Annotated in this window: 42 protein-coding genes (1 of these 42 only partly in view); 16 read left to right on the forward strand and 26 right to left on the reverse strand. The window is 63.4% G+C overall.

Annotation, left to right across the window (positions count from 1 at the left end; genetic code table 11):
* Together AB5Y72_RS12360 and AB5Y72_RS12365 are read left to right on the forward strand one after the other, a co-directional pair.
* Nucleotides 1-334, forward strand: the 3' portion of a protein-coding gene (locus AB5Y72_RS12360) for an EAL domain-containing protein (RefSeq protein ID WP_254203739.1). The gene continues 1,196 nt to the left of window position 1, outside the view; only the last 334 of its 1,530 coding nucleotides appear in the window; its start codon lies beyond the left edge, outside the window; the stop codon is at nucleotides 332-334.
* 172 nt (nucleotides 335-506) lie between these two features.
* Nucleotides 507-1,604 carry a calcium:proton antiporter gene (locus AB5Y72_RS12365; protein ID WP_209793790.1) on the forward strand — a complete coding sequence of 366 codons (1,098 nt, stop codon included), beginning with the start codon at nucleotides 507-509 and terminating at the stop codon, nucleotides 1,602-1,604.
* Nucleotides 1,605-1,666: 62 nt separating this feature from the next.
* On the opposite strand, the gene hutH is transcribed toward AB5Y72_RS12365, so the two are convergent.
* The 10 genes from hutH to ftsY form a co-directional block, all read right to left on the reverse strand.
* Nucleotides 1,667-3,199, reverse strand: coding sequence for a histidine ammonia-lyase (hutH, locus tag AB5Y72_RS12370; protein ID WP_325783442.1), 1,533 nt, complete (start codon nucleotides 3,197-3,199; stop codon nucleotides 1,667-1,669).
* A gap of 1 nt (nucleotide 3,200) precedes the next feature.
* Complete coding sequence (hutU, locus tag AB5Y72_RS12375) at nucleotides 3,201-4,904, reverse strand: urocanate hydratase (protein WP_325783441.1); 1,704 nt, start codon at nucleotides 4,902-4,904, stop codon at nucleotides 3,201-3,203.
* Between the two features lie 45 nt (nucleotides 4,905-4,949).
* Nucleotides 4,950-5,906, reverse strand: a complete 957-nt coding sequence (hutG, locus tag AB5Y72_RS12380; protein ID WP_325783440.1) for a formimidoylglutamase — start codon at nucleotides 5,904-5,906, stop codon at nucleotides 4,950-4,952.
* The gene (gene hutI, locus AB5Y72_RS12385) at nucleotides 5,899-7,134 is read right to left on the reverse strand and encodes an imidazolonepropionase (protein WP_325783439.1); all 1,236 of its coding nucleotides are present in this window, start codon (nucleotides 7,132-7,134) and stop codon (nucleotides 5,899-5,901) included. The genes hutG and hutI overlap by 8 nt, the downstream gene beginning before the upstream one ends.
* Before the next feature lie 156 nt (nucleotides 7,135-7,290).
* On the reverse strand, nucleotides 7,291-7,995 hold the full coding sequence (gene hutC, locus AB5Y72_RS12390; protein ID WP_042076163.1) for a histidine utilization repressor: 705 nt from the start codon (nucleotides 7,993-7,995) through the stop codon (nucleotides 7,291-7,293).
* A gap of 11 nt (nucleotides 7,996-8,006) precedes the next feature.
* The gene (gene can / locus AB5Y72_RS12395) at nucleotides 8,007-8,666 is read right to left on the reverse strand and encodes a carbonate dehydratase (protein WP_042076162.1); all 660 of its coding nucleotides are present in this window, start codon (nucleotides 8,664-8,666) and stop codon (nucleotides 8,007-8,009) included.
* 125 nt (nucleotides 8,667-8,791) lie between these two features.
* On the reverse strand, nucleotides 8,792-9,646 hold the full coding sequence (rpoH, locus tag AB5Y72_RS12400; RefSeq protein WP_209793795.1) for an RNA polymerase sigma factor RpoH: 855 nt from the start codon (nucleotides 9,644-9,646) through the stop codon (nucleotides 8,792-8,794).
* A 453-nt stretch (nucleotides 9,647-10,099) separates the two neighbouring features.
* A complete protein-coding gene (gene ftsX, locus AB5Y72_RS12405; protein ID WP_209793796.1) occupies nucleotides 10,100-11,053 on the reverse strand; it encodes a permease-like cell division protein FtsX in 954 nt (317 codons plus the stop codon).
* 195 nt (nucleotides 11,054-11,248) lie between these two features.
* A complete protein-coding gene (gene ftsE, locus AB5Y72_RS12410) occupies nucleotides 11,249-11,917 on the reverse strand; it encodes a cell division ATP-binding protein FtsE (RefSeq protein WP_042076158.1) in 669 nt (222 codons plus the stop codon).
* Between the two features lie 130 nt (nucleotides 11,918-12,047).
* Nucleotides 12,048-13,682 carry a signal recognition particle-docking protein FtsY gene (gene ftsY, locus AB5Y72_RS12415; RefSeq protein ID WP_216991220.1) on the reverse strand — a complete coding sequence of 545 codons (1,635 nt, stop codon included), beginning with the start codon at nucleotides 13,680-13,682 and terminating at the stop codon, nucleotides 12,048-12,050.
* 110 nt (nucleotides 13,683-13,792) lie between these two features.
* On the opposite strand from ftsY, the gene rsmD reads away from it, so the two are divergent.
* Both rsmD and AB5Y72_RS12425 read left to right on the forward strand, forming a co-directional pair.
* Entirely contained in the window at nucleotides 13,793-14,422 is a 630-nt protein-coding gene (gene rsmD / locus AB5Y72_RS12420) for a 16S rRNA (guanine(966)-N(2))-methyltransferase RsmD (RefSeq protein ID WP_216991221.1), read from the forward strand.
* A 230-nt stretch (nucleotides 14,423-14,652) separates the two neighbouring features.
* Nucleotides 14,653-14,967 (forward strand): DUF1145 domain-containing protein, encoded by a 315-nt coding sequence (locus AB5Y72_RS12425; RefSeq protein WP_042076154.1) that lies wholly within the window; start codon nucleotides 14,653-14,655, stop codon nucleotides 14,965-14,967.
* Nucleotides 14,968-15,004: 37 nt separating this feature from the next.
* On the opposite strand, the gene AB5Y72_RS12430 is transcribed toward AB5Y72_RS12425, so the two are convergent.
* Entirely contained in the window at nucleotides 15,005-15,370 is a 366-nt protein-coding gene (locus AB5Y72_RS12430; RefSeq protein ID WP_042076152.1) for a YijD family membrane protein, read from the reverse strand.
* Nucleotides 15,371-15,389: 19 nt separating this feature from the next.
* On the reverse strand, nucleotides 15,390-16,010 hold the full coding sequence (gene fabR / locus AB5Y72_RS12435; protein WP_042076151.1) for an HTH-type transcriptional repressor FabR: 621 nt from the start codon (nucleotides 16,008-16,010) through the stop codon (nucleotides 15,390-15,392).
* A 149-nt stretch (nucleotides 16,011-16,159) separates the two neighbouring features.
* On the opposite strand from fabR, the gene AB5Y72_RS12440 reads away from it, so the two are divergent.
* Nucleotides 16,160-17,278, forward strand: a complete 1,119-nt coding sequence (locus AB5Y72_RS12440) for a fatty acid desaturase (protein WP_216991223.1) — start codon at nucleotides 16,160-16,162, stop codon at nucleotides 17,276-17,278.
* 473 nt (nucleotides 17,279-17,751) lie between these two features.
* Here the strand turns inward: AB5Y72_RS12440 and AB5Y72_RS12445 are convergent, their stop codons facing one another.
* Complete coding sequence (locus AB5Y72_RS12445; RefSeq protein WP_042076147.1) at nucleotides 17,752-19,005, reverse strand: phospholipase D family protein; 1,254 nt, start codon at nucleotides 19,003-19,005, stop codon at nucleotides 17,752-17,754.
* A 72-nt stretch (nucleotides 19,006-19,077) separates the two neighbouring features.
* Here AB5Y72_RS12445 and AB5Y72_RS12450 point away from each other — a divergent pair, with 72 nt between their 5' ends.
* Entirely contained in the window at nucleotides 19,078-19,242 is a 165-nt protein-coding gene (locus AB5Y72_RS12450; RefSeq protein WP_162231307.1) for a hypothetical protein, read from the forward strand.
* A 4-nt stretch (nucleotides 19,243-19,246) separates the two neighbouring features.
* Here AB5Y72_RS12450 and AB5Y72_RS12455 read toward each other — a convergent pair whose 3' ends face one another.
* The 3 genes from AB5Y72_RS12455 to tatA all read right to left on the reverse strand — a co-directional run bounded on the left by AB5Y72_RS12455 (nucleotide 19,247) and on the right by tatA (nucleotide 21,420).
* Complete coding sequence (locus tag AB5Y72_RS12455; RefSeq protein ID WP_042076146.1) at nucleotides 19,247-20,710, reverse strand: lytic transglycosylase F; 1,464 nt, start codon at nucleotides 20,708-20,710, stop codon at nucleotides 19,247-19,249.
* A gap of 236 nt (nucleotides 20,711-20,946) precedes the next feature.
* Nucleotides 20,947-21,249 (reverse strand): YfcZ/YiiS family protein, encoded by a 303-nt coding sequence (locus tag AB5Y72_RS12460; RefSeq protein ID WP_042076144.1) that lies wholly within the window; start codon nucleotides 21,247-21,249, stop codon nucleotides 20,947-20,949.
* Nucleotides 21,250-21,258: 9 nt separating this feature from the next.
* Nucleotides 21,259-21,420, reverse strand: coding sequence for a twin-arginine translocase TatA/TatE family subunit (gene tatA, locus AB5Y72_RS12465; protein ID WP_042076141.1), 162 nt, complete (start codon nucleotides 21,418-21,420; stop codon nucleotides 21,259-21,261).
* Between the two features lie 271 nt (nucleotides 21,421-21,691).
* Between tatA and AB5Y72_RS12470 the strand changes: the two genes are divergently transcribed.
* Entirely contained in the window at nucleotides 21,692-22,669 is a 978-nt protein-coding gene (locus tag AB5Y72_RS12470; protein ID WP_042076139.1) for a LysR substrate-binding domain-containing protein, read from the forward strand.
* A 60-nt stretch (nucleotides 22,670-22,729) separates the two neighbouring features.
* On the opposite strand, the gene AB5Y72_RS12475 is transcribed toward AB5Y72_RS12470, so the two are convergent.
* Both AB5Y72_RS12475 and AB5Y72_RS12480 read right to left on the reverse strand, forming a co-directional pair.
* Nucleotides 22,730-23,329 carry a YhgN family NAAT transporter gene (locus AB5Y72_RS12475; protein ID WP_042076137.1) on the reverse strand — a complete coding sequence of 200 codons (600 nt, stop codon included), beginning with the start codon at nucleotides 23,327-23,329 and terminating at the stop codon, nucleotides 22,730-22,732.
* Between the two features lie 101 nt (nucleotides 23,330-23,430).
* Nucleotides 23,431-23,676 carry a YecH family metal-binding protein gene (locus tag AB5Y72_RS12480; protein WP_042076135.1) on the reverse strand — a complete coding sequence of 82 codons (246 nt, stop codon included), beginning with the start codon at nucleotides 23,674-23,676 and terminating at the stop codon, nucleotides 23,431-23,433.
* A gap of 207 nt (nucleotides 23,677-23,883) precedes the next feature.
* Between AB5Y72_RS12480 and AB5Y72_RS12485 the strand changes: the two genes are divergently transcribed.
* Nucleotides 23,884-25,167, forward strand: a complete 1,284-nt coding sequence (locus tag AB5Y72_RS12485; RefSeq protein WP_042076134.1) for a dicarboxylate/amino acid:cation symporter — start codon at nucleotides 23,884-23,886, stop codon at nucleotides 25,165-25,167.
* A gap of 13 nt (nucleotides 25,168-25,180) precedes the next feature.
* On the opposite strand, the gene AB5Y72_RS12490 is transcribed toward AB5Y72_RS12485, so the two are convergent.
* A complete protein-coding gene (locus AB5Y72_RS12490; protein WP_042076131.1) occupies nucleotides 25,181-25,495 on the reverse strand; it encodes a DUF2007 domain-containing protein in 315 nt (104 codons plus the stop codon).
* Nucleotides 25,496-25,705: 210 nt separating this feature from the next.
* A complete protein-coding gene (locus AB5Y72_RS12495; protein WP_042076128.1) occupies nucleotides 25,706-26,608 on the reverse strand; it encodes a LysR family transcriptional regulator in 903 nt (300 codons plus the stop codon).
* Nucleotides 26,609-26,705: 97 nt separating this feature from the next.
* Between AB5Y72_RS12495 and AB5Y72_RS12500 the strand changes: the two genes are divergently transcribed.
* Both AB5Y72_RS12500 and AB5Y72_RS12505 read left to right on the forward strand, forming a co-directional pair.
* Nucleotides 26,706-27,758, forward strand: coding sequence for an HlyD family secretion protein (locus AB5Y72_RS12500; protein WP_042076125.1), 1,053 nt, complete (start codon nucleotides 26,706-26,708; stop codon nucleotides 27,756-27,758).
* On the forward strand, nucleotides 27,758-29,311 hold the full coding sequence (locus tag AB5Y72_RS12505) for a DHA2 family efflux MFS transporter permease subunit (protein WP_325783438.1): 1,554 nt from the start codon (nucleotides 27,758-27,760) through the stop codon (nucleotides 29,309-29,311). Before AB5Y72_RS12500 ends, AB5Y72_RS12505 begins: the two co-directional genes overlap by 1 nt.
* An 87-nt stretch (nucleotides 29,312-29,398) precedes the next feature.
* On the opposite strand, the gene AB5Y72_RS12510 is transcribed toward AB5Y72_RS12505, so the two are convergent.
* Nucleotides 29,399-30,025 (reverse strand): lysoplasmalogenase, encoded by a 627-nt coding sequence (locus AB5Y72_RS12510; protein ID WP_042076122.1) that lies wholly within the window; start codon nucleotides 30,023-30,025, stop codon nucleotides 29,399-29,401.
* Between the two features lie 172 nt (nucleotides 30,026-30,197).
* Here AB5Y72_RS12510 and AB5Y72_RS12515 point away from each other — a divergent pair, with 172 nt between their 5' ends.
* On the forward strand, nucleotides 30,198-30,356 hold the full coding sequence (locus AB5Y72_RS12515; protein WP_084202639.1) for a hypothetical protein: 159 nt from the start codon (nucleotides 30,198-30,200) through the stop codon (nucleotides 30,354-30,356).
* 104 nt (nucleotides 30,357-30,460) lie between these two features.
* Here the strand turns inward: AB5Y72_RS12515 and AB5Y72_RS12520 are convergent, their stop codons facing one another.
* From AB5Y72_RS12520 to AB5Y72_RS12540, 5 genes are all read right to left on the reverse strand, one after another.
* A complete protein-coding gene (locus AB5Y72_RS12520; protein WP_368199049.1) occupies nucleotides 30,461-33,025 on the reverse strand; it encodes a TRAP transporter permease in 2,565 nt (854 codons plus the stop codon).
* An 87-nt stretch (nucleotides 33,026-33,112) separates the two neighbouring features.
* The gene (locus AB5Y72_RS12525) at nucleotides 33,113-34,084 is read right to left on the reverse strand and encodes a TAXI family TRAP transporter solute-binding subunit (protein WP_042076184.1); all 972 of its coding nucleotides are present in this window, start codon (nucleotides 34,082-34,084) and stop codon (nucleotides 33,113-33,115) included.
* Nucleotides 34,085-34,640: 556 nt separating this feature from the next.
* Nucleotides 34,641-36,794: an oligopeptidase B gene (locus AB5Y72_RS12530; RefSeq protein WP_042076119.1), complete on the reverse strand. Its 2,154-nt coding sequence runs from the start codon at nucleotides 36,792-36,794 to the stop codon at nucleotides 34,641-34,643.
* Nucleotides 36,795-37,105: 311 nt separating this feature from the next.
* Complete coding sequence (locus tag AB5Y72_RS12535; protein WP_219143339.1) at nucleotides 37,106-37,537, reverse strand: DUF411 domain-containing protein; 432 nt, start codon at nucleotides 37,535-37,537, stop codon at nucleotides 37,106-37,108.
* Between the two features lie 48 nt (nucleotides 37,538-37,585).
* A complete protein-coding gene (locus AB5Y72_RS12540; RefSeq protein ID WP_042076116.1) occupies nucleotides 37,586-37,909 on the reverse strand; it encodes a hypothetical protein in 324 nt (107 codons plus the stop codon).
* A gap of 252 nt (nucleotides 37,910-38,161) precedes the next feature.
* Here AB5Y72_RS12540 and AB5Y72_RS12545 point away from each other — a divergent pair, with 252 nt between their 5' ends.
* The 5 genes from AB5Y72_RS12545 (at nucleotide 38,162) to AB5Y72_RS12565 (ending at nucleotide 44,686) form a co-directional block, all read left to right on the forward strand.
* On the forward strand, nucleotides 38,162-38,761 hold the full coding sequence (locus AB5Y72_RS12545) for an NAD(P)H-dependent oxidoreductase (protein WP_042076115.1): 600 nt from the start codon (nucleotides 38,162-38,164) through the stop codon (nucleotides 38,759-38,761).
* Nucleotides 38,762-38,801: 40 nt separating this feature from the next.
* Nucleotides 38,802-40,658 carry a monovalent cation:proton antiporter-2 (CPA2) family protein gene (locus AB5Y72_RS12550; protein WP_216991234.1) on the forward strand — a complete coding sequence of 619 codons (1,857 nt, stop codon included), beginning with the start codon at nucleotides 38,802-38,804 and terminating at the stop codon, nucleotides 40,656-40,658.
* Nucleotides 40,655-41,041 carry a SirB2 family protein gene (locus tag AB5Y72_RS12555; protein WP_325783436.1) on the forward strand — a complete coding sequence of 129 codons (387 nt, stop codon included), beginning with the start codon at nucleotides 40,655-40,657 and terminating at the stop codon, nucleotides 41,039-41,041. Before AB5Y72_RS12550 ends, AB5Y72_RS12555 begins: the two co-directional genes overlap by 4 nt.
* Before the next feature lie 288 nt (nucleotides 41,042-41,329).
* Complete coding sequence (locus tag AB5Y72_RS12560) at nucleotides 41,330-42,316, forward strand: YafY family protein (protein WP_042076108.1); 987 nt, start codon at nucleotides 41,330-41,332, stop codon at nucleotides 42,314-42,316.
* 1,216 nt (nucleotides 42,317-43,532) lie between these two features.
* A protein-coding gene (locus AB5Y72_RS12565) for an IS3 family transposase (protein ID WP_368198602.1) occupies nucleotides 43,533-44,686 on the forward strand; the annotation gives its coding sequence in 2 pieces (ribosomal slippage) (nucleotides 43,533-43,770 and nucleotides 43,770-44,686; 1,155 coding nt in all).

The following is a 44,686-nucleotide window of genomic DNA, read 5'->3' on the forward strand; positions in this document are numbered from 1 at the left end:
TCACTTCAAGCTGGACGATTTCGGCACCGGCTACGGCGGCTTCGCCTACCTGCAGCGCCTCGGCATCCGCCAGATCAAGATCGACAAGATGTTCGTCGACACCATAGGCACGGACGATCCCAAGCGCAACCTGCTGGAAGCCATCATAGCCTTCGGCCTCAAGTCGGACATGGAGATGATCGCCGAAGGGGTCGAGACCCAGGCCCAGGTCGACTATCTGATCCAGCATGGCGTCCATCTGATCCAGGGCTATGTCTACGCCAGGCCCATGCCCCTCGGCAAGCTGAAGATCTGGCTGCTGGACTGGCGGCAGCACAACCCGGGCGCAGCCTAACCGGTATAGGATCCGGTCTGACTGGCCGGATCCTATACCTCTTGCCACAAAAATGATTTTCCCTCGAGTGGACAACACCCTATATCATCAACGGGTTCGTCACCCCGGTGACGCCATCAAGTTGCTCCATACCCCGTCGGCCACCGCCGCCCCGAGATGAGAACCACTGCCTATGAAGTCCTTTATCCGCCAAGAGATTGCCCTGCCCGCCGGCCTGCTGACCCTGATCTTCTTCAAGACCCTCGGCAGCGACCTGTTGACGGAGGCAACCCCCCTTGCGGTCTACCTGCCGGTGTCGCTGGCCCTGCTCGCCGTCGTCACCTGGGCCATCTTCTCCGTGGTGCGTCATTCCGATGCCCTGGCCATCAAGCTGGGCGAACCCTTTGGCACCCTGATCCTGACCCTGTCGGTCATCTCCCTGGAAGTGGTGATGATCTCCTCCGTCATGCTGACCGGCGAGCCCAACCCCACCATGGCCCGCGACACCATGTTCGCCGTGGTGATGCTGGTCACCAACGGCCTGGTGGGCTTCACCCTGCTGTTCGGCGGCTGGCGCTATCACACCCAGAACTTCAACCTGGACGGGGTGAAATCCTATCTGGTGGCCATCATTCCCCTGGCCCTGCTCTGCCTGGTGCTGCCGAACTTCACCCAGGGCGGCTCCCTGGGGGGGCTGTCCAAGGCCATGTCCTGGATGCTGATCATCGTCTCGATCCTGCTCTACGGCGTCTTCCTGCTGATCCAGACCCGCAGCCACAGCCACTTCTTCGTCGACGGCGATCACGAGGATCACGAGGATCATCACGGCCCGCTGCAGAGCAACGTCTACCACACCCTGCTGCTGATCGCCTACCTGGTGGTGGTGATCCTGCTGGCCAAGACGCTCGCCATCCCCATCAACCACGGGGTGCACGTCATGGAGGCCCCGGCGGCCCTAGGGGGCTTTATCGTCGCCTGTATAGTGCTCGCACCTGAGGCGGTCGGCGCCATCAAGGCGGCCTTCAACAACCAGCTGCAGCGGGCCATGAACCTCTACTTCGGCTCCGTGCTGGCGACCATCGCCCTCACCGTCCCCTCCGTGCTCTTCATCGGCGCCCTGGTGGGACAGGAGGTGCGCCTGGGCCTCTCTGCCGCCGACATGGTGCTGCTCATCACCACGCTCATGGTCTGTAAAGTGACCTTCAGCAGCGGCCGCACTCACGCCCTGCACGGCGCCACCCATCTTGTGCTGTTTGTCGTCTATCTGTTCCTGATGTTTGAACACGGATAAAGCCCAGAAATGAAAAGACCGCCCCATGGGCGGTCTTTTTTATGGTCTGCTCAGACTCGGGTTCAGAGGCTGGGCAAGGTCCCGGCCGGGATCAGGTCGTTGTAGCTGGCACGGCCCAGCAGGGCGGCGGCCGCCTCGATGTCCGGCGCGAAGTACCTGTCCTTGTCGTAGAAGCTGACCTCTTCCCGCAGCCGGCCCTTGGCCAGCTCGATAAGCTCGGTGCTGCGCAGGGGAGCTCGGAAGTCGAGCCCCTGGGCCGCCGCCAGCAGCTCCACCGCCAGGATGCCGCGGGTGTTCTCGGCCATGTCTGCCAGACGACGACCGGCGAAGGTGGCCATGGAGACGTGATCCTCCTGGTTCGCGGAGGTGGGCAGGCTGTCCACCGAGGCCGGATGGGCGAGCGTCTTGTTCTCGGAGGCGAGCGCCGCCGAGGTGACCTGGGCGATCATGAAGCCGGAGTTGACGCCGCCGTTATTGACCAGGAAGGCCGGCAGACCGGACATGCGCGAGTCGATCAGCAGCGCCATGCGCCGCTCGGAGAGCGAGCCTATTTCGGCGATGGCCAGCGCCAGGTTGTCGGCGGCGAAGGCCACGGGTTCGGCGTGGAAGTTGCCGCCGGAGAGGATGTCTTCATCCTCGGCAAACACCAGGGGGTTGTCGGAGACCGCATTGGCCTCGCACACCAGCACCTCGGCCGCCTGGCGGATCTGGGTCAGACAGGCGCCCATCACCTGCGGCTGGCAGCGCAGGGAGTAGGGATCCTGCACCTTCTCGCAGTTGTGGTGGGACATGCCGATCTCGCTGCCATCCACCAGCAGGTGGCGGTAGCAGGCGGCCGCATCGATCTGGCCACGCTGACCACGCACCGCGTGGATGCGGGCGTCGAAGGGTCGGCGGCTGCCAAGCGCCGCCTCCACGCTCATGGCACCTATGGTGATGGCGCCGGCGTAGAGATCCTCGGCGTGGAACAGCCCTTCCAGCGCAAACGCCGTGCTCGCCTGGGTGCCGTTGAGCAGGGCCAGCCCCTCTTTCGGCGCCAGGGCGATGGGCGCCAGGCCTGCAATCTTGAGGGCAGTGGCGGCGTCGATCAGCTCGCCCTTGTGACGGGCCTTGCCTTCACCTATCAGCAGGCAGCTCATATGGGCCAGGGGCGCCAGATCGCCGGAGGCACCGACGGACCCCTTCTTCGGCACCACAGGATAGACTTCGGCATTGATGAGCCGCATCAGGGCCTCCAGCACTGTCAGCCGTATGCCTGAAAATCCCCGGGCCAGCGAGTTGAGCTTGAGCACCATCATCAGCCGTACGGTGGCGTCATCCATGTACTCGCCAATCCCTGCCGCGTGGGAGAGCACGATGGAACGCTGCAGCTCGTCCAGTTGCTCCACCGGGATCCGGGTGTTGGCCAGCAGGCCAAAGCCGGTGTTGATGCCGTACACCACGCGGTTCTGTTCGATCACCTTGGAGACCACGGCGGCGGAGGCGTGGATCCCCGGCAGGGCGGACGAGTCCAGGCTGACATGCACCGGCTCGCGGCTGACGCGGCGCAGGGTGGCGAGGGTCAGCTCGCCCGGCAACAGATTGAGTTCAAACATCTTATTTCGCTCCCTTGCCAGCTGTGTCCAGCATCGGCAGATCCAGTTTCGCATCAACGGCACAGTTGATGGCAATTTCATAACCGGCATCGGCGTGACGCATCACCCCGGTACCCGGATCGTTGCGCAGCACGCGACCGACCCGCTTGGCGGCGTCGTCGGTGCCGTCACAGACGATCACCACGCCGGAGTGCTGGGAGAAGCCCATGCCGACCCCGCCGCCGTGGTGCAGGGAGACCCAGGTCGCGCCGCCGGCGGTGTTGAGCAGGGCGTTGAGCAGCGGCCAGTCGGAAACGGCGTCGGAGCCATCCATCATGGATTCGGTCTCGCGGTTCGGGCTCGCCACCGAGCCGGAGTCAAGGTGGTCGCGGCCGATGACGACCGGTGCCTTCAGCTCGCCATTCTTCACCATCTCGTTGAAGGCCAGGCCCAGGCGTACCCGATCCTTGACACCGACCCAACAGATCCGCGCCGGCAGGCCTTGGAAGGCGATGCGCTCGCGGGCCATGTCGAGCCAGTTGTGCAGGTGGGGATCGTCCGGGATCAGCTCTTTCACCTTCTGGTCGGTCTTGTAGATGTCTTCCGGATCGCCGGAGAGCGCCACCCAGCGGAACGGGCCGATCCCCTCGCAGAACAGCGGGCGGATGTAGGCCGGCACGAAGCCGGGGAAGTCGAAGGCATTCTTGACCCCCTCTTCCAGCGCCATCTGGCGGATGTTGTTGCCGTAGTCCAGGGTGGCGGCGCCGCGGGCCTGCAGGGTCAGCATGGCCTCCACCTGGCGGGCCATGGAGCGGCGAGCCGCCACGTTGACCTCTTGCGGCGCGCTCTTTTGCAGCTCGCGCCACTGGGCCAGGCTCCAGCCCTGGGGCAGGTAGCCGTGCACCGGGTCATGGGCGGAAGTCTGGTCGGTCACCACGTCCGGCGTGATGCCGCGGGCCACCAGCTCGGCGAAGACGTCGGCGGCGTTGCCGAGCAGGCCGACGGAGACGGCGGTGCCGCTCTGCCTGGCCTCTTCGACCATGGCCAGCGCCTCATCCAGGCTGTAGGCCTTCTTGTCGACGTAGCGGGTCTTGAGACGGAAGTCGATGCGGGTCTCGTCGCACTCCACCGCGATCATCGAGAAGCCGGCCATGGTGGCGGCCAGCGGCTGGGCACCGCCCATGCCACCCAGGCCCCCGGTCAGGATCCAGCGGCCCGCAGGCTTGCCGTCGAAATGCTGGTTCGCCACCGCGAAGAAGGTCTCGTAGGTGCCCTGGACGATGCCCTGAGTGCCGATGTAGATCCAGGAGCCGGCGGTCATCTGGCCGTACATCATCAATCCCTTCTTGTCGAGCTCGTTGAAGTGCTCCCAGTTGGCCCAGTGCGGCACCAGGTTGGAGTTGGCGATCAGCACCCGCGGCGCATCCTTGTGGGTCTGGAACACGCCGACCGGCTTGCCGGATTGAACCAGCAGGGTCTGGTCGTCCTCGAGCCGGGTCAGCACCTCGACGATCTTGTCGTAGCAGGCCCAGTTGCGGGCGGCGCGGCCGATGCCGCCATAGACCACCAGGGACTGGGGATGCTCGGCCACTTCCGGATCCAGGTTGTTCATCAGCATCCGCAGGGGCGCCTCGGTGAGCCAGCTCTTGGCGGTCAGCTCGGTGCCGCGGGAGGCGCGGATAACGCGGCTCGGATCGTGGCGGGGATCCTGGTGTTGTACAGACATAGACACTCCTTGTTTAGCGATACGGTCAGGCGGCGCGGTGCGCCACTACTTGGTTAGTTGATGGACCAGCCGGGCGGCCACGCGGGCGCTGCGGTTGTCCTGATCCAGGTTCGGGTTGTACTCGGCCAGATCGGCGAGCCTGAGCTTGCCGCTGGCCCGGATATGGGCGATAAGCGGTTCGATGACCGCCAGCTCCACGCCGCGGGCGGCGGGGGCGCTCACCCCCGGCATCACGGCGGCGGGCAACACGTCCAGATCGATGGTGAGATAGAGGTGGTCACAGCGGGCGATAAAGGCATCCAGTCCCGCCAGCAGCACCGGCAGCTCGGCCGGCGTCATCGCCTCGTCCAGCACGTGCCAGACCCCCAGCGCCTCGGCGCGGGCAAAGAGCGCCGCGGTATTGGCGGTCTCGGCCACTCCGAGGCAGGCATAGTTAAAAGGGGTGCCCTGGGCGGCGCACTGCTCGGCAATCTGGAAGAAGGGGGTGCCCGAGCTCGCCAGCTCCTGCTTCATGCGCAGGTCGAAGTGGGCGTCGAAGTTGATGATGCCCACCTTGCCCTTGCCAGCCAGATGACGGTTGAGGCCGCTCCAGCTGCCGAAGGCCACCTCGTGACCGCCCCCCAGCACCAGGGGGAAGTGCCCCTGGTCCAGCGCACGGGCGACCCGCTCGGCCAGCCGGCCGTGGGCGGCATCGAGATCCCCGTCGTCGCAGTGCACGTCGCCGCCGTCATGAACGGGTCGGCCCAGGTGCCAGGCGGTGTTGGCCAGCAGCTTGCGGATGGCCTGGGGCGCACCGGCGGCGCCCACCCGGCCCTTGTTGCGGCGAACCCCCTCGTCACAGGCGAAGCCGAGCAGCACCACGCCAGGCTCGCTGCCGGCTTGCCAGGACTGCGCCTCTTGCCAAGGCAGAACCTTGTCGTGCCAGCGCAGGGCCAGTTCACCATCTTCCGGATCCTGGCGCCCCTGCCAGACCGACATGTCGACCTGGTTGAACTTATCCATGGTGCGTCTCCTCGCCGTTGAATACCCGGCTGACCAGCTGATCGACGCCGACCAGGTAGCTGATTTCGGAGGGGTGCACGCAGCTCCAGATAAGGAAATCCGCCTGCATGCCCACTCTCAACTGCCCCAGATGTTCCTGCTCGCCGAGCGCTTTGGCGGCATGGCGGGTCACCCCGGTCATGGCCTCCACCGGGGTCAGGCCGAACAGGGTGCAGGCCATGTTCATGGCCATGCGCAGGGAGACGATGGGGGCCGTGCCCGGGTTGATGTCGGAGGAGACCGCCATGGGCACCCCGGCGCGGCGCAGGGCCTCGACAGGTGGCAACTTGGTCTCCTTCAGGAAATAGAAGGCGGTGGGCAGCAGGGTGGCGACCACGCCGCGGTGGGCCAGCGCCTGTATTCCCTCCTGATCCAGATACTCCAGGTGATCCACCGAGAGGGCGCCGAAATTGGCGGCCAGCGTGCTGCCCCCCAGATTGGAGAGCTGATCCATGTGCCCCTTCACCGCGAGGTTGTACTGATCCGCCGCCAGATAGACCTGCTCGGTCTGGGCGAGGGAAAAGCCGATGTGTTCGCAGAAGACGTCCACCGCATCCGCCAGACCCGCCTCGGCGGCCGCCGGGATGATCTCCTGGCAGATGGTCTCGACCCAGGAATCGGGATCGTCCCGGTACTCCGGCGGCACCGCATGGGCCGCCAGCAAGGTGGTCTTGACCCGGATCGGCAGCACCTCCCCCAGCCGGCGGGCGACTCGCAGCATCTTGAGCTCGTCCGCCAGGGTGAGGCCATAGCCGGACTTGATCTCCACCGTGGTGACCCCTTCCCGGATCAGGGACCTGATCCTCGGCAGCGCCAGCTCATAGAGCTGATCCTCGCTGGCCGCGCGGGTGGCGCGCACGGTGGAGAGGATGCCGCCCCCCCTGCGGGCGATCTCCGCATAGGGCACCCCTTTCTGGCGCAGCTCGAACTCCTCGGCCCGGCTGCCGGCGAAGACGAGGTGGGTGTGGCAATCGATGAGGCCTGGGGTCACCAGCCTGCCCTTCATGTCGCGCCAGTGGGCGGGATGGGGCCCCTTGAGATCCTGCATGGGGACCAGGGCGTGGATCCTGCCGTCGTGAACGCCGAGGGCGTGAGGCTCCAGCAGGCCGTAGTCCGCCAGATCGGGGCGCAGGGTGGCGGGCGTCACGTTGAGCCAGACCCGCTCGCAGTTCAACAGTTCCTTGTTCATACCGACCTCTAAATGTATATACAATATTTTATAGCCGATCTCTGGAGAGAAAGAAAGGATCCAGTTCACATCTTGATAACAGCGGCTTTATTAGAGTTTAGGCACAAAAAAGCCCACCAGAAGGTGGGCTTTCAAATACCTAGTATGTATATACAATCAGGCCAATCGGGTCTTGGAGCTCAACTTGTAGCGGGAGCCCGGCGAGAGCAGGCGGGCATAGGAGACCAGGTAGCCGTCCGACCAGGTGCGCCGGTGCAGCAGCAGGCAGGGGGTATCGACCCGCACCTGCAGCAACCCGGCCTCGCCGGCACTCGGCAGCACCGCCTCCACCACGTGCTCCATCTCGGAGAGGGGGCAGACCTCCATCAGATAGCTGTTTGGCGTCTGCCTCGTGAAATCCTGCTCGCCGTATTCCGGCAGGCGCTCGGCATCGACGAAGCGCTCCTCCAGCTGCAGCGGCTCCCCGTCGGCCTGGTGGACGATGAGGCTGTGAAAGGTGGGTGCCCCCACCCGCAAGCCGAGGCGCACCGCCACCTTCTCGTCGGCGGCCTGGCGTTGCAGGCGGATCACCCGGGCACTGTACTGGCTGCCCCGCTCGGCGATCTCGTCGGCTATGTTGCGAATCGCCAGGAGCGGCGACTCGGTACGCCTGTCCGCAACGAAGCTGCCGGCGCCGGCGCTGCGCACCAGCCAGCCCTCGGCCACCAGCTCACGCAGCGCCTTGTTCACCGTCATCCGGCTCACGGCGAACTGCGCGCACAGGGCGGCCTCGGTCGGGATCCTGTCCCCCGCCTGGTAGTGGCGTTCGCGGATCCCGTCCAGGATGTGCTGCTTGATCTGAAGGTAGAGGGCGGGGGCCACCAGGCGGCGCCTCAGCGACGGCGGTGGGGCGGACGCATGTCCGGCCAGGCGCGATAGACGTCCGGGATCTGGTCCGGGCCGCTGATGCAGAGATCGAGATCGTGCAGCAGACCGTCCTTGATGCCGTAGATCCAGCCGTGCACCGCCAGCTCCTGACCCTTGCGCCAGGCATTCTGGATGATGGTGGTGTGGCAGACGTTCGCCACCTGCTCGGCCACGTTCAGCTCGCACAGGTAATCGAAGCGCTCGTGCTCATCCTCGATGGCCTCGAGCTCTTCGCCGTACTTGAAGTAGACGTCCTTGATGTTGCGCAGCCAGTTGTCGATGAGGCCCAGCTCCTGGTTCTGCATCGCCGCCTTGACGCCGCCGCAGCCATAGTGGCCGCAGACGATGATGTGTTTCACCTTGAGCACCTCCACCGCATATTGCAGCACGGAGAGGCAGTTGAAATCGGTGTGTACCACCAGGTTGGCGACGTTGCGGTGGACGAAGACATCCCCCGGCAGCAGTCCCATCAGCTGGTTGGCGGGTACCCGGCTGTCGGAGCAGCCGATCCAGAGGTACTCCGGGGCCTGCTGGGCGGACAGGGTAGCGAAGAAATTGGGATCCTCGGCCTTGATCCGCTCCGCCCACTCGCGGTTATTGGTAAACAGGTCGTTCAACAGTTTCACTTCTGCTCTCCCTAACTGTGGCAGTGGCGGCAACATAACATACACAAGGGTAACCAAGGCAAGGCCGACCAGATCCCCGTGAAACAAAAACAGGGCCATCAGGCCCTGTCTCGTGTTGGAGGCCCTCAGGCATCCATGGCGTCTTTCAGCTTCTTGAGGGCGTTTTTCTCAAGCTGACGCACGCGCTCGGCGGAAACGCCATAGTTGTCGGCCAGCTCCTGCAAGGTGGTCTTGCTCTCCTCATCCAGCCAGCGGGCACGGATGATGTGCTGGCTGCGCTCATCCAGGGTGGCGAGCGCCGCGCTCAGACGACGGGTGGCGTGGTTGTCCCAGTTGTCGTTCTCTATGGTGGCGGCCAGATCGGAAGACTTGTCTTCCAGGTAGTGCACCGGGGCGAAGCCGCCCTCGTCCTCGTCGTCACCCACCAGATCGAAGGCCTGGTCGTAGTTGCTCATGCGCGCTTCCATCTCGGTGACGTCGGCGGCGGAGACCCCGAGGTCGGCGGCCACGGCCTGTACCTCTTCGTGGTTCAGCCAGCCCAGGCGCTTCTTGGACTTGCGCAGGTTGAAGAACAGCTTGCGCTGGGCCTTGGTGGTCGCCACCTTGACCATGCGCCAGTTGCGCAACACATATTCATGGATCTCGGCCTTGATCCAGTGCACGGCGAAGGAGACCAGACGCACGCCCACGCTGGGGTCGAAGCGCTTGACGGCTTTCATCAGGCCGATGTTGCCTTCCTGCACCAGATCGGCCTGAGGCAGGCCATAGCCGGAGTAGCTCTTGGCCACGTGAACGACAAAGCGCAGGTGCGACATGACCAGCTGACGGGCAGCCTCGAGATCGCCATCCTGCTGCAAACGCATCGCCAGTTCGCGCTCTTCCTCTGCACTCAGCACAGGGATCGAGTTGACTGCCTGGATATAGCCTTCCAGACTACCTTGCGGAATCAGAGCCATAGTGCGCTGCAATGAAGTTCCCATGTTCTACCTCTTACTTTTCAATCGAATCAGTCTAACACCCTGAGAAGGCGTGTCTACCGACCAGGTATCATTCTGCGGGCTGAATCAAACATAACCCCAGCATGAACCCGGCCTATCTTAGGCTGACGGCATGAATCATAAATGAACGGTCAAAAAAAAGGGGTCACAGTGAAGGACCCCTGAAAAGTAGCATGCTAAGTCCATTGTTGCGGAGCTCGCAACCTTCACATGCTTGCCAAGTCAGACGAGCAAGGCATAGGGGCCATACCCGTATTCATTCTGTTGCAGTAAATAGACCGTTGATAAATCAAAAGGTTCAGAGGATCCACATAATGATCCTCTGCACGGATACCATTCAGATTACTCTGAGAAAGTGGCCCGTGCCAGAAACGGGCCACTCTTTTACTTGATCCAGTTCGCAAAATCCAGTGGTTTGCGTTGCTGGTAAATCAATCAGGAAGGTTCGATGTCGCGAATGTGGCGATGGACCGAAAACCAGGAGGCGATCAGCCCCAGCAAGGCCCCCAGCAGTATGAGGTTGAAGCCGTCGAACGCCCCCATCCCCACCAGCCGGAAGTTGCTGTTGTAGAGCCCCGCCAGCTCCTTCACCACCCCCTCGCTCCAGATCACCATCACCTCGGTCAGCCACCAGGCCAGCATGCCGCCGATGACACCGAACCAGATGCCGGTATAGAGGAAGGGACGATGGATGAAGGCATCGGTCGCCCCCACCAGCTTGAGCACTTCGATCTCGGAGCGCTGGTTGAGGATATTGAGGCGAAGGGTGTTGCCGACGATCAGCAGCACCGCGGAGAGCAGCAGCACGGCAATGCCGGTGATGGTATGACGCAGCAGGTTCATGATCCCCTGCAGCCGGGTCAGCCACTGCAGATCCAGCTTGCCCTGCTCGATGCCGGGTTCGTTCTCCAGCTTGGCGAGCAGCTCCGCGGCCCCTTCCGGATTCTGCCAGCGCGGATCCGGGATCACGCTCAGCACCGGCGGCAGCGGGTTGCTGTCGAGATAATCCAGGGCATCGCCGAAACCGGAGATCTCGCGGAACTCCCTGAGCGCCTCGTCCCGGTTCATGTAGGTAACGGACTCCACCTCGGGGTAGAGCAGGATCCGCTGCTGCATGTCGAGGATGCTCTGCTCCGGCAGATCCTTGCGCAGATAGAGGGAGATCTGGGAACTGGTCTGCCAGCTCCCCTCCACCACCTCGGCGTTTTTCAGCAGCACGTGGAAACAGGAAGGCAGCGCCAGGCTCACGCCGAGCACCGCCAGGGTCATCAGGGAGGCGAGCGGATTGCGCCACAGCTCCCCCAGGCTGGCAAAGGCCTGACGCACGTGATCCACGCCATACATCATCAGACGGCGCAACGGCGGCTGTTTATGACGAACGATAGCCATCAGCACTCTCCCCCGTGTCGAATATCCGCGACCTGATCCATCCACATGACCATCATCAGACGACGCAACGGCGGCTGTTTATGACGAACGATAGCCATCAGCACTCTCCCCCGTGTCGAATATCCGCGACCTGCTCCATCCACATGACCATCATCAGACGGCACAGCGGCAGCTGTTTATGACGAACAATAGCCATCAGAGTTCCTCCCCGGACGAATACATGCGCCCCGCCTTGAGGGTCAGGGTGCGATAGCGCATGCGGGCGATCAGCCCCAGATCATGGGTGGCAATCAGCACCGAGACCCCGAAGCGGTTGAACTCCTCGAACAGGCGCATGATGTCCATGGAGAGCTGGGGATCCAGGTTGCCGGTCGGCTCGTCCGCCAGCAGCAGGGGAGGCTTGTTGACGATGGCACGGGCGATGCCGACCCGCTGCTGCTCACCGCCGGAGAGCATGCGCGGCTGGTAGCGCTCCTTGCCGAGCAGGCCCACCTTGTCCAGCGCCGCCGCCACCCGCTTGTTGATGTCGGCGTGGCTGTAGCCATCGATCACCAGGGGCAGGGCCACGTTGTCGAACACGGTGCGGTCCATCAGCAGCCGGTGATCCTGGAAGATCATGCCGATCTGGCGGCGCACATAGGGGATCTGGCTGCGCTGGATATGGCTGACGTCATCGCCGTGGAAGAAGACGCGGCCATCGGTCGGTCGCTCCATCACGCTGATGAGTTTCAGGAGGGTGCTCTTGCCCGCCCCCGAATGGCCGGTCAGGAAGGCCATCTCCCCCTTGCGCAGGTGGAAACTGACCTTCTGCAGCGCCTGATGGCCACCGCTGTATACCTTGCTGACCTTGTCAAAACGAATCATAACGGTTCCCTGACAGTGACAAACCCCGACCGGGATCGAGGTGGATCATACCCTGAGAGTGACAAGCCCCGACCGGAGTCGGGGCTGGGACACTGCTCATCGCGGCTGAGCTGGCGCAGCGCGGCCAGGCTCATTCATCGCGACTGAACAACGCCTCGATAAAGTCGTTGGCGACGAAGGGGCGCAGATCGTCGATCCCCTCGCCCACCCCGATGTAGCGGATCGGGATCTGGAACTTGTCCGCCACCGCGAAGATGACGCCGCCCTTGGCGGTGCCGTCCAGCTTGGTGAGGGTGATGCCGGTCAGGCCCACCGCCTCGCTGAACAGCTTGGCCTGGCTCAGGGCGTTCTGGCCAGTGCCCGCGTCCAGGGTCAGCATGATCTCGTGGGGCGCCGTATCGTCCAGCTTCTTCATCACCCGCACCACCTTCTTGAGCTCCTCCATCAGGTTGCTCTTGTTCTGCAGGCGGCCGGCGGTATCGGCGATCAGCACGTCGGCGCCACGGGAGCGGGCGGCCTCGATGGCGTCATAGATGACGGAGGCGGAGTCGGCCCCCGTGTGCTGGGCGATCACCGGAATGTTGTTGCGCTGGCCCCACACCTGCAGCTGCTCGACGGCGGCGGCTCGGAAGGTATCGCCGGCGGCCAGCATCACGCTCTTGCCCTCGGCCTGGAACTGCTTGGCCAGCTTGCCGATGGTGGTGGTCTTGCCGACGCCGTTCACACCCACCATCAGGATCACATAGGGCTTCTTGCTGGTGTCGATCACCAGGGGCTGCTCGACCTTGGCCAGCATCTCGCCCATGTCCTGCTTGAGCAGGCCGTAGAGCGCCTCGGCATCCTTGAGCTGCTTGCGATCCGCGTGCTGCACCAGGCCTTCGATGATGCGGCTGGTGGTGTCCACGCCGAGATCGGCGGTCAGCAGCTGGGTCTCCAGTTCCTCGAACAGATCGTCGTCTATCTTCTTGCCGCGGAACAGACCGAAGAAACCGGAGCCGATATTCTCCCTGGTGCGCACCAGGCTGCGTTTGAGGCGAGCGAAGAAGCCCTCCCGCTGCGGTTTGTCCTGGGTGTCGTCGTCCACCTTGGCGGCCAGCGGCAGAGCCGCCAGCGCGGCGGCCTGTGCCTCCATCTCGGCCACCAGGCGCAGATCTTCCGCTCTCTGGGCCTCTTTGGCGATACGGGCCTCCTCGGCAGCCTGGGCTTCGGCGGCAATGAGGGCCTCTTCCGCGGCGCGAGCTTCGGCGGCAAGACGGGCTTCTTCCGCGACCTGAGCTTCGGCGGCGATACGCGCCTCTTCGGCAGCCTGAGCCTCGGCGGCAAGACGAGCGTCTTCCGCGGCCTGAACTTCGGCGGCGATACGAGCTTCTTCGGCAGCCTGAGCCTCGGCGGCAAGGCGGGCCTCTTCCGCGGCCTGAACTTCGGCGGCGATACGCGCTTCTTCGGCGGCCTGAGCCTCGGCGGCAAGGCGCGCTTCTTCCCCAGCCTGGGGATCGGCAGCGATCAGGGCCTCATTGACGATGACGGGCTCGAGTTCGCCCTCCGGCTCTTCCGCCACCAGGGGGCCTTCCTCTGGACCCGTCAGGGCTGCCTCGTGCGGCACAGCAGGAGCCTCGGTCAGGGGAGCATCAACTACGGAAGCGGGGGCAACGGTGACCTCGGACTCGGCGACAGCCGGGGTGGCGTCGGGCGCCTGCGATGGGACGGCCTCAGCCTCTTCTTTCTTGCGGCCGAAACCCAGCCAGGAAAACAAACCTTTTGCCATCTAAAAATACTCACATCAAAGGCTGACTGCTAAGATAGCCGTCCCTCGGCGGGTCGGCATAAAAATGAACCGCCTTATACTATCACTTTATTTTCTGACGACGAAACGCGATGCCCAGAGTGAAATCCAGCCGTAACGGCCCGAGCAAGAGCCCGGCCCCCCAGGGGCGCGCGGGCGTGGTACGAATCATCAGCGGCCAGTGGAAGGGGCGCAAACTGCCGGTCAGGGATGTGGAAGGACTCAGACCCACCACGGATCGCGTCAAGGAGACCATCTTCAACTGGCTGGCACCCCATGTGCGCGGCGCCCGCTGCCTCGATCTCTTTGCCGGCAGCGGCGGGCTGGGGTTGGAGGCCTTGTCGCGTTACGCCGACCAGGTGACCCTGATCGAGATGGACAGGGGCGCCGCCGACCAGCTCAGAAAGAACCTGACCGTGCTCGGCAGCACTCAGGGCCAGGTGATCCAGGCCGATGCGGTGAGCTGGCTGCAAGGCCAGGCCACCCCCTTCGATCTGGTGTTCCTGGATCCGCCGTTTCGCCGCGAACTGCTGCCTCAGGTGTGCGAGCTGCTGGAACAGCGCGGCTGGCTCGCGCCGGACGCCCTCATCTATCTTGAGCGGGAAAAGGAGATGGCCGATCTGGCCCTGCCCGCCAGCTGGCAATTACTCAAGGACAAGCAGGCGGGTCAGGTCTGCTACCAGCTCTATCTTCGGGACACCAGAAATGACGCTGCAGTTTAAAGGGGGGGATGGGCGCTGTGCCCCTCCCCGTCAATGTGGGCAATTGCTCAAGGACAAGCAAGTCGATCAGATCAGGTCTGCTACCAGCTCTATCTGCGGGACACCAGGAATGACGCTGCAGTTTAAAGGGGGGGATGGGCGCTGTGCCCCTCCCCGTCAATGTGGGCAACGACTCAAGGAAAGGCAGGCCGGCCAGGTCTGCCATCAACTCTATGTACGGGAGGTAGGCGATGAAGCGGGCGTTTAATCTGTTGGCAATGGGGGTGCTGCTGTTCTTCTGGTTCGGCGTGGTGCTCGCCCTGCTGGGCACCCTGCCGGGCAAACTGAACGGCTTTCTGCCGGTGTGCGGCGTCATAGTGATACTGATGCACTGGGTGCAGGCGAGCATGATCAAGGCCGCCTGCAAGCCCTATTTCGCGGTCACCCGCCTCGAATTCACCCAGGTGCTGATCTTCGGGGTGTTCGGCATGATGGAGATCCGCGCCAAGCTGCAGGCCATCATAGACGCCAGGCAGAAGGGAGAGACCCCGCCCCGGGCCGACTGAGGTCGACCCGCCCTGCCAGACCGGAAGGAGTGACTCGTCACTCCTTCTGCGTTTTTCCGAGGCTGATGCCCAGCTTGATGGAGAGCGCGGCCAGCAGCAACAGCATGGCGATGAGGGAGAAGAAGTTGCTGCCAAGCTCGGGGTACTGCACCTTGAGCAGGGCCGAGTGCCCGAACACGCCGATGAAGAAGCAGATCAGCATGCAGCTGGGGGTGTTGCCCACCATGGGCTCGTGACGATAGTGCTGGTAGAGCTGGTTGGCCGCCAGCAGCAGGGCGATCAGGGGGAAGAAGGAGAAGGGGACGACCGACTCCAGCAGGGTCGACAGGAAGGCATCCCCGCAGATACCCATCAGCAGGGCCAGCACCAGGGGCTTCTTCGGGATCGGGTTCGGTTCATGCATGAGGCTGTCCATCCTTGCGTTAAGAGAGAGATTCGCGGCGCTTGCGGTTCTGCACCTCGGCGCCCATGGCGATCATCCGCAGCTGGCTGATGGTGCGCTCCGACAGCGCCTTGCACTCTTCGGGGGTCATGTCGAGGGCATCGGCACCGGCACTGAAGACGATGGTCACCATGGCCTCGGCCTGGATGTAGGCCTCTTCCCGTGGAGCCTCAGTCGTAGCCTCCAGATAGTCGGTGAGCTCGGCGATGAAGTGCTGGATCTCCCGGGCCACCGCCTGACGGAAGGCGGCCGAGGTGCCGGAGCGCTCGCGTAGCAGCAGGCGGAAGATGTTCGGGTTGTTCTCGACGAATTCCATGAAGGTCTGCACCGAGGTGCTGATGACGCTGCCACCACCGGCGATGCGCTGGCGCGCCTGGCGCATCAGCTGGCGCAGGGTCAGCCCTCCCTCGTCCACCAGGGTCAGCCCCAGCTCTTCCATGTCGCGAAAATGGCGGTAGAAGGAGGTCGGGGCTATGCCCGCCTCCCTGGCCACTTCCCGCAGGCTGAGGTTGGAGAAGCTGCGGTTGGCACAGAGTTGACTGAACGCCGCGTCGATCAGCGTACGCCGGGTCTTTTCTTTTTGTTGCGCGCGAATACCCACGAAAACAGTCACCTTGAGATTAGCGAGGCCAGATGATAACCCGAAGGGCGGGACGGGATCAGGTTTGTCTCCGACTTTTTTACCATTGACCCGCATTCCGGCTCAATGGAGAATAGTGAACAGCTGTTCGCTGAAAGGAACCGAGTGAGATGGAACGCCCCCCGATCATCATGACCAACACCCTGCTGTTTGCCCTCTCCGGGCTGACCGCGCTGATCGCCGTGCCCTGGTACGGCATGACCCATGGCTATGACCTCTGGCAGTGGGGCAGCTTCCTGCTGCTGTTCTGCTACTGCGGCATCTCCATCACCGCCGGCTACCACAGGCTCTGGTCCCACAAGGCCTACAAGGCGCACCCGCTGCTGCAGTGGATCTTCGCCATCGGCGGCGCCCTCGCCCTGCAGAACTCGGCGCTGCACTGGTCGTCGGATCACCGCCGCCACCACCGCCATGTGGATGATAACCAGAAGGATCCCTACAGCGCGGGCCGCGGCTTCTGGTTCTCCCACATCGGCTGGATGCTGCGGGAATACCAGCGCGACACCTACCACGACTACAGCAACGTGCGGGATCTGCAGAACAACCCCGTGGTCGCCTTCCAGCACAGGCACTATCTGGCGCTGACCCTCTGCACCAACATCGGCATTCCGTTGCTGCTGGGACTCGTGCACGGGGACCTGCTCGGCATGCTGCTGCTCGCCGGGGTGCTGCGCATGGTGATGACCCATCACACCACCTTCTTCATCAACTCCCTGGCCCACATCTGGGGCAGCCAGCCGTTCACCGATCGCAACAGCGCGCGGGACAACGGCATCCTGGCCTTCTTCACCTTCGGCGAGGGGTACCACAACTTCCACCACCTGTTCGAGAACGACTACCGCAACGGCATCCGCTGGTGGCAGTTCGACCCCACCAAGTGGCTGATCCAGAGCGCCGCCTGGTGCGGGCTGGCCAAAGACCTGAGATCCTGCCCGGAGGAGCGCATCGAGCAGGCCCGGCTGGAGATGCAGCTCAAGCGGGCCCAGGCCAGGCTGCACAAGCAGGATGACAGGGAGCTGTGGCAGGCGCTGCTGCAGGAGGAGTACGACAAGCTGAGCCAGCAGATCCAGCACTACTACGCCAGCCGCAAGCAACTGCTGGAGCAGCGCGGGCGCAAGGCCCTGGCGCGCTACGACAGGCTCAGGCTGCAGCTGGAATATCGCTCGCTGCGGGACGGCTTCCTCGTTGCCAAGCGCAACTGGAGCCGACTCCTGGCCGGCATCGCCTGAGACGCTCAGGATCCAGGATCAAGAAGACCGCCAGCTGGCGGTCTTCTTGCTTTGGCGCCCAGGGCGGGAGACAAAAAAATGGGGCGACACTCGCATGTCACCCCCTCGCAAATAGCATGTTCCATATTGGGATCCGGCAATGAAGGGGCGCCGTTGCGCCTCACGGGTTTCCGCTCCCGATCCGCGATGCCTGCCGGAGCAATCCGACCGGCCCAGTTCCCCCTGTTGCCTTCGCCCACACGGCAGACCCGCCGCCGTGTTTGTCCTTGCAACCGGAATACTACCCAGTTGAATAAAATAAAAAACCGCTTTATGCGGCTCCCCATGCAGGCAAGGTGCCAGAAAAATCACCGACATCAGGATATAAATCGATTAAAAACAATACGATAAAATCCCCATCCGATTTTGGATGGCAAACGTTATCCTCGAAGGCGCACAAGGCTTTGCGAGATCTCGCACAAGCCCTGCGCCCCTCACAGCCAGCGGTGCAAAGGTAACCAATCGCTCAATTGCGCCAGCAGGCGCCGCCAGGGTGAGGGCGGTCCCCCCACAGGGTGAACGGCTCGCTGCAGCCATGCCTCGATCAGGTGCTGCAACTCGTCGCACAGCGCCGGGCAGCGAAGGTGCAGCATCAGCTCGGTGTTGAGCATCAGGGAGCGGGGATCCAGATTGAAGCTGCCGAGCAGCGCCTCTTCCTCTCCCATCAGGATCAGCTTGGCATGCAGACTGGTCTCCTCACCCACCAGCTCGAACAGCTCGATCCCCTGGCGTTCGAGCCAGGGGCGGTGACGTCGGTAGGCGCCATAGACCAGGGGGACGTCCGTGCTGGCCAGGGAGTTGGTCAGGATAGCGATGCCGACCCCCGCCCTGCGCTGCTCCCGGAGGCGGCGACGCAGGCCCCGGGTCAGGATCAGGTAAGGGCTCACCAACCTCAGGGCCCCCAGGTTGGCCGCCAGCTTGCGTCCCAGCCGGGGGGCCGTGGTCGGCCGGGAGACCAGCCCCTTGCCGGGCCGGTCGAACCAGCACTCCCCCAGGCCCGGATGCCAGCGCAGGGGCACGGGCTCGTCGTCGAACAGGCTGGCGGGCAGATCGTAGACGGCGGCCATGGCGGGCTCGGTCAGGGTCAGCAGGAAGTCGTTCAGGACGGCGATTTCGGCAGGCAGCAAGGGGCGTCGCAGCAGGCGCCGCACGGGGTGGCTCCAGCGGCTCTGCCAGAACAGCTCGAACCCCTGCTCCGCCTGCTGGCAGAGCGGGCCGCGGCAGAGCAGATCCAGATCGATGAAATGGGGGGCCGCCCCCAGCCCGAAGTAGCGATCGCCGATGTTGCGCCCCCCGATCACCGCCTGGCCCCCGTCCACCAGCAGCAGCTTGTTGTGCATCCGGTGGTTGATGCGGCGAAAGCTGAGCAACCCCTCCAGCAGCAGGGTCAGGGGGCGCCAGCCCCTCAGCCAGAAGGGGTTGAACAGGCGCACCTCTATGCCGGGCTCTACCGCCACCGCCTCCAGGAAGCGGTTGTCACCACCATAGAGATCGTCGATGAGCAGCCGGACCCGCACCCCGCGCCTGGCAGCCCGGATCAGCTCGGCCAGCAGCAGCTTGCCGCTGCCGTCCTCCTCCCAGCTGTAGTACTGGGCCAGGATCCGGTGGCGGGCGGCGCGGATCAGCTGGCAGCGGGCCTTGAGGGCAGCGCCGGGATCGTCGAGCAGGGCAAAGTCGGCGGGGATCAAGGGTCATCTCCTTGTCATCTGGTCATGGCATAACCCAGAAAACCGCCCCGATGCCGGCGTGTCAAGGAGCCCATGATGGAACTGCATGACCACCCCTCCCTCAGCCAGGGACCACAGGCCAGCCAGCCGGATCCCACCCCCGCCAGGCTGCTGATGCCCTGGTACCAGCAGCACAGGGATCTGGGCTGGGAGTCCCTCCCGCGTCTTCATGAGGATCGCCTCCCCGGCCGGCACTGACCGCTCAGGGCTGCGCCGCCTCTATGGCCTCGGACTTGCCCTCCAGCTGGGGCAGGCTGAAACGGTAGGCCACGTAGTATTTGTAGATGGTGCCGACGTAGTTGATGGGCCCCTGGCCAACCTCGTTGGCCACCAGCTGCTCCACGTTGCCGAACCAGACGTTGGGATCCAGCCCCCGCTCCCTGGCCTTGGCCTGCAGCGCCTGCACCCGGTTCGGGCCCGCATTGTAGGCCGCCAGGGCAAACAGGTGGCGGTTGAGCCTGTCCATCCCGGGATCGTTGAAGTAGGTGTCGAGGATCAGCCGCATGTAGCGGCAGGCCGCCTCCACATTGCCCTCCAGGCTGGTGAGCCGGGTACCGCGGATCCCCACCTCGCCCCCCGTGCTCGGTAGCAGTTGCATGATGCCGACCGCCCCCTTGTGGGATCTGACGTTGGGATCGAGGCCGGACTCCTTGTAGCCGAGCGCCGCCAGCATCAGCCAGTCCAGCTGGTATTTGTCGGCCTGGGCCTCCAGCACCTTGCGGATGGTCGACAACCGCCCCAGGGGATCCGGCGCCAGGATATTGCTCATCCGGTCGCTCTGGGCCAGCAGGCGGCGCAGGGTCATGTCGCTGTAGAGGGTGCGCTTGCTCGACTCCGAGATATAGGCGTTCACCGCCTTGAGCAGCTCGGGGCTGTTGTTGCGCAGGGCCCAGGCGCTGCGCCCCTTGTCCCGCAGCGGGATCAGCCTGTGGGCCTTGAGGCCCCCTATCATGTCGAGCCAGATCCGGCCCTTGAAGCTGTCGGTGACCGTCAGCGGTATGATGCCGGCCGCCACCATCTCCAGCAGATCCCCGTCCTGCAGGTATTCGGGCACCGTCTCTATGTAGACGGGAGGCAGCCCCAGCTCGCGAAACAGCCAGTTCAGCTGGTGCAGGCTCTCATGGTAGCTGGAGCTGGCGCGGACCCAGATCCGCCGCCCGGAGAGCTGGGTGATGCGGTTGAAGGCGGGCAGCTCCCGCTGGCTCACCACCCACTCCTCGATGGGGGAGATAAGCGGCTGGGAGAAGGTGACCTGCTCGCGTCGGGTTGGCGTCACCGTCAGATTGGCGGCCACCAGATCCCCGCGCCCCTCGGTGAGATAGTCCAGCAGCCGGTCCTGGCGCACCGGGATGTAGATGATCTTGAGCTTGAGCTTCTCCCCGGGGAGGTAGGTCTGGTTCAGCCAGCGCTCGAAGCCCTGCAGCTGGTTCACCAGGATGCCGTACTGGGCTCCCTTGTCGAAGAAGAAGAACCCCCGCTCATAGACCACCAGGGCCCTGAGCTCCTTCTTCTGCAGGATGTGTTCGAGATCCCCCGCCTGAGGCAGGAGCTTGGGTTTGACGTCCACGGCGCGGGAGGGGACGTCACCAGACCGGGAATGGAGATCCGCCGCCAGCAGAGGGAGCGCGCAGAGGGCCAGCAGGCCCCAGATCCATCGCCTCATCATGATATAGCCACCTCGCTGTGGGTCGGCGCGCCCTGTCGGGTCCCCAGCAGAAGGAACCGTCCTGGCGCCTGCGGTTCATGGCAAGAGCCATGGGGCGTCGCGGGACCAGCTGCCGATCGGCGCATGCCGGACGGGAACCGGATCGTCCGTGGAATAACTCACTATACAACGCAAAGGGAGGGAGAAGGCGAGGGGCAAAGCAAGACGGCAGGCAGACCTGCCGTCTCATCAAGGGCTCAGATAGAGCGGGCACGCATCTCGAAGATCAGCTTCTCGGCGGTGCAGGTGAATTGCAGGCGGGCCTTCAGGATCACGCCGTCGGGGCCCTGGCTCAGCTCGCTGCTGCTCCTGGCCTCGGCGGTGACCTGCTGGGCCAGCGCCTCGTAGGCCGCCAGCTTGTCGCGGGCAGCGGCTTCGGTCGCCGCCTCGATCACCAGCTCCATCACGTCATCACCCTCGCCTATGATGGTGCCGATCTCGGCGAAACAGCCGCAGCTGTCGCAGGTCTCGTTCAATTCCACTTTCTCGTCAACAGACATACTTCACTCCTACTTGTTCGGATGTTCGTCGTCGCGCAAGGCGTTGCGAAAATCCCTGATGGCGGTGCCCAGATCCTCACCGGCGCCGGCCAGGCGTTTGCTGCCAAACACCACGACGACGACCACGAGCAAGATCAGCAGATGCCAGATATGAATGCCACCCAGTCCCATGGGGATACTCCTGACTGATAGATACCCTGAGGTTGTATCAAAAGAAAGCGTATCGATTGTTGGGCGAAATCAAGCCAGGTGCAAGTTTACGAATCAATCATAAAAAAATACGGCGACCAGGGGCCGCCGTATGAGTCGGTGCTACTTGTCCCCTCAACCGCTACATCCTGTACCAGCCGCCACCAGGGCGAGAGACCCGTCGAGCATAGGATCGCCAAGATATGAAAACAAATGGTATAAATTCATCTAAGAATTGAAGAGGATTCATATCATGTTGCTGGAACAGCTTGGCCGCATAGACCTTAATTTGTTGATTATCCTGCAAGTCTTGCTGGAGGAGCGCAACGGCAGCCGGGCCGCTCGCCGCCTCCACCTGAGCCAGTCCGCCGTCAGCAAGGCCCTGGGCCGGCTGCGGGAGACCTTCGACGACCCCCTGTTCGTCCGCTCCGCCTACGGGATGGATCCCACCCCGCGCGCCCTGGATCTGCAGCAACAGTTGCAGCCCATACTGCTGTCGCTGGACAACCTGATCCAGCCGCCGGACTTCGATCCCGCCAGCACCGAGCGGGAGTTCGTCATCGCCAGCATGGACAGCGCCTTCACCCTGTTCGCGCCGCTCTACCTGAGCGAGCTCAAGCGCCAGGCGCCGGGGATCCGGCTGCGTTACGAGGAGTGGACGGAGCACAGCCTGACCGAGATGAGCCAGGGTCAGGTGGACATCGCCTTCACGGTGCGGGAGAACTGCATCAACTCGGATTTCAGGCTGGATACCCTGCCCAACGCCATCTGCCAGCGACTGCTCGCCATCGATGACCTCACCTGCCTGGTACAGCGGGATCACCCGGCCCTGCGCGACCCCGAGTGGGATCTCGCCCGCTACCTGGCCTATCCCCACGTGCAGACCTACTGCGAGGGGCGAGATCGCTGGATGCTGGATCACAAGCTGGCGGAGCAGGATCTCTATCGCCGGATCGAGGCGACCGTCCCCTCCTTCGAGGCGGCGCTGCGCATGGGCATGCACTCGGACATGATAGTGACCCTCTCCCGCCTCTATGCCCGCCACGCCACCCAGGTCTACCCCCTGGTGCCGCTGCCACTGCCCATCGCCCTGGACAGCATCTCCCACCTGCTCATCTGGCATCAGCGTCACGAGGAGGATCCCGGACACCGCTGGCTGCGAGAGACCCTGCTCGCCCTCATCATGGGCAAGCTGGAAACCTCGGCGGATGGCCCGGCCGCTGCCGCCTGACGCGCAAAAAAACGGGGCTCCAGGAGCCCCGTTTCACCTTGAGTTCAGCATGCCGCCCCGTCAGTTCTGACCCGTCACCGCCAGATAGTGGTGCACGCCGTCCAGCAGCATCTGCACCGAGATCATCACCAGCAGCATGCCCATCAGCCGCTCCACCGCGGTGAGTCCTCGCTCACCCAGCAGCTTGTTGAACAGCTCGTAGAACATCAGGATCACGGCGCTGGCGCCCCAGGCCATCAGCAGCGCCAGGGACCAGTCCACCATCCGGGTCGGCTCCTGGTTCGCCAGCAGCAGCAGGGAGGCCAGGATGGAGGGGCCCGCGATCATGGGGATGGCCATGGGCACCAGGAAGGGCTCCTCCCCCGCCGCCAACCCGGTCACGCCGCCGGGAGTCGGGAAGATCATCTTGATGGCGATGAGGAAGAGTATGATGCCGCCGGCGATGCTGACCGCCTCCTGGCGCAGGTTGAGGAAGCTCAGGATCTGCTGACCGGCGAACAGGAAGCCCATCATGATACCCAAGGAGAACAGCAGCTCGCGGATCATCACCTTGCGCCGCCGCTTGGGATCGACGTGGCGCAGGATCGAGAGGAAGACCGGCAGGTTCCCCAGGGGATCCATGATCAGAAACAGCATGACGGCAGCGGAAAAAGTGTCCATACAACGCCCAGGCAACGCCTTCAACAGAAGAGGGAAAAGAGGGCGAATATAACAAAGGTGGCGGGATTCGGCGAGCACCCGGCAGCGCTCGCCGTCGGGAATCAACCGTGGTTGCAGATCTTGTCGGCGCGGGTCTGGAAGCCCTCGTCGGATTCGATGAACTTGCCGCGCCTGGCCAGGAAGTCGATCAGGGCCTCGGCATCCATCTCGCTGGCGCTGCAGGTGTGGAAACGGGCATCCGCCCCGAAGCGATCATCGATGGCCTGCTTGAGGCTGGCCCGGGTAAACTGGCCGCCCTGCGCCAGCATCATCTCCATCACGTCGTGACCGTGTACCGATTGAGTCATTGCAAACCTCTTAATCATCATGTCAGATGCCCATTAAAGCCAAAAGCCCGGCGCCCGATCTTGATGCAAGCCAACAAAACACCTTTTTTCGTGTCCCCGGGGTGGCCCTGTGCGCCGCTTTGTCGATAATGTGGCAACCTGACGGGGGGACGGCTACACTAGCGCCCCTTTTTGCCATCGCAGACAGAAAATAAGGACATTGGCGTCATGCTGTTCCATGGATTGGTCTTCAAGCCCTGGCGGATCTGGACCCGCCGCCCGCTCTGGTTGAAGACCCTGCTCGGCATGCTGATCGGGATAGGGATCGGGCTCGGCTTCAACGAGCTGGCGCTCCTGCTCAAGCCCATCGGCCTTCTGTTCGTGAACACCATACAGATGCTGATGGTGCCCCTCATCTTCTGCTCTGTCATCGCCGGTCTCACCTCGCTGCTCAAGGGCAAGACCCTGGATCGGATCGCCGGCAAGGCCATCACCCTCTATCTCTGCTCCACCGCCGTCGCCATCTGCATCGGCCTGATGATGGGCTGGCTGCTGGAGCCGGGCATGGGTGCCAATATGGATCCCTATGAACGGGGCGCCCTGGCGGAGCAGCCGACCCTGGCCAGCGTGCTGAGCCACCTGGTGCCGCGCAACCCGATGCAGGCCATGGTGGACGGCAAGATACTGCAGGTGATCGTATTCGCCGTGGCCCTCGCCCTGGCCCTCAACGCCACCGGGCGGCGCGGTCGCCCCGCCATCCTGTTCTTCACCTCCCTGGCGGAGGGGATGTTCAAGCTGACCCAGATGGTGATGGCCCTGGCCCCCTATGGCGTCTGCGCCCTGATGGCCTGGATGACCGGCAAATACGGGGTCAGCCTGCTGCTGCCGCTGCTCAAGGTGATCGGCGCCGTCTACCTCGGCTGCCTGCTGCACCTGCTCGGCGTCTACAGCAGCCTGCTGCTCCTGCTGGCCCGCCTCAACCCGCTGCACTACTTCAAGAGCATCCTCGACGCCCAGGCGGTGGCCTTCACCAGCAGCTCAAGCAGCAGCACCCTGCCCATCAGCCTGGCCTGCGCCGAGCGCAGGCTCGGGGTCTCCCCCGCCATCACCGCCAAGGTGCTGCCCATCGGCGCCACCATCAACATGGACGGCACCGCTCTCTATCAGGGGGTGACCGCCCTGTTCGTGGCCCAGGCGTTCGGGGTGGATCTGCACCTGGTGGACTACCTGACCATCATCAGCATCGCCACCCTGGCCAGCATAGGCACGGCGGGCACACCCGGCACCGGGCTGATGCTGCTGACCCTGACCCTGACCGCGGTGGGACTGCCGCTGGAAGGGGTGGCCCTCATTGCGGGCATCGACCGGATCCTCGACATGGCGCGCACCACGGTCAACGTCTCCGGCGACATCCTGGTCTCCGTGCTCATCGCCCGCAGCGAGAAGGAGCTGGATCTCGCCACCTATCACGATGCCCACGCGGGAGATGACATCGACTTCACCCTGCGTTGAGATGCGGCCGCGATCAGTGCTCGTGGGGATCGTGATGGCAGCGCCAGCAGATGTCGAAGTTGGCGCCGTTCTCCTCCCCGCACTGGCCGCATAGCCAGCCGTTCCCCTGACGCTGCTGGTAGCGCTCGATGATCCGGCCCGCCCGCAGGCGATCCTGCTCGCACACCATCAGGGTGACCTGCAGCAGATCCACCGGCAGCTCCCCCAGCGCACCACTGAGCCCCTCCCCGCTGAGCCGCACCCTGACGCCCTCGACCTCCAGGGCCCCTTTCAGGGCGTGCGCCTCCAATGAGTGAGAGGCGCGATACAAGTTAATCCACTGATCCATACGTTGTCCTCGAAACCGCTTGTCAGTGCCGCCAGCGCTACCCTCATTCCAGGGCGTGCGCCTCCAGGGAATGGGAGGCTCGACACAAGTCAATCCATGGATCCCTTCATGCCCTCCTCGCAATGCCCGTCTCGCACCGCTCCCGCCCGGGCCGTCCAGGAGCGGCTGGCTCCATGGCATGTGATCCACTGTGCCCGCCCCCGGCGCCGCTCACAACAGCTTGTCGATGCCATACTCGGGGCCGTTGGCCACCAGAAAATCGATGAATGCCCTCAACTTGCGCGGCATCAGCCGCCGCTCCGGAAACAGCAGGTAGATGGGCACCCTGGGTTGCTGCCAATCCGGCAGCAGCGACACCAGAGCACCGCTCGCCAGCTCATCATGGCACAGCATGGCGGGCAGGGAGGCCAGCCCCAGCCCCGCCTTCGCCGCCTCGCGGGCGCAGGTGATGTTGTTGACCTGGAAGCGGGAGGGCGGATCCACCAGCACCTCGCGATCGTCCCGCTCGAAACACCAGTGGGACGCCAGGAAGCCGCTGCTCACCGCCACCCGCTCATGGTGTACCAGATCTTCGGGGTGGGCGATCGCCGGGCTGCGGGCCAGGTACGCCGGGCTGGCGCACAGCAGCCGCTCCGTGCTCCACAGGCGCCGTGCCGCCAGATTGGAGTCGCTCATGTCACCGACCCGCACTATGGCGTCCAGCCCCTCGCTGATGGGATCCACGATGCGGTTGGTCAGCTCCAGCTCCACCTGCAACCCCGGATAGGCTTGCAGGAAGTTCGCCACCAGCCTGCCCACCACCAGCTGCCCCGTCTCGATGGGGACCGCCAGCTTGAGGGTGCCGGTCACCTCCTGCTGGCTGGCGCTCAGCATCAGCTCGGCCTGGGCCAGCTCCTCCACCGCCTTGCTGCAGCGCAGGTAGTACTGCTCCCCCGCCTCGGTCAGGGTGAGCTGGCGGGTGGAGCGGTAGAGCAGCCGCACGCCGAGACGCTGCTCCAGCTCGGCGATGCGCCGGCTCACCGTGGCCTTGGTCATGCCCAGCTCCTGGGCGGCGGCGGTGAAGGAGCCCTTGTCGACGATGCGCACGAGAATGAGGGCTGCGTTCAAGTCCATTGTCTCACCAGTGAAACTGTATATCTCATGAATGGATACTAATCGAAACAGTCTCGCGATGTTAGCCTGCCCGCCACAGTTCAGGAAACCCAATATCATGAGTCAACACAAGAAGATCCCCCTGCTGGCCGCCCTGCTGCTGGTACTGCTGGGCATGCTGTTCGCCGCCTACTGGTATCTGCACGGCCGTTACTTCGAGAGCACCGACAACGCCTACCTGCAGAGTGAGGTGACCGGCATCGGCTCCAAGCTGTCCGGCTACATCGGCGAGGTGCTGGTGACCGACAACCAGGCGGTGAAGGCGGGCCAGCTCATCGCCCGGCTCGACGACCGGGAGCACAGGACCCGGGTCGCGGAGGCCGAGGCCGACCTGCGCCTCAACCAGGCGACGGCGGAGAACCTGGCCGCCACCCGCACCCAGCAGCTGAGCCTCATTCGCCAGGCCGAGGCCAGGGTCAGCTCCGCCAATGCCGAACAGGTGCGGGCCCAGCAGCAGGTGCGCCGCGTCAGCCAGCTCAATGAGCGCCACTACAGCTCCCAGGACAACCTGGACGAGGTGCGGGCCGGCTTGCAGGTCAGCCAGGCCCAGGAGCAGGAGGCCAGGGCCGCCCTGCAGGCCGCCCGCGAGCGGCTGCTGGTGCTGGACGCCGAAGCCAAGCAGAACCAGGCCAGGCTGGCATTGAGCGCCGCCCAGCTCGAACAGGCCAGGCTGGAGCTCGGCTACACAGAGCTGCGGGCCCCGGCCGACGGCATCATCGGCAAGCGCAGCCTGCGGGAGGGGCTCTATGTCCAGTCCGGCATGCAGGTGGCCAGCCTGGTGCCCCTGAGCCAGGTCTGGGTCGAGGCGAATTTCAAGGAGACCCAGTTGCAGCATATGCAGCCGGGGCAGAAGGTGGAGGTGATCCTGGATGCCTACCCGGATCAGCCGGTCGAGGGGATCATCGACAGCCTGGCTCCCGCCACCGGTGCCAAGTTCGCCCTGCTGCCGCCGGAGAACGCCACCGGCAACTTCACCAAAATAGTGCAGCGGGTCCCGGTCAAGATCCGCATCCTGGAGCCGGGTCCCCTGGCGGGCAGGCTGCTGCCGGGCCTCTCCACCGAGGTGATAGTGGATACCCGCACCCCTGATCCCGTGGTGGCCGCCCACTGATGGAACCCATTCCACGCCGCAACTGGATCGCGGTCATGGGGGGCCTCATCGGCGCCTTCATGGCCATCCTCGACATCCAGATCACCAACGCCTCCCTGAAGGACATTCAGGGGGCCCTCTCGGCCACCCTGAGCGAGAGCTCCTGGATCTCCACCTCCTATCTGGTGGCGGAGATGATCGCCATCCCGCTGAGCGGCTGGCTGAGCCGGGGGCTGAGCGTGCGGCGCTACCTGCTGTGGACCACGGGGGCCTTCATCGTCGCCTCCGTGCTCTGCTCGTTCAGCTGGAACCTCACCAGCATGATCGTCTTTAGGGCGCTGCAGGGCTTCACCGGCGGGGCCCTGATCCCCATGGCCTTCTCCCTCATCGTCAGCCTGCTGCCGCTGCACAAGCGGGCCACCGGCATGGCGCTGTTCGGCCTGTGCGCCACCTTCGCCCCCGCCATAGGCCCGACCCTGGGCGGCTGGCTGACCGAGCAGATGTCCTGGCACTACATCTTCTACCTGAACGTGCCGCCGGGCCTGCTGGTGATGGCCATGCTGGCCCACGGCCTGGACAGGAAGCCGGTGGACTGGAAGGTGATCAAGCGGGTAGATCTGGTCGGCATCCTCACCATGGCGGTGGGGCTGGGCCTGCTGGAGGTGGTGCTGGAAGAGGGCAACAGAGAGGACTGGTTCGGCTCCAGCTTCATCGTGCGGCTCACCGTCATCTCCGTGGTGGCGCTGGTGTTCTTCGTCATCAGCCAGCTGCTGCGCCGCCACCCCCTGGTCAACCTGCGGCTGCTGCACAACCCGCGCTTCGCCCTGGCCTGCTTCGCCTACCTGGTGCTCGGCATGGCGTTGATGGGATCCATCTATGTGCTGCCGCTCTACATGACCCAGATCCACAACTACAACGCCCTGGAGATAGGGGAGGTGCTGATGTGGATGGGACTGCCCCAGCTGCTGGTGCTGCCCCTGGTGCCCAGGCTGGTGACCCGCATCGATCCGCGCTATCTGGTGAGCTTCGGCTTCCTGGTGTTCGCCATCAGCTGCTTTATGAACGTCAACATGAGTGCCGACTACGCCGGCCCCCAGCTGATCCAGTCGCTCATCGTGCGCGCCCTGGGCCAGCCCTTCGTCATGGTGCCGCTCTCCCTGGTGGCGACCGCCAGCCTGACCCCGGAGGAGATCCCCTCCTCCTCCACATTGCTCAACGTGCTGCGCAACCTGGGGGGCGCCTTCGGCATCGCCATCATCGCCACCCTGATCGACAACGACACCCGGATCCACGTCAGCCAGATCGGCAGCACCCTGGCCGCCACCAGCATCGAGGGACAGAGCTACCTGCTGCAACTGGCCCAGAACCTGATGGCCCAGGGCTCGGATCCGGCGCTGGCGCAGCAGCAAGCCAGGGCCATGCTGTCCAATACCATCAACCGGGAGGCCGCCATCATGGCCTACAACCAGGTGTTCTACGTGATGGGCATCTTCCTGCTCATCGCCAGCGCCCTGATGCTGCTGCTCAGGCAGCCGGCCCCCAGGACGGCGGATGCAGAACCGCTGGAGGCGTGAAAAACGGTGAGAATGGAATAGCAAAACGAGCCTAAGGGCCCGTTTTTTGTCTGTACCCCCCTCAGCGAGGAGACAACTCCGACACCCTCAGCCTGCCAGCGAAGCGGCGATCAGGAACTGGGCGGCGAAGTAGCTGCTCATGATCCAGGCCGTGGCATGGGGGAAGGGGCGACGGAAACGGTCGAGGGCCAGCATGCTGTCGGAGAAGAGGAACATCAGGGCCCCCACCAGGGCGGCGGCGCTGCCGGCGGTGAGGGAGGCGTGCCAGGCACCGGCGGCCACCCAGGCCATGGCGATGATCACCAGCATGTAGCAGAAGACGGGGATCCGCATCTCGCCGAGCTTGCTCCACAGCAGGCCGAACACCATGCCGGCCAGCCCCAGCAGCAGCAGACCGTCCACCAGCTTGAGCACCAGGGGGCCCTGGGCGAAGCCGACGATGTAGCAGAGGTGCGCGACAAGAAATGCCGCCAGCCCCTGGATGAAACGATCCCTTGGCAGCATCAGCAGCACGTCCCCGGCCAGCGACAGGCAGAGGCCCAGCAGGATCCAGGCATGAGAGCCGTTGTGGTCGTCGCTCTGGTAGCCGAATGCCAGGGCGATGATGAACAGCATGGTCAGCGGCTTGCTGATGTAGAACTGACGAGGGTCTGAGCCGTAGGCCGCGCGGATGTGCCACCAGCCCGATGCGATGATCAAGAAACTCAATAACATGCCCTGCTCCTCACCGGCTGCTCGCACTCGGACGGCAACCTCTTTAGTGCACGCAAGAGTAGCAAATTCCCCCGGGCAGTGGCAGGGGGCGAAGCAGATGGCACCCTACGCCTAAAGTCTAATTGCCCCCTCCGCACGGCTCGGGCATAAGAGACAGCTCCGGAGGATCACCATGGAAGACGCAATGACCAACTACCTGCCCGCCATCGACATCATGATGTGCCACCTTGGCATCAGTTTTGAGCAAGCCTGCGAGCAGCTGGGCCTGAGCCCGCAGGAACAGCAGACCCTGGATCTGCTGCAAAAGCAGAAGCAGGTTCAATCAAACTAGCCCTCCCGGTATGCCCGTGGTCTGCTGCAGAGGCGGCGGCCGGCATCACCTCCCCCCAGCATTGAAAACGGCGCCCGAAGGCGCCGTTTTTTATTGGGTGATGATCAGGGTCGAGCGACCCGGCGGCGTTGCAGCCAGACCACTGCCCCGAACAGCAGGAAGCCCGGCAGCCACATCAGCTCCTTGGGCCAGCGCTCGGTGGGCGCCTTCACGCTCAGGATCTGCTGATCCATCTCCAGCCCCAGATCGGCGGCCTGGCTGCCGAAGGTGACGGTGTCGATCAGGATCTTGCCGTCCTGCTCATAGGTCTGGATCCCCAGCTTGGCCAGGCGATCCTCGCCGCTCGCCCCCTCCGGCACCGGCAGCAGCACGGTGAAGCGGCGCAGCTTGCCGACCGCGTCCTCTCCTTCCATGCGCAGGCGCAGGGTGCTCTCGGCATCCACCTGACCCATGGTCTGCACCAGCTCGGCCGGGGACGTGTCACGGTAGGGATCGTGCAGCAGATCCATCCAGAAGCCGGGGCGGAAGAGGGTGAAGGCCACCAGCAGCAGCAGCAGGCTCTCGTACCAGCGGCTCTTCACCAGGAACCAGCCCTGGGTCGCGGCGGCGAAGATCAGCATGGCCACCGTGGCCACGATGAAGATCAGCACCCCGTGGGCGAAGTCCACGTTGATGAGCAGCAGATCGGTGTTGAAGATGAACAGGAAGGGCAGCGCCGCGGTGCGCAGGCTGTAGTAGAACGCCGTGATCCCGGTCTTGATGGGATCGCCCTTGGAGACGGCCGCCGCCGCGAACGAGGCCAGCCCCACCGGCGGGGTCACGTCCGCCATGATGCCGAAGTAGAACACGAACAGGTGCACCGCGATGAGCGGCACGATGAGGCCGTTCTGCTGCCCCAGAGTGACGATCACCGGCGCCAGCAGGCTCGACACCACTATGTAGTTGGCGGTGGTCGGCAGCCCCATGCCGAGGATCAGGCTCAGCAGGGCGGTGAGGATGAGCATGAGCAGCAGGTTGCCCATGGAGAGGAACTCCACCAGATCCGCCAGCACCAGGCCGACGCCGGTCTGGGAGACGGCCCCGACGATGATGCCGGCGGTGGCGGTGGCGATGCCGATGCCGATCATGTTGCGGGCGCCGGCGATCAGCCCCTCGCGCAGGTCCACCACGCCGTCGGTGAAGGTGCCGTAGTCATGCTTGCCGTCGGTGCGCAGCCAGTTCAGCAGCGGCCGCTGGGTCAGCAGTATGATGATGAGCATCACCGAGCCCCAGAAGGCCGACAGCCCGGGGGAGAGGCGCTCCACCATCAGGCACCACACCAGTACCACCACGGGCAGCAGGAAGTGCAGGCCGGAGAGCAGCACGGAGCGGGTCTCGGGCAGCTTGTCCAGGGGCTTGTCCGGATCCTCGGCAGGCAGCGGTGCGTTGCTCGCGGCTATCTTGAGCAGCCCCAGATAGGCGACGGCCAGCAGCAGGCTGATCCCCGGCAGGGCATGGTCGCCCAGCACCGGCTTGAGCCAGCCCAGGCCGTAGTAGACCGCCATGGAGAGGCCGCTGATGAGGGCGGCACCGAAGGCGAAGCCGGTCAGGCGGCGCAGCCAGGGGCGCGGCTGGCGGTTGCCGATGGGCTCCATGCCGAGCTTGAGCGCCTCCAGATGGACGATGTAGAGCAGCGCGATATAGGAGATGGCCGCCGGCAGGAAGGCGTGCTTGATGATCTCCACGTAGGGAATGCCCACGTACTCCACCATCAGGAAGGCCGCGGCGCCCATGACGGGGGGCATGATCTGGCCATTGACCGAGGAGGCCACTTCCACCGCACCGGCCTTCTCCTTGGAGAAGCCGACCCGTTTCATCATGGGGATGGTGAAGGTGCCCGTGGTGACCACGTTGGCAATGGACGAGCCGGAGATGACCCCGGTCAGGGCCGAGGCCACCACGGCCGCCTTGGCCGGGCCGCCGCGCAGGTGACCCAGCAGGCTGAAGGCGAGCTGGATGAAGTAGTGACCGGCACCCGCACGCTCGAGCAGGGCACCGAACAGCACGAACAGGAAGACGAAGCTGGTGGAGACCCCGAGGGCGATACCGAACACCCCTTCGGTGGTGATCCACTGGTGATTCGCCAGGGCGTGCAGGCTCACCCCGCGGTGGGCCAGCAGGGAGGGCATCCAGGGGCCGGCCAGGCTGTAGGCCAGGAAGACGATGGCGATGACCGCCAGGGCCGGGCCCAGGGCTCGGCGGGCGGCTTCCAGCAGGAGCGGGATGCCGATGCAGGCGACCGCGAAGTCCATGGAGGTCAGGTTGCCGGGGCGCTGGGCCAGCTGGTCATACATGACGAACAGGTAGCTGGCGACGGCGGCGCCGACGAGGCCGAGGGCGATGTCGGCGAGGGGCACCCGATCCCGCGGCGAGGTGCGCAGAGCCGGGAACACCAGATAGGCGAGCAGGATGGCGAAGGCCAGGTGGATCGAGCGGGTTTCAGTGTCGTTGAGCACGCCGACGCCGAGGGAGAACGGCAGTGGCGAGGCGATCCAGAGCTGGAACAGGGACCAGACCAGCGCGAGGCCCGCGATGATCCAGCTCATTGCGCCGACCGGCAGGCGGGCGCCCACGTCCTGGGCGATCAGCTCCTCGGCCGAGAGCGCCTCTTGTTGTTGTGTTTGCTGCATAGTGTGACTCTGTTGGTGCTGCAATAAACGGGACTCGCTCCCCCTAAGGAGGAGCGAGTCCGGGGCACATCCGAAGCCGCAGCCGGATTACATCCAGCCACGTTCCTTGTAGTAGCGGACCGCGCCTTCATGCAGCGGGGCGGAGAGACCCACCTTGATCATGTCGGCCTCCTTCAGGTCGGCGAAGGCCGGGTGCAGGCGCTTGAAGCGATCCAGGTTGTCGAACACGGACTTGACCAGCTGGTAGACCACTTCCGGATCGGCCTTGGCGCTGGTGGAGAGCACCGCCTTGCCGCCGATGGACGGGGTCGGGTTCGGGCTGCCCTTGTAGAGGCCACCGGGGATCTCGGCCTTGCTGTAGTAGCTCTTCTCGGCCAGCAGCTTGTCGATCTCGGGGCCGGTCACCGGCACCAGCACGGTGTCCGTGGTGGTGGAGGCTTCCTGGATGGCGCCGTTCGGGTGGCCGACGAAGTAGCTCATGGCGTCGATGTTGTTGTCACCCAGGGCGGAGGCCTGCTCGGCGGGCTTGAGCTCGGAGACCAGGCTGAAGGCGGACTTGTCCCAGCCCTTGACGGCCATGATCTCTTCGAAGGTGTCCCGCTGGCCGGAACCCGGGTTGCCGATGTTGACGCGCTTGCCCTTGAGATCGTCGAAGCCGGCGACCTTGGCATCCTTGCGGGCCAGGATGGTGAACACTTCGCTCTGCAGGGAGAAGACGGCGCGGATGTCGTCCATGGCCCCTTCGGCCTTGAACGGCTCTACGCCCTTCATCGCCTTGTACTGGTGGTCGGACTGCATGATGCCGAAGTTGAACTCACCGGAGCGGATGCCGTTGACGTTGGCCACACCACCGCCACTGGCCGGTGCGTTGCACTTGATCTGGTGATCGGCGGCGCCGCGGTTGAGGAAGCGGCAGATGGACTGGCCCGCCACATAGTAGACGCCGGTCTGACCGCCGGTGCCTATGGTCACGAAGCGCTCCTGCGCCTGTACCGGACCACCAAAAGAGACACCGACCAGGGCAGCCGACAGGGCGCACGCCAAGGATAATCCTTTCATGTTCTTCATCCTTTTCATTGATTTATCCCACCCGATTCCCGGGTGAATATGAGACGGACCCGCATCAAGACCGGATCTGCCTGTACAGCCTCGTACGAGGAAATGGTCGAGCGGCGAGCGCCCTGCCATCAGCCACCATCATCCTGCGGTGAGATAATCGGCGTCATGCCGATCGGAGGTGATCTGACCACGGCTGGCCAGTTCAAAAGAGTTAACGCCCCCGATTAAGCACATGGCGCCAACATAAATCAAACAAAACAGCAAAATGGTGGATTTAAATAGCGAGAATTTTGAAGCGGATCATCAATTTCTCTGCCGCAGATTAATTAGATGCGCCATCGAATGGAAGCAATAAAAACGTGGGCAGATTCTTTCGTAACCCTTGACTGGCAAGGGTTCCCATTCTGGTGTGTTCTATCGAAATGACGGCCATATCCAGCATAAACACCATCTCGATGTCGTCGCCGCCACCTGGATGCAGAAACCCCGATCGACCGCCTTCGCCGGCGGCCCGATCGGGGCTTAGTTACAAATCGTTTTCATCCGACCCAGGCAGTCACGCCTTGCTGCCGGCCAGCTCCAGGATGAAGGCGAACTCCAGGGCGATGTCCTCATAGGCCTTGAAGCGCCCCGACTTGCCGCCGTGACCGGCGTCCATGTCGGTGCTGAGCAGCAGCAGGTTGTCGTCCGTCTTCAGCTCCCGCAGCTTGGCGACCCACTTGGCGGGCTCCCAGTACTGCACCTGGGAGTCGTGCAGCCCTGTGGTGACCAGCAGATTGGGGTAGGCCTGGGCCTTGACCTGATCGTAGGGGCTGTAGGCCAGCATGTAGTCGTAGTAGCGCTTCTGGTTCGGGTTGCCCCACTCGTCGTACTCGCCCGTGGTGAGGGGAATGGACTCGTCCAGCATGGTGGTGACCACGTCGACGAAGGGCACCTGGGCCACCACGCCGCGGTAGAGCTGGGGCGCCTGGTTGATGACGGCCCCCATCAGCAGGCCGCCGGCGCTGCCCCCCATGGCGTAGACCTGATCTCTGGCGCCATAGCCCCGGGCCACCAGCGCCTCGGTCACGTCGATGAAGTCGTGGAAGCTGTTCTGCTTCTTCAGCAGCTTGCCGTCTTCATACCAGGCGCGGCCCAGCTCCTCGCCGCCCCGCACGTGGGCGATGGCGTAGACGAAGCCGCGATCCAGCAGGCTCAGGCGCGAGCTGCTGAAGTCCGGATCCATGCTGGCGCCGTAGGAGCCGTAGCCATAGACCAGCAGCGGATTCTGGCCGACCTGCTTGAACTTGTCCTTGCGATAGACCAGGGAGACAGGCACCTTGACGCCGTCGCGGGCGGCGATCCAGAGCCGCTCGCTGACATACTGGTCCGCCTTGAACCCCGCCACCGGCTGCTGCTTGAGCAGGGTGCGCTTGCCGCTGTCCATGTCGAGCTCATAGGTGGAGGACGGCGTGGTCATGGAGGAGTAGCCATAGCGCAGGGCGCTCGTCTCCGGCTCAGGGTTGTAGGCGAGCCAGGTGACGTAGGCGGGGTCGTCGAAGGCGATCTCCTTCTGCTCGCCGCTCTGCCAGTTGACCTGACGCAGCCGGGTCAGCCCCTGGCTGCGCTCCTCCAGCACCAGCCAGTCCCTGAACAGGGCGTAGCTCTCCAGCAGCACGTCGGGATTGGGGGCGATCACTGCCTTCCAGCGATCCACCGGGCTCTCCCTGGTCTCGTACAGGCCGAAGTTCTTGCCGTCCTTGTTGGAGCGCACGTAGAAGCGGCCGCGGTAGTGATCCAGGCTGTATTCGTGGTCCACCTGGCGCGGCAGGAACAGGCGCGGCGTCTGACCCGGCACATTGGCGTCGATGAGGCGCGCCTCGCTGGTGGTGGTGCTGGAGAGGGCGATGACGATGAAGTCTTCCGAGGTGGTGGCGTAGAGGCTGACGTAGAAGCTGTCGTCCTTCTCCTCGTAGACCAGCTGATCCTTGGCCGGATCCGTGCCGAGGGTGTGGCGATAGACCTGATAGGGCAGCAGAGTCTGGGGGTGCTTGCGCACATAGAACACCGTCTTGCTGTCGTTGGCCCACACCAGGTTGCCCGAGGTGTTCTCGAGGACGTCGGCGGCCCATTTGCCGCTCTCCAGATCCAGGAACTGGATCTTGTATTGACGGCGGGAGAGGAAGTCCTCCGCCACCGCCAGCCAGCGGTTGTTGCGGCTCACCTCCAGGGCTCCCAGAGAATAGAAGTCGTGCCCCTCGGCCCGCTGGTTGCCGTCCAGCAGCAGGCTGGGCGCCTCGTCCCCCTCCACCTTGCTGCGGGAGTAGATGGCGTACTCCTTGCCCGGCTCGTAGCGGGTCTGGTAACGGTAGCCGTTCTTCACATAGGGAACGGACTCGTCCTGCTGGGGAATGCGGGCCACCATCTCCTGGTAGAGCTGATCACGCAGCGGCTTGGCCGGCTTGAGCATGGCCTCGGTGTAGGCGTTTTCGGCCTTGAGATAGTCCAGCACCTCGGGTTTCTGCCGCTCGTCATCGCGCAACCAGTAGTAGTTGTCGACCCGCGTGTCCCCGTGCTTCTTGAGTGGATGGGGATGCTTGGCCGCCACCGGGGGAACAATGGCGGACGGGAGGGAGGTATCGCTTGTAGGCATGGTGGACTCTTCATTGGCATGGGAAGAGGGGGCGACCAGCAGGCAAGCCAGCAGCAACCCTCGGGAAAAGGTGAACATGTCGCATCCTCTGCGCAGTAACAGGGCTGGCGGCCCGGGGGAACGCCAGACATCGACGGCACACGCCGCCACCCGTACCGCCGATGCGGTGACCAGGCTGGCGAAAGGGTGCACTGTCCCTGAGAAAATAAATTGGCGATCAATCTGCCCCTTGTCGCCCGGGGTTGCAAGCGATCCCCTGACTTTCCCCCCAAATCGACGAAAAAGGGCCGCCATCTCGCGATGGCGGCCCCTTCCTGACCGTGAGCGGCACGGGCTCGCTCAGGTGTGCCTCACATGATGGAAGCGTGCCTGCTCACGGCCAGCCTTCATCAGCCGGGATAGCTCGACCAGACCCTGGTCGCGCCCTCCTTGTCTATGCTCAGCACCTCATAGGGCTGACCCGGAATGTCCATGCCCGGCGCACTCTGGGGCATGCCCGGAATGGTCAGGCCGCGGATCGCCGGCTTCTCCTTGAGCAGCTTCTGCACGTCGGCGGCGGGTACATGCCCCTCCACCACATAGCCGTTCACCACCCCGGTGTGGCAGGACGCCAGCTGCGGGGTGATACCGTACTGCTGCTTGACCGGTTCAAGCTCTTCGGTTTCCACGACCTTGACTGCGAAGCCGTTCTCTTCCATGTGCTTGATCCAGGTCTTGCAGCAGCCGCAGTACTTGGACTTGTAGACGGTCATCTGCTCGGCTGCCAGAGCAGAAAAACTGAGGGTACCGGCCACCACGGCCAGCAACAGGGACTTGTACATAACTCACCTCGGATAAGAAGAAATGCCCAAAAAACGGGGGAACTCGACTCAACCTTGGTGGCGGGGAGGACGCTCCAGTCGCTCGGACGGCGCGTCCGGCATGAACAGGGAGGGGGAGAGGAAGTCCGGGGAGTCCGGCTCAAGCCGGGCCACCGTTAGGCTGTCGGCGGTGAGCACCGTCATGGCGAGCGCCGAGGTGAAGCTGCCGCAGGGCATGGCCTTCTCCAGGATGCGTTCGCTCTGGCTGCAATGGGGCGTCAGGGTACAGAGATCGGTGGCCGCCCGGCTGCCAAACGACATCAGCACCATCAGCAGACTCCACAGGGGGAGCCAGCGGCGGGCGCGAGCGAGTTGGCGACGGGTCAGGACCATGACAGGACTCATTGACGAAATGATGGCCCATGGTAACCCCTGGCCCTGGGGGAGGGTCAAGCCCGCCAGCTGAGGGAGATCAAAAGCGCGCGAGATAACGGCCATCGACCACCAGACGCGGCCACAGCCGGGGACTCGCCATGCCCCGTGAGGGTGTCATTCACACCCGATGCTGGCAGGTCAGGGTGCTTCTTGATAACGTCGCTGCTCAATGCACCTTTTTTGCCGGTACTAGACCTCTTCAGGAACCCCATGAAACGCATTCTGGTTATCTTCTCGCACCCGGCGCTGCAGAGTTCCCGGGCCAACAAGCAACTGTTGCAGGCCTTGTCCGGCCTGGACGGCATCACGCTGCACGACCTCTACCACCACTACCCCGACATGTTCATCGACGTGAAGCGGGAGCAGGGCCTGCTGTCGGAGCACGACATCATCGTCTTCCAGCACCCCTTCTACTGGTACTCCTGCCCGGCCATCATGAAGGAGTGGATGGACCTGGTGCTGGAGTACGGCTACGCCTACGGCCCGGAAGCCCACGCCCTCAGCGGCAAGCAGTGGCTCTCTGCCATCACCACGGGGGGGGCTCCCGAATCCTATTGCAGCGCCGGCTACAACCAGCGTCCCCTGCTGGACTTTCTGCTGCCGTTCCAGCAGACCGCACAGCTGTGCGGCATGACCTGGTTGCCACCCTTCGTGCTGCACTCCTTTCACAAGATCCGTGACCCGGAGGCGCTGCGCCGCTGCGGCCAGGACTATCGCCAGTTGCTCTGTGCCCTGAGGGACGAACAGCTGACGCCGGCTCAGCTCGCCGGCAGCGCCTATCTGCGGGATCTGCTGGAGGGACTGTCATGATACGAAGCGAGACGAGACAACGAGGGCGGAGGAGTCACTGATGGGACACGGATTGCTGTTTGACGCCCTGATCTATCTTTCTGCCGCGGTGATCGCGGTGCCGCTGGCCAAGCGCTGGGGGCTGGGATCGGTGCTCGGTTACCTGCTGGCGGGCATCATCATTGGCCCCTTCCTGCTCGGCCTGGTGGGGGAGCAGAAGGATGTGATGCACTTCGCCGAGTTCGGGGTGGTGCTGATGCTGTTTCTGGTAGGCCTGGAGCTGCGTCCTGCCCTGCTCTGGCAGTTGAAGGGGCCCATCCTCGGCACCGGCGGCCTGCAGGTGCTGCTCACCAGCGCCGCCCTGACCGGGGTCGCCTCCCTCATCGGCCTGCCCTGGCAGCAGGGGCTGGCCATCGGCCTCATTCTGGCGCTCTCCTCCACCGCCATCGTGCTGCAGAGCCTGCAGGAGCGCAGGCTGATGCAGAGCGAGAGCGGCCGATCCGGCTTTGCGGTGCTGCTGTTCCAGGACATCGCCGTCATCCCCATCCTGGCCATACTGCCGCTGCTCGCCATCGCGCCCGTGGCCAGCGGCGGCGGCCCCGAACTGGCGGGCTGGCAACACGGTCTGCTGGTGGTGGCCGCCATCGCCGGCATAGTGCTGGGGGGTCACTACCTGATGCGGCCCGTGTTCCGCGCCATCGCAGAGGCCCACATGCGGGAGATCTTCGTCGCCGCCGCCCTGCTGCTGGTGATCGCCATCGCCGTGCTGATGGAGTCGGTGGGCCTCTCCCCTGCCCTCGGCTCCTTCCTCGCCGGCGTGGTGCTGGCCGACAGCGAATATCGCCACGAGTTGGAGGCGGACATAGAGCCGTTCAAGGGGCTGCTGCTCGGCCTCTTCTTCATGTCGGTGGGGGCCGGCATCGACTTCAGCCTGTTTGCCGCCCATCCCCTGCTCATACCGACCCTGGTGATTGGTCTGATGGTATTGAAATGGGGAGTGCTGATGGGGCTCGGCCTCATCATTCGTATCTCCCCCAGCCAGCGCTGGACCTTCGCCCTGGCCCTGGCCCAGGGGGGGGAATTCGCCTTCGTGCTGTTCTCGTTCGCCGCCCAGAACAAGGTGCTGCCGGGGGAGACCATCTCCCTGCTGACCCTGGTGGTGGCGCTCTCCATGGCGCTGACACCGCTCTTGCTGATCCTGAACGACAGGGTGATCCAGCCCTGGTTCGACTATCGCAACCGGGAGGACCAGCCGGAGCACGAGCAGCCGGAACTGGTGGAGCACCCTGTTATCATCGCCGGCTTCGGCCGCTTCGGTCAGATAGTGGGGCGCCTGCTGCACGGCCATGGCATCGGCACCACCATCCTCGAGCAGGACGCCAGCCAGATCGAGATGCTGCGCAAGTACGGCTATCAGGTATTCTACGGCGATGCCAGCCGGCTCGACCTGCTGCACGCCGCCGGCGCCCACAAGGCCAAGCTGCTGGTGCTCTCCATCAACGATCCGGCCACCTCTCTCGCGGTGATCGAGATGGTGAAGAAACACTTCCCGCATCTCAGGATCCTGGCCCGTGCCCAGGACAGGCCCCACGCCCACGAGATCCTGCGCCACGGGATCGACAGCGTGTACCGGGAAACCCTGGGGTCGGCGGTGGATCTCGGGGTCGAGGCCCTGACGCAGCTGGGATTCCGGGCCAACCAGGCCTGGCGGGCCGGCCAGATGTTCAAGCAGTATGACAACCGGCTGCTCCGGGAACAGGTCAACTACCTGGACGACGAACACACCTATATCAACAAGAGCCTGCAATACCGCGAAATCCTCTCCGACCTGCTGCAAGACGATCAGGAAGGGCAGGAGCGTACCCACGCCCACAACTGGAACAGCGGTCTGCCCGACAACGACAAGGAAGCAATATGATTGCCTATTACCCCATGCTCAAACACCTGCACATGACCCTGGCCCTGGTCAGCCTGCTGCTGTTCGTCTACCGCTGGAGCCTGGCGCTCGGCGGCAGCGAGCGGTTGCAGCAGAAGTGGCTGAAGATCTTGCCCCATGTCAACGACACCTTCCTGTTGCTGTTCGGGATCCTGTTGGCGGTGAGCCTACAGATGAGTCCAGGTCAGCAGCCCTGGCTGATGGGCAAGCTGATCGCCCTGGTGGTCTACATAGGTCTCGGCGTCATGGCGCTCAAGCGGCCGGCCCGCGGCCAGAAACTCGTGGCCGGCATCGCCGCAATCGCGGTATTCGGCTACATGATAGGTGCGGCCATCACCAAGTCTGCCTGGTCCTGGCTGGCCTGATGACCCCTGGCGGTGAGGGCTGGTGCCTCACCGCATTTCCCCCTCTCGATACGCTCCGGACCCCATTCCCCCCTCTGCCATCAGGATGGCGACAATCCTGCCGAGGCTTAATTTCAGCAAAAAAAAGCCCCAAACAGACCTTTAAATCTCATTTTTTACTTTATTTATCATTATCTTACGAAATTATGTATGAAAATGGCGACAGTTGTCGCAGCAAAACTTGCGACATAGACTGTCGCAGGCCATGGCTAGGATACACTCAACGCTAAACCAGTGAAGGCATGCACCATGAGTAAGAAGCTGTTACGACAACTGACCTTGGCGCGTTGCATCCCGCACCGCCCTTACAAGCTGACCGCCAGCCAGCTCCAGGTAAAACTGGAAGAGGAAGGCATTCACGTCAGCCTCCGTACCGTGCAACGGGACCTGGAAGAGATGTCCGGAATGGGGCTGTTCGACCTCACCTCTGATGAGCGCAGCAAACCCCATGGCTGGTGCTTCGAGCGCCATGGCCTCAACGATTTTGCCAACATCATGCCGCTCTCTCTGGCAGTGGCCCTGAAGACCTGGAGCGATCAGGCCAGCCAACTGCTGCCGGCGAGCGTGCTGACCGAATTGAACCCGCTGGTCGACAAGGCCGGCCAGGTGATCCGCGACAGCCAGAGCGAACTGGCCGAGCGCTGGCTGGAGAGCGTGCATCAGTCGCCGCGTCCGTTTGCCGGCAACCCGGAAATCCGCCGCAGCACCCTGATCCGCGACGCCCTCTGGCGCGGTCGCAAGTTCAGCGCCGAGATCCAGCGCGTCATCAAGGAGCGCACCGTGTGGCTCTGCTACGACCGCATCAACCCGCTCGGGATCCTGAACCAGTCCGACGGCCCCATCCTGCTCTGCACCCTGTCCGAGCTGGATCCCAAGGTCTATGGCATTCCGTTCGATCACATCAAGAACGTGGAGCTGACCAACTTCAGCGCGACCCAGCCGAAGGATTTCAACATCCAGAAGCTGATCCGCGACCAGGGTTATCAGGACGTCAGCGGCCCGATCCGCTTCGTCGGCCGTATCGATGCCAACTGCCCTACCCTGATCGACGGGCAGATCCCTGGGCACAATCCGCGCATGACCCGCTACGACAAGCGCAGCGTGGTGGTGGAGACCGAAGTGCAGGATACGCCCGAGTTCCGCTCCTGGCTGAACAACATGAGCGGCGATCTGGAAGTACTGGCTCCCGAATCACTGCGCAAGGCCTACCCGACTCCTGGGACAAGGGTCAGCTAAAGAAACCAGCAGACAATACAAAGCCGAGATTTATCTCGGCTTTTGTCTACTTTTAAAGCATAAATATTCAAATAATTTTGAACTCTTACACCCCTGATTGAAGCGGCTGTACCATCGTTTTCCTGCCGATTTTTGGTTGTGAGAGATCCGCCATTCCCCCTGTAAGACCCCTCAGTGTTGAACCGTACGCAAAGCCATCCCGGGCAGGGTATACTTTCCAAAGAAACCAACTAAGCCATTGATATAAATAAACAATAATCTTGGCAGTGGACGAATGATTCACACCGAGGCCTGCGCCTGTCGCCTTGCCCGCCTTGTACATGTACACGATTGCCTTACTATGGGTCTCACAAGGACGAGCCGGTTCGGCAGGATGCAGGAACGGCGCATAAACAGGGAATAATCCACAGGACGTGGATCAGGAACACCTCGGGATGAGGCCGATGACTTGGATAGTCATCACAGGGATCGACAGGACAACTGCAGGATGCGGTCTCAGGACACCTCAGGAAGAGGCTGAGTGGCAAGGACAGTCACTCGCAAGGACGAAAGGACGCCGCAAGATGCGGTCAGGAACAGCTTCAGGATGAAGCGAGATAGCCAGGGTGGTTATCTGTCAGGAAGACGCAAGGAACACCACGGGATGTGGTAACGGACACCTCCAGGATGGAGAGGGTGAAGCAATCAGGATCGATTGCCAGGCTAGGAAGGCCACAGGACACCCCAACGGATTGGGAAGGGGAAATTCCAAAGGAAAGGATAGAGTCAAGGATTGCAGGGAGCATGGCAGTTCATGGACTGGACGAAATGACTTGAGGGGACGGCAGACGCCGTCCCCTTTTCTTTTGCCTGCCCTTTTATGCCTACGTCAGGCATACCCATCTTCATTGGAGATCACAGGTTCCAATGCGCAGGACACAGCCTCCCGGGCCAGCACCTTCAACACACCAGCAAAAGTTCACAACCCCATCCCGACAACTTGGCAAGACCGATCTCTTGCTGGTCGCACATCAGGCGCTAGGCGCTACGAGGGCGCTCATCAGCGAATTCTCCGACGAAACTGCAGAGGTTCAGGATTTGCACGACACATGCAGACAAGGGTAATTCAACTAAGCAGGAGGGAGACAGGTAGAGGCTGGATTGCCAGTGGCAGTGAATCGCCCCTACTTTCCTAGACACCTCAAGAGCCTCAAACTGAGGTCAATCAGGAGGTGTTATGAGCAAGCAGCAACGTTACACAGAAGAATTCAAACTGGCAGCCGTCAAGCAGGTGACTGAGCGCAATTACTCAGTAGCAGAGGTCGCTGAACGACTTGGTATTTCCAGCCACAGTCTTTATGTCTGGATCAAACGCTACAGCCAACCCGAAGCGCAGCAACAGGATGACTCCAGCCAGCAAGCCGAAATTCGGCGCCTCAAGGCTGAACTGCGTCGCGTCACCGATGAGCGAGATATCTTAAAAAAGGCCGCCGCGTACTTTGCCAAGCTGTCAGGGTAAGGTACGCCTTCATCCGGGAGCACGCGTCCGCACATCCCATCCGCAGACTGTGTCGGATGATGAATGTCCACCCGAGCGGTTATTACGCCTGGCAGCACCAGCCTTTATCTGCCCGAGCCCTGGAAGACCAACGCCTTCTTGGCCAGATCAAGCAATGTTGGCTAGAAAGCGGGGGCATCTATGGTTATCGCAAGATCCGGGATGACCTGCGAGAGATGGGCGAGACCTGTGGGAAACACCGGGTGGCGCGATTAATGCGTCATGAAGGTTTACGTTCACAAACCGGTTATCGCCGCCGTCCCGGTCATTATGGTGGCCGGCCAACGGTGGTTGCACCGAACCATCTTGAACGCCAGTTCGATGTGACTGAGCCAAATAAGGTCTGGGTAACAGACATCACTTATATCCGAACCCATGAAGGTTGGCTCTATCTGGCCGCGGTATTGGATTTGTTCTCACGACAAGTCATTGGTTGGTCAATGGGGCCACGTATCGACCGAGAGCTGGCTATCAGCGCGTTACTGATGGCGGTGTGGCGACGGCGACCGGAGCAGGAAGTGCTGGTTCATTCCGACCAAGGGAGCCAGTTTAGCAGCTATGACTGGCAGGATTTTTTGCGGGATCATCGGCTTAAGGCCAGCATGAGCAGACGTGGCAATTGTCATGATAACGCGGTGGCGGAGAGTTTCTTCCAGCTCCTAAAACGCGAGCGGATCCGACGTAAAACCTATGCGGATCGCGAGGAAGCCCGGCAGGATGTGTTCGATTACATTGAAATGTTTTACAACCCCAAGCGCCGGCACAGTTTCAACAATGGGCTATCGCCAGTAGAGTGTGAAAAGCAATATTTCGAGCGGCTCGAAAGTGTCTAG

Origin of the sequence: Aeromonas sp. R7-4, from assembly GCF_040908055.1 — a bacterium.
Lineage (GTDB): Bacteria > Pseudomonadota > Gammaproteobacteria > Enterobacterales > Aeromonadaceae > Aeromonas > Aeromonas sanarellii.

What these genes read in the sequence shown, in the direction of transcription:
- AB5Y72_RS12365 (WP_209793790.1), top strand. Translation starts at nt 507, where the DNA reads ATGAAGTCCTTTATCCGCCAAGAGATTGCCCTGCCCGCCGGCCTGCTG.
- hutH (WP_325783442.1), bottom strand. Translation starts at nt 3,199, where the DNA reads ATGTTTGAACTCAATCTGTTGCCGGGCGAGCTGACCCTCGCCACCCTG.
- hutU (WP_325783441.1), bottom strand. Translation starts at nt 4,904, where the DNA reads ATGTCTGTACAACACCAGGATCCCCGCCACGATCCGAGCCGCGTTATC.
- hutG (WP_325783440.1), bottom strand. Translation starts at nt 5,906, where the DNA reads ATGGATAAGTTCAACCAGGTCGACATGTCGGTCTGGCAGGGGCGCCAG.
- hutI (WP_325783439.1), bottom strand. Translation starts at nt 7,134, where the DNA reads ATGAACAAGGAACTGTTGAACTGCGAGCGGGTCTGGCTCAACGTGACG.
- rpoH (WP_209793795.1), bottom strand. Translation starts at nt 9,646, where the DNA reads ATGGGAACTTCATTGCAGCGCACTATGGCTCTGATTCCGCAAGGTAGT.
- ftsX (WP_209793796.1), bottom strand. Translation starts at nt 11,053, where the DNA reads ATGGCTATCGTTCGTCATAAACAGCCGCCGTTGCGCCGTCTGATGATG.
- ftsE (WP_042076158.1), bottom strand. Translation starts at nt 11,917, where the DNA reads ATGATTCGTTTTGACAAGGTCAGCAAGGTATACAGCGGTGGCCATCAG.
- ftsY (WP_216991220.1), bottom strand. Translation starts at nt 13,682, where the DNA reads ATGGCAAAAGGTTTGTTTTCCTGGCTGGGTTTCGGCCGCAAGAAAGAA.
- rsmD (WP_216991221.1), top strand. Translation starts at nt 13,793, where the DNA reads ATGCCCAGAGTGAAATCCAGCCGTAACGGCCCGAGCAAGAGCCCGGCC.
- AB5Y72_RS12425 (WP_042076154.1), top strand. Translation starts at nt 14,653, where the DNA reads ATGAAGCGGGCGTTTAATCTGTTGGCAATGGGGGTGCTGCTGTTCTTC.
- AB5Y72_RS12430 (WP_042076152.1), bottom strand. Translation starts at nt 15,370, where the DNA reads ATGCATGAACCGAACCCGATCCCGAAGAAGCCCCTGGTGCTGGCCCTG.
- AB5Y72_RS12440 (WP_216991223.1), top strand. Translation starts at nt 16,160, where the DNA reads ATGGAACGCCCCCCGATCATCATGACCAACACCCTGCTGTTTGCCCTC.
- AB5Y72_RS12450 (WP_162231307.1), top strand. Translation starts at nt 19,078, where the DNA reads ATGATGGAACTGCATGACCACCCCTCCCTCAGCCAGGGACCACAGGCC.
- AB5Y72_RS12455 (WP_042076146.1), bottom strand. Translation starts at nt 20,710, where the DNA reads ATGATGAGGCGATGGATCTGGGGCCTGCTGGCCCTCTGCGCGCTCCCT.
- AB5Y72_RS12460 (WP_042076144.1), bottom strand. Translation starts at nt 21,249, where the DNA reads ATGTCTGTTGACGAGAAAGTGGAATTGAACGAGACCTGCGACAGCTGC.
- tatA (WP_042076141.1), bottom strand. Translation starts at nt 21,420, where the DNA reads ATGGGACTGGGTGGCATTCATATCTGGCATCTGCTGATCTTGCTCGTG.
- AB5Y72_RS12470 (WP_042076139.1), top strand. Translation starts at nt 21,692, where the DNA reads ATGTTGCTGGAACAGCTTGGCCGCATAGACCTTAATTTGTTGATTATC.
- AB5Y72_RS12475 (WP_042076137.1), bottom strand. Translation starts at nt 23,329, where the DNA reads ATGGACACTTTTTCCGCTGCCGTCATGCTGTTTCTGATCATGGATCCC.
- AB5Y72_RS12480 (WP_042076135.1), bottom strand. Translation starts at nt 23,676, where the DNA reads ATGACTCAATCGGTACACGGTCACGACGTGATGGAGATGATGCTGGCG.
- AB5Y72_RS12485 (WP_042076134.1), top strand. Translation starts at nt 23,884, where the DNA reads ATGCTGTTCCATGGATTGGTCTTCAAGCCCTGGCGGATCTGGACCCGC.
- AB5Y72_RS12490 (WP_042076131.1), bottom strand. Translation starts at nt 25,495, where the DNA reads ATGGATCAGTGGATTAACTTGTATCGCGCCTCTCACTCATTGGAGGCG.
- AB5Y72_RS12495 (WP_042076128.1), bottom strand. Translation starts at nt 26,608, where the DNA reads ATGGACTTGAACGCAGCCCTCATTCTCGTGCGCATCGTCGACAAGGGC.
- AB5Y72_RS12500 (WP_042076125.1), top strand. Translation starts at nt 26,706, where the DNA reads ATGAGTCAACACAAGAAGATCCCCCTGCTGGCCGCCCTGCTGCTGGTA.
- AB5Y72_RS12505 (WP_325783438.1), top strand. Translation starts at nt 27,758, where the DNA reads ATGGAACCCATTCCACGCCGCAACTGGATCGCGGTCATGGGGGGCCTC.
- AB5Y72_RS12510 (WP_042076122.1), bottom strand. Translation starts at nt 30,025, where the DNA reads ATGTTATTGAGTTTCTTGATCATCGCATCGGGCTGGTGGCACATCCGC.
- AB5Y72_RS12515 (WP_084202639.1), top strand. Translation starts at nt 30,198, where the DNA reads ATGGAAGACGCAATGACCAACTACCTGCCCGCCATCGACATCATGATG.
- AB5Y72_RS12520 (WP_368199049.1), bottom strand. Translation starts at nt 33,025, where the DNA reads ATGCAGCAAACACAACAACAAGAGGCGCTCTCGGCCGAGGAGCTGATC.
- AB5Y72_RS12525 (WP_042076184.1), bottom strand. Translation starts at nt 34,084, where the DNA reads ATGAAAGGATTATCCTTGGCGTGCGCCCTGTCGGCTGCCCTGGTCGGT.
- AB5Y72_RS12530 (WP_042076119.1), bottom strand. Translation starts at nt 36,794, where the DNA reads ATGTTCACCTTTTCCCGAGGGTTGCTGCTGGCTTGCCTGCTGGTCGCC.
- AB5Y72_RS12535 (WP_219143339.1), bottom strand. Translation starts at nt 37,537, where the DNA reads ATGTACAAGTCCCTGTTGCTGGCCGTGGTGGCCGGTACCCTCAGTTTT.
- AB5Y72_RS12540 (WP_042076116.1), bottom strand. Translation starts at nt 37,909, where the DNA reads ATGGTCCTGACCCGTCGCCAACTCGCTCGCGCCCGCCGCTGGCTCCCC.
- AB5Y72_RS12545 (WP_042076115.1), top strand. Translation starts at nt 38,162, where the DNA reads ATGAAACGCATTCTGGTTATCTTCTCGCACCCGGCGCTGCAGAGTTCC.
- AB5Y72_RS12550 (WP_216991234.1), top strand. Translation starts at nt 38,802, where the DNA reads ATGGGACACGGATTGCTGTTTGACGCCCTGATCTATCTTTCTGCCGCG.
- AB5Y72_RS12555 (WP_325783436.1), top strand. Translation starts at nt 40,655, where the DNA reads ATGATTGCCTATTACCCCATGCTCAAACACCTGCACATGACCCTGGCC.
- AB5Y72_RS12560 (WP_042076108.1), top strand. Translation starts at nt 41,330, where the DNA reads ATGAGTAAGAAGCTGTTACGACAACTGACCTTGGCGCGTTGCATCCCG.